This is a genomic window from Blattabacterium cuenoti (assembly GCF_014251995.1).
Classification (GTDB): domain Bacteria; phylum Bacteroidota; class Bacteroidia; order Flavobacteriales; family Blattabacteriaceae; genus Blattabacterium; species Blattabacterium cuenoti_AE.
In genome coordinates this window covers 576,715-628,453 of the sequence record NZ_CP059205.1, presented here as the reverse complement: position 1 = coordinate 628,453, position 51,739 = coordinate 576,715, and the positions used below count along the sequence as shown (strand labels likewise).

The following is a 51,739-nucleotide window of genomic DNA, read 5'->3' as shown; positions in this document are numbered from 1 at the left end:
AAATTTAAAAATTTAAAATTTTAATAAAAATTTCTTTCTTTTGCAAAGAAGAAAGAAATTCAATTTCTATTATATTATTTAATCTAGCAAAACAATAGAAAAAGAATTTTATTTTTATTTATATTTTTTATGTATCACAAAATTTTCGTTGAAAAGGTTTTAATAAATATTTTTCAAATTCAAGGAGTTTATGATTTTTCTTCAAATTTACATTTAAAAGAGTGGGGAACTGTAACTATTATTATAGTTGGAAAACTATTATTTTTTGTCGTATTGCTAGTAATAATAGAATTTCTCTTTAAAAGAGGAGTTCGTTTTATAGGTAGAAGAATTGTAAGTTCTACTCATTTTAGTTGGGATAGTATCTTGTATGAAAATAAGGTTTTTGATAGTCTATCTCATTTTTTTCCTTTATCTATTGGATTTTTATTAATCGGTCCATTTTTTAAAAAATATCAAACGATTATTGTTTATCTAGAAAAAATATTTGATATTTTATTTGTTTTAATTGTTTTGCAATTCTTGATTAGAATAGTTAATTCTATTATGAGGATAGCTACAAGTGAAAATAATCATCAAACAATAGCTGTTCGATCTTTTTCACAATTGTTAAAAATTATTTCCATAATATTTTGTTTTTTAATTATTATTGCTATTATTACAAAAAATGATTTAGTTAATGTTCTTACTAGCTTAGGTGCAATAACTGCCATTGTTATATTAATTTTCAGAGATATTATACTTGGATTTGTTTCTGGAGTTCAAATGGCGTCCACAAAAATGATAAAAGTAGGTGATTGGATAGGAATTCAAAAATATAATATAGAAGGTAAAGTTATTGAAATAAATTTAACTTCTGCTAAGATAGAGAATTTTGATAAAACTATAACTAGTGTTCCTACCTACGACTTAATTTCTACTGCTGTTACTAATTTCGAAGTGATGCGTCAAAAAAATATTCGTAGAATTAAAAGATCTATTATGTTCAATATACAGTCTTTTCATTTTTACAACTCTGATAATCTAAAAAAATTTCAACATGTTTGTTTAATTAAAAATTATGTTAATAAAAAACAAAAAGAAATAAATATTTTTAATAAAGAAAAAAATGTTGATATACGTATAAATATCAATGGAAGAAGATTAACTAATATTGGTTTATTTCGTCAATATGCATTAGAATATTTACATCAACATCCTCAAATATCACAATCAGAAACTCTTATGGTTAGGCATTTAGAACCTACTCCTTATGGTCTTCCTATTGAATTATATTGTTTTACAAATACTTCTGAATCTGTTAAATATGAAAAAATACAAGCAAGCGTTTTTGATCATTTATTAACAGCTGCCAAAGAATTCAATTTAGAAATTACACAAGTAACTAAAAATGAGTTAATTTAATAATTTATGGTTAAATTAAGTGTTAATTTAAATAAAATAGCAACATTAAGAAATGCAAGAGGTGGAAAAATACCTAATCTTTTACAAGTGGCAATAGATGTTCAAAAATTCGGAGGACAAGGAATAACTATTCATCCACGTCCTGACGAAAGGCATATTACATATCAAGATGTTTATGATATTAGTTCTGTAATAAAAACGGAATTAAATATTGAAGGAAGGCCTACTAATAAGTTTATGGATTTAGTATTAGAAGTTAAGCCGGATCAAGTAACTTTAGTTCCTGATGAATATAACGCTATCACTTCTAATTCTGGATGGGATACAATTTTTCATTGTAATTTTTTAACTAAAAAAATAAAACAATTAAAAAATCATGGAATTAGAACTTCTATATTTTTAGATCCAAATCCAGAATTGGTTATTTATGCAGCTAAAACAGGTACGGATAGGATAGAATTATATACTGGTAATTTCTCTTTTGGATATGCTAAAAAAGAATGGAACTGCATTGATCCTTATATAGAAACATCGGAAAAAGCTATTGAGAATAATATATCTGTAAATGCTGGACATGATTTAAATTTAGATAATATTTCTTTTTTAATTGAAAAGATTCCTTTTTTATCAGAAATATCAATAGGTCATGCTTTAATTAGCGAATCTTTATATATGGGATTAGAAAATACAATTCAAACTTACTTAAAAAAAATTGATAGAATAATGATTTCAAAAAATCAAAATTAGTATTAATATGATATTAAATTCTAAAGTTTTTGGAAATGGAGATCCTATTCTTGTTTTTCATGGATTATTTGGAAATGGAAGTAATTGGAGTTCATTTGCTAATGAATTCAGAAACAGTTATCAAATTCATTTAATAGATTTAAGGAATCATGGAGAAAGTTTTTCTTCTTTAAAAATGGATTATGATCTTATGTCAAAAGATATTTTTGATTATATTTCTTATTATGATCTAAATGATCCTATTCTCTTAGGCCATTCTATGGGAGGGAAAGTTATTATGAATTTTTCTATAAAATATCCTTCTATTCCAAAAAAAATTGTTGTTGTAGATATCAGTCCTAATACTATAAAAAATGTAAATGATAATAATAAAAATTTAATTAATACTTTAAAGAAAGTTGATTTTAATATTATAAAAACAAGAAAAGAATTAGATAATTTTCTTAAACAATGGATTGATGACATCGAAACTAGATTATTCATTTCTAAATGTACTCACAGGAAAAAAAATGGGAAATTTTTTTTCCGTTTTTTTTTACTAGGAATTGAAAAAAATTATGATTATTTAATCCGTTCTAAAATAGAAGGAGGTATATACCATGGTCCATCTCTTTTCTTACGTGGAGAAAAATCTAATTTTCTTCCTCTTGAGGATTACAATTTTATTATTAGTTTATTTCCAAAAGCGAAAATATCAACCATAAAGAAATCAAAACATTGGGTACACATTGATAATCCAATAGATTTTTACAAAAACTTAAACATATTTTTAAAAGATGTTTAAGTTTTATTTGTACTTTTAATAAGTACTACAATTTACTAAAATTGTAATAAAAGTCCTTAAAAAGGGAATTTTTTAAACAAAAGAAGTAATTTTCATTATTTATACAATGAATTTTTGAAAACTTTATTTTTTTATGAAAATTTAAAAATTATGAATAAAACAATAAAGTATTGTATATAAGGTGTAATAACTACAAATAACTACAATTATATATAAACCATAATAAAATTTATAAACAAATGAAGATTATAAAGTTTTTTTTTATAAAAATTGTTCAATTATACAAAATTGGAATATCACCATGGATAGGAAAAAATTGTAGATATCTTCCTACCTGTTCAGATTATATGATTCAGTCTTTGAAAAAAGAAAATAATATTTTAAAAGCTATTCTCATAGGTTTGAAAAGAATTATTAAATGTAATCCTTTTGGAGATTCCGGATTTGATCCTCCTGTAATTTAGTTTTAATTATGAAAAAAATAATATTAGAATATATTAATTGGAATCCCATTCATAAATTTTCTTTATGGAAAGGATTTTCTATTCACATTTATAGTTTAATGTTTATGGTTTCTTTTTTATTGGGATGGTTTGTTATGAAATCTATTTTTAAAAAAGAAAAAATACATCAAAAATATTTAGATTATTTGTTAATATTTACTTTTTTTGGAACCATTTTTGGGGCAAGATTTGGGCAAATATTATTTTATGATTTTTCATATTTTTCGGATCATTGGATTGAAGCGTTATTTCCTATAAAAGAAAAAGATAATCATTACTTATTTGGTTTAATTAAGGGATATGAATTTATTGGTTATAGAGGTTTATCTAGTCACGGAGCAACTATAGGTATTATTTTATCCAGTTTTTTTTATAGTAAAAAAATATTATTTAGAAAATCTTTCGTTTGGATATGTGATAGGCTATGTATACCTACGTCTATATCCGCTGTTTTTATTAGAATAGGAAATTTTTTTAATTCTGAAATAGTGGGAAAACCATGTGATATAAAATTTCCATTTGCTGTTAAATTTTTTCAAATGGATACAGAGTATGGAGAAATAGTTCCTAGGCATCCTGCGCAAATATATGAATCAATTAGTTATTTATTTATATTTTTTATCCTTGTATTTTTTTATTGGAAAAAAAAAAATATACACGATGGATTTTTGTCTGGAACATTTTTTATACTTCTTTGGTCTTCTCGATTCTTATTGGAATTTTTAAAAGAACCACAAGGAAAAGAAATTTTTAATTTTTGGCATTTAAATACGGGACAGTGGCTTAGTATTCCTTTTATTATGTTTGGATTTTATCTTTTTAATTTATCAAAAATAAAAAAATATTTCTTTCGTTCATGAAAAATATTAATTTTTATTTAATAATAATTTTATTTTCATTTTTTTTCATTCTTTCATCCGAAAGAAATGATCATGATTCATTTTTATTTTCAGATATATCAGATATAGGAAATTCACTGGAAATTGAATTTATTAAACATGGAGAATTATATTTAAAGAATAATAATTTTGTAATAAAAAAAATAGATATAGAACTTGCTTACAAAGAAATAGATAAAAGAAATGGATTAAAATATAGATCCTTTTTGAAGGAAGATAGGGGAATGTTATTCGTATTAAATGATCAAGAAGAGTATAAAAAAATAAATATGGAAAATATGAGAATTCCTTTAGATATTGTTTATGTAAATCAACTTAATGTTGTTGTTTTTGTGGATCAATATGTTAGTCCAATAGAAAAATTTGAAATTATTAATTTGCCATCAGATATAAAATATGTATTAGAAATTAATGCTGGAATGTCGAATAAATGGGGAATAAAAAATGGAATTACGAAAATGATTTGGAATTTAAATAAAGAATAATAAAAATTGATTATATATTTTTGTTTTTAACTTTAAACAATTTAAAATTGTAAATATTATGTTTTTCATATCTAAAAATGCTAAAACTAAGTTGATTTCTCTTATGGAAAAAGAAGGACTGTCTCATAATGTTTCTTTTGTAAGATTTGGTATTAAAGATGGAGGGTGTTCAGGAATGTCATATGAACTTTCTTTCGATCAAGAGAAAAAAAAAGGAGATAGATTTTTTCAACATCAAGAAATGAAAATTTTGGTAGATCAAAATAGTATCCCTTATTTGGAAGGAACAACATTGGAATATTCTGATGGATTAAATGGTAAAGGGTTTTATTTTGAAAATCCTAATGCTAAACGTACATGCGGATGTGGTAAAAGTTTTTCATTATAATAACAAGTTCGCTTCAATTGTTGTTATGAAAGAAAAAGATAAAGCATTAAAAAATTTCACTGATTCTGAATATAAGTATGGGTTTTATACTCCAATAAAATCAGATAAAATTCCTAAGGGATTAAATGAAGATGTTATTCGTTTGATAACAAAAAAGAAAAATGAACCAAAATGGATGTTAGATTGGAGATTAGAATCATACTTTATATGGAAAAAAATGAATCCACCAAATTGGGCAAATATAAAATATAATGTTCCAAAATTCAAAGAAATAAGTTATTATTCTTCTCCTAAAAAGAAAATAGATTTAAATAAATTAGAAGAAGTAGATCCGGAATTAATGAATACATTTAAAATTCTTGGAATTCCTATAGAGGAAAAAAAAAATGTATCAGGAATAGCTACGGATATAGTGTTAGATTCTGTTTCTTTAGCTACTACATTTCAAAGAAAATTAAAAGATAAAGGAATTATATTTTGTTCAATTAATGAAGCTTTAAAGAAATATCCAAATTTTGTTAAAAAATATCTAGGATCTGTAGTTTCAAAAAAAGATAATTTTTATGCCGCTCTTAATTCAGCTGTTTTTTCAGATGGTTCTTTTTGTTATATCCCGAAAGGTATTCGATGTCCTATGGAATTATCTACATATTTTAGAATTAATGAAAGTGGAACAGGACAATTTGAAAGAACTTTAATTATTGCAGATAAAAATTCTTATTTAAGTTATCTAGAAGGATGTACTGCCCCACAAAGGGAAGAAAATCAATTACATGCGGCTGTAGTAGAAATTATAGCTTTAGAAAATTCTGAAGTTAAATATTCTACTGTTCAAAATTGGTTTCCTGGAAATAAAAAAGGAAAAGGAGGTGTTTTCAATTTTGTGACAAAACGTGGATTATGTGAAAAAAAAGCAAAAATATCTTGGGTACAAGTGGAAACTGGTTCTTCTATTACTTGGAAATATCCATCTTGTATTTTAAAAGGAGATTTTTCTATGGGAAAATTTTATTCTTTGGCTTTAACCAAAGATTTCCAACAAGCAGATACTGGGACAAAAATGATACATATTGGAAAACATACAAAAAGTGTAATTATATCAAAAGGAATATCTGCAGGAAAAGCTCAAAATAATTATAGAGGATTAGTGAAAATAAATCCTAAAGCTATTTATTCTCGTAATTTTTCTCAATGTGATTCCCTGTTAATAGGAGATAAATGTGGAGCACATACATTTCCAAATATTCATGTATCTAATAATTCTACATCTCAAGTAGAACATGAAGCGACCACTTCAAAAATTGGAGAGGAACAAATATTTTATTGTAATCAAAGAGGAATTGATACAGAAAAAGCTATTTTCTTAATAGTCCATGGTTTTAGTAGTGAAATTTTAAAAAAATTACCTATGGAATTTGCAGTAGAGGCTCAAAAGCTCTTAGAAATATCGTTAGAAGGATCTGTTGGATAGAATAATAGGTAACAAATTATATTATGTTAAGTATAAAAAATTTACATGTTTCTATAGAGGGAAAAAGAATTCTTAAAGGAGTTGATTTAGAAATTAATACAGGAGAAACTCATGTTATAATGGGACCTAATGGTTCTGGAAAAAGTACTCTTGCTTCTATAATAGCTGGAAAAACAGGATATAATATAACAAAGGGAAATGTATATTTTTTAAATAAAAATTTAATTGATCTATCCCCAGAAGAACGTGCACATTTAGGAATTTTTCTTTCTTTCCAATATCCAATAGAAATACCAGGAGTTTCAATTATTAATTTTATAAAAACAGCTATAAATTCTATTCGGAAAGCAAAAAATATGGATAAAATTTCTGCTAGAGAAATTTTATCTAAAGTGAAAAAAATTTCTAATCAATTAAATATTGAAAATGATTTTGTTTATCGTTCTTTGAACGAACAATTTTCAGGAGGAGAAAGAAAAAAAAATGAAATATTTCAAATGATGATGTTAAATCCTTTATTATCCATTTTAGACGAAATTGATTCTGGATTAGATATAGACGCTTTACGTATAGTATCTCAAGGAATTAATACTTTTCGAAGCGAAAAAAATTCTGTGTTAATTATTACTCATTATAAGAGATTATTGGATTATCTCCTTTCGGATTATATTGTACATATATTATATAATGGTAAAATTATTCATTCAGGAGATGAAAAATTGGTTAAAAAGTTAGAAAAAGAAGGATATAATTGGATTGACCAAAAAAATATTCACTGTTAATAGTAGTTAATAGTACGTAAAATATTATTTTTTAGACATGCGATTAAGAGAGAAAATAATTTCATTAGTTAATAAACATTATTCTCATAAAAAAAAGGAAGAATCTTATATTTCTTTTTTACAAAGAAAACATATTGATTTTTTTAAAAAGAAGGGGTTTCCTATTTTTAGGAAAGAACAGAAAAGTATAAATATCAGTCCAATTATAGATCAAGATTATCATATTCTTTATGAGGAAAATAAAATAAAGAATATAGAATATCAAAAAATTAAAAACTTTATTTTTCTAAAAAAAAATAAATCTTTTCTTTTTATTTTTGTAGATGGAATATATAATTCTTCTCTTTCTAAGATTTATGACTTAAAAAATCATGTTGTATTATCAAACATAATTTCACAAAAAGAAAATAAAATTAAGAATTATTATGGGAAATTATCTCATAAATACAATGTTTTTTATACTTTAAATACCATATTTTCAAGAGATGGAATCTATATTTATATACCTGACAATATAATTCTAGAAAAACCAGTAGAAATATTAAATATTTCTACTGGTTTAAATAGTGAAAAAATTATGATGAACTCTAGAAATTTAATTGTAGTAGGAAAAAATTCTTATGTAAAGGTAATTGAACATTATAAATGTTTAAAAAAACATTTAATTTTCATAAATTCAGTTAGCGAAATTTATACTTTAGATCGTAGCAAAATTGATTATTATAAAATTCAAGATAAATCTTTTAAGAAAGGAAGTTCTATAATAGATAACACTTTTTTTCAACAAAAAAAATGTAGTAAATGCTCTGTTTATACGTTTTCTATTCAAGAAAATTTTATTAAAAACAATCTAAGATTTTCTTTTTGTGGAAAAAAAACTTATTCTTATTTATATGGAATTTCTATTTTGTCAAAAAAACAACTTATAGATAATAAAACATCTATAAATCATTCATATTCATATTCTAATAGTTATCAGTTATATAAAAATATTTTATTTGATAAATCTGAAGGAATTTTTAATGGAAAAATTATTGTTAATAAAGGTATTAAAGAAATAAACGCTTATCAAAAAAATAAAAGTATTATTTTTTCTGATAAAGCATGTATGTATGCTAAACCTCAGTTAGAAATTTATTCTGAAAATGTGAAATGTTCACATGGTTGTACAATAGGAAATCTTCAAAAAGAAGAATTATTTTATCTTCAATCAAGAGGAATTTCTGAAAAAAATGGAAAAATTTTATTGTTATTTTCTTTTTTAGAAGAAATATTAAATCCCATTACTATTTTTGAATTAAAAAAAATTTTTTATGAAAAAATGAAAAAGAAATTAAACAAATATTTATAATCCAAGTATGTTTTCAGAAAAAGAAATACGAAAAATAAGAAATAAATTTCCAATTTTAAAAGAAAAAGTTTATTCAAATCCTTTAATTTATATAGATAACGCTGCTACAACTCAAAAACCTATAGAAGTAATTAGAGCTTCTCAAGAGTATTATTCTAGAATCAATGCGAATGTTCATCGTGGATTACATTATCTTAGTCAAAAGACTACAATTCAAGTAGAAAATACGAGGGAAAAAATTCAAAAATTTATTCACGCAAAGTATTCTTCAGAAATTATTTTCACTAAAGGAACAACAGAATCCATTAATTTGGTAGCTTCTAGTATTAGTTTTTTGATTGATAAAGGAGACGAAATCATAATTTCATGTTCTGAACATCATTCAAATATTGTTCCATGGCAAATTATTTGTGAAAAAAAAGGTGCTATATTAAAAATAATTCCTATTTATGAAAATGGCTCTTTGAACCTAGAAAAGTTTGAACTTTTAATATCAAAAAGGACAAGAATAGTTTCTATTTGTCATATATCTAATGTACTTGGAATAATTAATCCAATAAAAAATATTATTGATAAATCTCATAAATATGGTGCATTAGTTTTAATAGATGGAGCCCAAGCTCCATCTAATATAGATTTAAATATGCAAGATTTAAATACAGATTTTTATGTTTTTTCTGCACATAAAATGTATGGTCCTACTGGTATTGGAATATTATATGGAAAAAAAGAAATATTAGAAAATATTCCTCCTTATCAATTTGGAGGAGAAATGATTAAAAATGTTAGTTTTAAAAAAACATCTTATTCAGATTTACCTTTTAAATTTGAGGCTGGAACTCCAAATATAGAAGGTATTATTGTATGGAATTCAGCAATAGATTTTGTAAGAAAAATAGGAGTATCAAAAATAAAATCTTATAAAGAAAAACTCGTGTCATATGCAATAGAACGTTTAAATACTATTGATGGTATTGAATTATATGGAGAAAAAAAAGATTTTTCTAAAAAATCTAGTATTGTTTCATTTAATTTAAATAAATTACATTGTTTCGATGTAGGAAGCATTTTAGATCGTTTAGGAATTTCTGTTCGTACTGGACATTTATGTGCACAACCTTTGATGAATTTTTTTAAAGTTTCAGGTATGGTTCGTGCCAGTTTTTCTATATATAATACTATTAGTGAAATAGATTGTTTATTTAAAGGACTTTTAAAAGCAAAAAAATTATTATTAAAAAATTAAAATTTTATGACTTATGCTATTGTGAATATAAAGGGATTTCAATTCAAACTTATTGAAAATAAGTATGTTTATGTTCCTCATATTTCTTCGAATTTGGGAGAAAAAATATTTTTCAATCAAGTTTTTATGTTTTCTAAAAAAGGAGATACTTTTTTTGGAAATCCTCTTTTAGAAAATATTAGTGTTATGGTAGAAATACTACAACACATGAAAGGTAAAAAAATATTTATTTTTAAAAAAAAAAGAAGAAAAGGATATCAAATAAGAAATGGATTTAGACCTTTATTTTCAAAAATAAAAGTTATTTCTTTTTTAGAAGAAAAAAAAATAGAAAAAAATAATTAAAAATGGCTCATAAAAAAGGTTCCGGAAGTTCTAGAAATGGTAGAGATTCAATAGGAAGGAGGTTGGGAGTTAAAATATATGGAAATCAATATGTAAATCCTGGAAATATTATAGTTCGTCAACGTGGAACTAAATATCATCCTGGAAAAAATGTTGGAATAGGAAAAGACCATACAATATATGCTATAAAAAGTGGATATGTTCATTTTAAGAAAATGAAAAATAATAGATCTTTTGTTTGTGTTATATCATCAAATGAAAAGAAATAAGACTAAGACTGGGTAGTTCAATTAGGATAGAACAACAGTTTCCTAAACTGTAAGTTGTGGGTTCGAATCCCTCCCCGGTTACCTATATAGATTGAAATGGTCCCAGCTGGATTTGAACCAGCGACTCCCTGATTATGAGTCAGGTGCTCTAACCAAACTGAGCTATGGGACCCTTATTGTGAAGGATATTTTGTACAAATTAACAATATTATTTTTCCTATTACAAATTTTTCGTAATTTTTTTTATATTATTTGTAGTTTCTATAAAAATTTTTATAATTTTAATTCATGGAATTATGAAAGAAACAAATTTTATTAAAAGCAAAAGATTATCTTCAGTATTTTCTACAGAAATAGCGGAAATTCTCGGTGAAGAAATTAGAAATATAGAAAAGAATTTTCTGGTTACTTTGATTAAAGTATGTATAGCTCATGATATGAGTTTATTGAATGTATATATTAGAATATATCCTTTTTTTAATAAAAATATTTTAGAAACTATACAATATAAATCTAGGTTTTATAGAAAATTACTTTCAAAAAGACTTAGATATCGTGTGAAAAAAATACCTAAAATTAGATTTTTATATATTGCATTATAAAATTTTTAATAAATTAAGTTTCTGAAAACAGAATTTTATATAGCTGCACGTTATTTTTTTTCTAAAAAAAAACTAATATTGTAAATATTATCGTTTTTCTATCTATATTTTCTCTTAACATTTCTACTTTTTCTTTGTCTACAATTTTATTTATTTTCTCTGGTATAGAAAATTTTAGTAAAAAATTTTATAAAGATTATTATCCAGATATTATTATATGTTCTTCTAGAAAAAAGGGTTCATTCATTTATAACAAAATAATAGAAAACAAAATAAAATCTATAAAAGGAATTTCAGCTTTTTCTAAAACTATAGAGAAAAATATTCTATTAAATTATAACAATAAAGAATATTTTTTTTCTTTGAAAGGAATAGATTCAGAATATGAAAAAGTCATGAAAAGATTCAAAAAAATAGATTTGACAAATATTTCGTATCCTGATCATATAAATATATATATAGAATGGTCTTCTATAAAATTTTATTTTCCAATAATATTTAGAACAAAAAATAAAATTCCTACCAGGATTTTATTTTTTTCTTATAAGAAAAAAAATAATAGTTTCATTCCATTTTTCACAAGTAAAAAAATATTTATAAAAGGTTTTTATAAATTTATAAAAAATATGGATACAGGACGTTTGTTTTGTAATTTATCTGAATTTCAAAATGTTTTAAAAAAAAATGAAATTCAAAAATTAGAAATCAAGGTTCAAAGGGAAGCTAATATTCAAAATATAAAATATTTTTTGAATAAAAAATTAGGAAATGAATTTAATATATTCACACGAATAGAAAAAGAAAAATCATTTTATAAAGTTCTAAATACGGAAAAATTATTTGTTTATTTTTTATTTATTTTAATAGTACTTATTACGATATTCAATTTGTTTGGTGCTATTTTTATTCTTCAATTAGATAAAAAAAAAGAAATTTTTATATTATGGTGTATTGGTTTTCCTCTATATAAAATAAGGAACATTTTCTTATATATGGGGTTTTTAATTACTATTTTTGGATGTTTTAGTGGATTATTATTATCATATATTATATCTATTATACAAGAAAAATATCACTTTATTAAAGTGATAGATAAAATCCCTTTTCCTGTAAAAATCACAATGGTAGATTCTTGTATAGTTTTGAGCATTATTTTTACAATAGGAATAATCATATCCATTATTTCTTCAGGAAAAATAAAAATATGAATATAATTAATTGTATTTTATAAATTATATTATAAATAATATTTTTTTAAAGGTTCGGACGCTTCTACATTAGAGAATATTTTTTTTGCTTCTTCTTCAAATTCCTTAATATTAGGGAATCTATTGGAATAATGTCCTAATAATAATTTTTTAACTTTAGCTTTTTTTGCTATATAAGCTGCTTGAAATGCTGTAGAATGACCTGTATTATTGGCTCTATTTTCTTCTTTTTTCAAAAAAGTAGATTCGTGATATAATAAATCTACATATTTTATATATTCAATTATAGAAAGATGAAAAGAAGTGTCTGAACAAAAAGCGTAGGATAATCTTTTTGGAGGATCAAATGTTAATTCTTTATTTTTTATAATTTTTCCGTTATTGGTTTTGAAATCTTTTCCTATTTTTAAATTTTTATAATCAGTTATTTTTATATCAGGAATTTTTCTAATTGAATCCATATTTAATTTTCTATCATGGTATTTTTCTTTAAAAAGAAATCCATTAGTATAAATTCTATGTTTTAGTGGAAAAGAAAATACTTCTACTTGTTTATCTTCCATTATTTTTTCTAATTTTTTAGAAGATAATTCTATATGATAGATGTAATATTTCAATTTTGTATAAGACCATTTAAAATGAACATTTATAATTTCTTTCAATCCTTTTGGAGCATAAATACTAATAGATTTTTCTCTTCCTAACAAATGAAATGTTGATAATAATCCAATTAATCCAAAAAAATGATCTCCATGCAAATGAGATATAAATATATGTATAATTTTATTGAATTTTATTTTCGCTTTTCTTAATTGCACTTGTGTACCTTCTCCACAATCAATGAGAAATGAGTATCCTTTCATTTCCAATATTTGAGAGGTTGGATGAAATTTATTATTTGTAGGAATGGAAGAATGACATCCCAAAACAGTTAATGAAGGTTTTTTCATTTATTAAAAATTTCTTTTATTATTTATTGACAAATTGAATTAATTTTTTAAAAGCTTTAATTCTATGACTTATTTGATTTTTTTTATTAATACTTATTTCTGATAAGGTATGATTATGATTTTCTGGAATAAATATTGGATCATATCCAAATCCTTTTTTAAAGGAAATTTTTTCAGAAATTTTTCCGGATAATTTTCCTTCAAAAAAATAAGTTTCTTTTTTATTTATTTTTAGACAAAAAACGCAAAAGAATTCCGCTTTTCGAGAACGATTTTTTACCATATTTGATAATAATTTTTTTATGTTATCTATATTATTATTATTTGTAGAGTACCTTGATGAATAAATACCAGGTTCTCCATTTAAACATTCTACTTTTAATCCAGAATCTTCAGAAAAACAAGGAAGATTTGTTTTTTTAAAAAAAAATTCCGCCTTCAAAAAAGCATTTTCTATAAAAGAATTTCCATATTCAGGAATAGAATCTGTAAAGTTAATCTCTTTTAAAGAGAAAAAACGAAAGTTTTTATATTGATTTTTTTTAGATAAAATAAATTTTTTTATCTCTTGTTCTTTAAAAATATTTTTTGTTACAAAAAAAAATTTTTTCATGTTTTTCTTTTTTTTAAAAGTAATGAACCCATTGCTATTACAATAATTGAAATCACTAAAATTATCCAAAAATTTGGAACAACATTATTATCTAAAGAATGGTGGTATTCGCTTTTTGATATAAAAAACATAATAAATATAGCTAGGAAATTATTGAAAAAATGTAATAAAATACAATTTATAATAGAAGATGTAACAAAATAAACAAACCCAATAAAACTTCCAATTAATAAACCACCTACAAATTGCCATGGATTCATATGAGTAATTCCGAATAGAAATGAAGAAAATAAAATGGCTTTTATTGGATGTATTTTATTATTTAACATCCCATTCAAGATAATTCCTCTAAAGAGAATTTCTTCAAATATTGGAGCTAATAGTACTGTTGTTAAAATAAAAGGAATTCTATTTTTAGACTCTTCTATCAAAAACTTTTCAAGTTCTTTGTACATATTTTCAAATACAGGACCTTCCTTTGGTAGAAAAAAAGAAATATACTCATTGATAATAATCATACAAAACATCATGCAGAAAATATAAACGTAAGTATTCCAAGAGGAAAATTTTATAGATAAATCTATGAATTTATTTTTTTTATTAGATTGATAAGAAATAAAAAAAAATAAACATAGAAAAGGTAGAGCATATAATATCAAAAATATAATGCTATTAGGAAAATTGAAAAAAATTAAGAATTTTTTAATTATTACATTAACAAAATTTAATGCGGTAAATGCAAATATTAACAAAACAGATTCCGCGTAATTTAATTTAAAATAATTTCTCATAAAAATTCATTATTATCCTGGTTTACGTTGTTAATTAAAAATTTTCTAAATTAAAAATACGATTTATATATTCATAAATAATCTATTTTAGTGACATTGTTTAAAATAAATTTTTGATTTAAAAATATTTTTATTTTCATTTATTTTTTGATACAAACCAAAACAATAAATAAAATTTTTTATGTTATTATTTGATATTGAATCCATATGTTATAATTATGAATCATTTAAAGATAGGAGTATTAATTCTTCTACTAAAATATTTAACTATTATAATTTATTAAAATTAATAGAAAAGTATAAAAATATATACTCAATTAATCCAATAGGACTTTCTGTTGAGAAAAGAATAATTTTTCAAATTAAATGGGGAATTGGAAAGATAAAAGTATTTATTTGGTCTCAAATGCATGGTAATGAAACAACTGGGACAAAATCTATGTTTGATATTTTTCATTTTTTTTTAAAATATAAAAATCATCATTTGGTTAAGTTTTTTTTTAAAAATTTAACTATTTTATATATTCCAATGTTAAATCCTGATGGATCCGAAAAATTTCAAAGAAGAAACGCCATAAATATTGATTTAAATAGAGATGCAATTCGTTTACAATCTCCAGAAATGAAGATTTTATTTAATGAGATTGATAAACATAAACCTAACGTTCTTTTCAACTTACATGATCAAAGAAGTATTTATAATGTAGGTGATGAATTTTTTAATCCTGCTATTTTATCTTTTTTATCACCTACGATTCCTGTAAAAGGAAATAATGACTTTTTATGCAGAAAGAAATCTATGGGAATTATATATTTTATTACAAAAGAGATTAACAAAGTATTACCAAAAATTGGGGCTATAGGAAGATTTTCTGATAAATTTTATCCTACAGCTACTGGAGATACACTACAAAAAATAGGTTATCCTTGTGTTTTATTTGAGGCAGGAAATTATCCTAAAGACCTACAAAAGAAAAAAATTAGAAAATATAATGTCTTATCTATTCTTGCTGGATTTTATTTTATTTCGTGTCAAAAGAATAATCTTGAAAAAGATTATTCATATTATTTTTCTATTCCAAAAAATAAGGATATTTTATTAGATAAAATTTATAGAAAAGTTAAAGTACGGAAAAATAATTATAGATTTTTAATAGATATAGGAATAATGAATTTTGAAGAATTTAATATTCACGAGAAAAATATTTCTATTATCTCCAAAATAGTTGATATAGGAGATTTATCTAATTTTTTTACTTATAATGAATTAATTTTATCAAAAGAACTTTTTTTTGAAAAAAATTATCCAAAAATTGGAGACATAGAACGTTTTTAATTTCATTTTTTTAAATTAACAACTGACAATTTTTTTCTTCCTTTTCTCCTTCTCCTTGACAAAATCGTACGACCTGATTTTGTTTTCATTCTTTTCATGAATCCGTGAACACTAACTTTTTTTCTATTAGAGGGTTGATAAGTTCTTTTCATATTTTATTTTATATTTTCACATTTTTTCAGTATATACATTACTGTTTTATATTTTGCTTTATAAATGAAAAAAATAACAAGATCAAAATTCCAATAGAAAAACCTATAAAAAAAAAATAATTCTTCTTGAAAAATTCATAATAAATATATAATAAAAAAAATGAAATATAAAATAAATATAAGGAATATAAGTTTATGAAAATAACTGAATAATTATATAATATTTCTTATATAATTTAATAAAAAAATAGTTTTTTCTCAGAAAAATTCAAATTTTTTCTATGTTTATTATGATTATTTTATAATTTATAATATATAGAGTATAATTTAAAGAAAAGTAAATAAAAAATTGATCAAAAAATGTTTATTGTTGTGTTGGGGTAGCTGTTTTTGTTTGTTAAAAATTTCTATGTCAGAGATTATGTCTAAGATCTATTAAGATCTATATAGATAAAGACAAACATTTATTATGTAATTTTTAAAAAAACTAATTAAAAAAGTTGAAATGTTGAAAAAAAATGATTTTTCTAAATTGAACTTAGGAAATGATCCTATTTTAGATATAACAAAAATCATGAAAATTTTACCTCATAAACCTCCGTTTCTTATGGTAGATAAGATAATAGATTTAACAGAAAATAGTATAATAGGAGTAAAAAATGTAACTATAAATGAATCATTTTTTGTAGGACATTTCCCAAATGAACCAATTATGCCTGGAGTGCTTCAAGTAGAAGCTATAGCACAAGTAGGAGGAATACTTATTTTAAACAAACTGAATAATCCAGAATTATATTCTACATATTTTTTAAAAATAGACAAAGTTAAATTCAAAAAAAAAATAATACCTGGAGATATAATTATTTTCCAAGTTTACTTATTAGAATCTCTAAAAAGAGGAATAGTTCGTATGCAAGGAGAAGGATACGTTAGTGATAAACTTGTAGTAGAAGCAGAAGTTATAGCTAAAATAGTTAAAAATCACGATAACTTTTGAATAAAAAAATTATTGAAAATGAATATAAAAAAAGGATTACACATACAATGGAATAAAGAAGTATATAAAATAATTGATTTTCTTCATGTAAAACCAGGGAAGGGAGATGTTTTTATAAAAACTAAATTAAAAAATCTGGTTACAGGTAATATTTTAGAGTATAATTTTTCTTCAAAAAATAAACTTAAAAAAGCAAGAATAGAATCTTATTTTTATTCTTTTTTATACAAAAAAAAAAATTCTTTTTATTTTATGAATGAGATAAATTATGATCAAATAGAAATAGAAAAAGAAGCAATAAAAAATAATATAAGTTTTTTAAAAGAAGGAACAAGAGTTACGATTTTTTTTCATGTAAAAAATGAAAAAGAAAAAATTTTTTTATTTTTAAAAATGCCTACTACTATTATTTTAAAAGTTAAACATACAGAATTTATAAAAAAAGGAGATACTATTAATAATGCAAACAAACTTGCTATTTTGGAAACAGGAGCTCAACTACTAGTACCTTCTTTTATAAGAATAGGAGAATTCATTAAAATCAATACAGAAAATAGATATTATATGGAAAGAATTAAAAGATGAAAATTTTGTTTTCATAAAAAATAAAATTAAAAAAAATTATGAGCATTTTAATAGATAAAAACACGAAAGTTCTCGTTCAAGGGTTAACTGGAAAAGAAGGATCATTTCATACTGAACAAATGATGAATTATGGAACATCTGTAGTTGGTGGAATAACTCCAGGAAAAGGAGGAAAAGTTTATCTAGGAGTTCCTATATTTAATACTGTTGAAGAAGCAGTAAAAAATACAGGAGGAAATGTTAGTGTTATTTTTGTTCCTTCTCCTTTTGCTTCTGATGCAATTTTAGAGGCAATATTTTCTAATATTAAATTGGTTATTTGTATTACAGAAGGAATTCCTGTTTCAGACATGATAAAAATTAAACATTTGTTAAAAATGAAAGATTCATTTTTAATTGGTCCAAATTGTCCGGGAATTATCTCTCCAGAAAAATCTAAAATAGGAATTATGCCTAATTCAATTTTTAGAAGAAAAGGAAAAATAGGAATAATATCTAGATCAGGTACTTTGACATATGAAGCTGCAGACCAAATTGTTAAATTTGGTTATGGAATATCAACGGCTATTGGGATAGGAGGAGATACTGTTATTGGAATGAATATTAAAGATATTATGAAACTTTTTTTAGAAGATTTAGATACCGAATGTATCGTTATCATTGGAGAAATAGGAGGTAGATTAGAAATTGAAGCTGCAGAATGGGTAAAAAAATTAAATAACAAAAAACCAATAATAGCTTTTATAGCAGGACAAACTGCTCCCAAAGGAAAAACGATGGGACATGCTGGTGCTATTATAGAAAAAAAAATGGAAACAGCACAAATGAAAATGGAGATTATGGAAAAAATAGGGGTACACGTAGTTAAGTCTCCAGCAAACATAGGAATGACTGTGAATAAGGTTCTTCATTAGTCAATTCAGAATATTATAATTAATGAATAAGTTTTTAATCACTGGATTAGGAAATCCTGGATGCTTATATGAAAAAACAAGACATAATTTTGGATTTTTTATTTTAGATCAAATTGCTAAAAAGAATCTTATTTTTTTTATAAAAAAAAAATTAGGATTTATTTCTGAGTTTACTTTTAGTGGGAAAAAAATTTTTTTACTAAAACCTTCTACTTTTATTAACAATAGTGGTTTATCTGTTAAATATTGGATGATAAAAAAAAAAGTATTATTGAAAAATGTTCTCATAATATCTGATGATATTTATTTAAATTTTGGAAAATTTCGATTAAGAGGAAAAGGAGGGAATGGAGGACATAATGGATTAAAAAGTATAGAAAAAGAAATAGGAACATCGAATTATGCACGTCTTCGTTTTGGGATTAAAAATTTTTCAAATAAAAGGATAGATTCATATGTACTAGAAAACTGGAAACGAGAGGAAATTAATTCTTTATTTACTAAATTAGATGAAGGTATTAAAATAATATTTTCATTTGTGGAAAATGGATTACAAAAAACAATGAACCTATTTAATTAGATATATTTTTAATAAGTATAACAAGTATAACAATATATCAATAATATTATTTATTTAAAAATAAACTAACCTTGTAGTTTAAATTTAGGATAGAATATAGGACTCCGATTCCTATGGTATGGGTTCGACTCCCGTCAAGGTTATTTTATTAAATGTTATAATTTAATTGATTTAACTTAATTATGTCATGATTCATTATATTCGTAATTTCTGTATTATTGCGCATATAGATCACGGAAAAAGTACATTAGCAGATCGTTTGTTAGAGCATACTAAAACAGTTTCAGAAAAACAAAAGAATCAACAACTATTGGATGATATGGATTTGGAAAGAGAGCGTGGAATTACTATAAAAAGTCATGCTGTTCAAATGGAATATAAATATAATAATCAAATATATATTCTGAATTTGATAGATACACCTGGACATGTAGATTTTTCTTATGAGGTATCACGTTCTATTGCAGCATGTGAAGGAGCTTTACTTGTTGTAGATTGTACTAAAAGTGTACAAGCGCAAACTATATCTAATCTTTCTTTAGCATTAAGGAAGAATTTAGTTATTATTCCTATTTTGAATAAAATTGATTTATCAACTTCAAATCATAATAATTATGGTGTAATGGAAGAGATTATGAATCTAATTCCATGTAAAATGGAAGATATTATTTCTGTTAGTGCTAAAAATGGATTAGGTATTCATAATGTTTTAGAAAAAATTGTTACATCAATTCCTCCTCCAAAGGGGGATCCGAATTCTCCTTTGCAAGCTATCATATTTGATTCTTTATATAATCCATTTACAGGAATTAAAGCTTTTTTCAGAGTAAAAAATGGTTCTATTCGAAAAGGACAAAAATTATGTTTTATGTCTACAGGAAAAGTTTATTATGCTAATGAAATAGGAACATTAAAATTAAAACATATTTCTAAAAATGAAATTAAAACAGGAGATGTTGGATATGTTATTTCAGGTGTAAAAAATACTTATGAAGTTAAAGTAGGAGATACTATAACAGATGCTGACAATCCGGCAAATAAAGCTATAGAAAAGTTTGAAAGAGCTAAACCTATGGTTTTTGCAAGCATTTATCCAGTTGATTCTAATCAATATGAAGAATTACGTTCTTCTATGGAAAAATTACATTTAAACGATGCTTCTTTTTCTTTTAATAGTGAATCGTCTTCTGCTTTAGGATTTGGATTCCATTGTGGTTTTTTAGGATTGCTTCATATGGAAATTGTTAAAGATCGTTTAGAACGAGAATATAATGTTTCTGTAATTATTACTGTTCCTAATGTTTCTTATAAAGTTCATTTAAAAAATGGAAAAACTATTTTAGTTAGCAATCCTTCAGATTTTCCAGAAAGTGAAAAATTTAAAAAAATAGAAGAACCTTATGTTTTAGTTTCTATTCTTACTAAAGATATTTATATAGGAAACGTGATATCTTTATGTATTGAAAAACGTGGAATAATGGTTAAAAATCAAAATTATTTGAAATCTGGAAGGGTACAAATTATGTTTGAAATCCCATTATCTGAAATTATATTTGATTTTTGTGATAAATTAAAAACAATTTCAAGAGGATATGCTTCTTTTGATTACAATTTTATTGGTTATAGATATTCAGATTTAAAGAAGATTGTTGTATTAATTAATTATGAAAAAATAGAATCATTATCACTTTTAGTACATAAAAATAAAGTTTTCTCCTTAGCAAAAAAAATATGTAAAGAGTTATCTACTTTAATTCCGAAACATCAATTTAGTATTCCTGTTCAAGTTTCTATGTCTGGAAAAATTATTGCAAGAGAAACTATAAAATCTTTTAGAAAAAATGTAATTGATAAATGTTATGGAGGAGATATTACTCGTAAGAAAAAACTTATAGAAAAACAAAAAAAAGGTAAGAAAAAAATGAGAAAAATAGGAAAAGTTGAAATTCCATCATCCGCTTTTATGAATTTTTTGAAAGTTAAAAATTGATTTAAGTAAAAATTAAAAAATTATTTGATATGTCTACTATTAAAATAGGAATAAATGGTATTGGGAGAATAGGAAAATTAGTTTTATTATCTGCTTTAAGTAGAGATAATATTGAAGTTATGTCTATAAATGATTTAGTTTCTATAGAATATTTAGCTTATATATTAAAATATGATTCAGTTCATGGTTCTTTTAAAGGAAATATTTGTATAGAAGATGAAAATTATCTAGTATTAAATGGAAAACGGATAAAAGTAACTAATCAAAAAGATCCTAATAAACTTAATTGGGGAGACTTGAAAGTAGAATATGTTGTTGAATCAACTGGATTATTTTTAACAAAACATTTATCTTGTGCACATTTAAAATCAGGAGCTAAAAAAGTTGTTTTATCAGCTCCCCCCAAAGATGACATTCCAATGTTTGTAATGGGAGTAAATCATGATAAAATAAAACCAAGTCAAAATATTGTATCAAATGCATCTTGTACTACAAATTGTTTGTCTCCTATTGTAAAAATACTTAATGACAATTTTGGAATTTTGAAAGGATTAATGACTACTATTCATGCTTCTACCGCTACGCAAAAAGTAGTAGATTCTATTTCTGATAAAGATTGGAGAGCAGGAAGATCTTCTCTGGTTAATATTATTCCTTCATCTACAGGAGCGGCTAATGCTGTAGGTAAAATTATACCTGATTTAAATGGAAAATTAACTGGAATGGCTTTTAGAGTACCTGTTTCAGATGTATCAGTATTAGATTTTACAGTTGTTTTAAAAAACAAAACAAGTTATGAACAAGTTAAATATTTCATGAAGAAAGCTTCTGAAACTACTTTAAAAGGTATATTAGGATACACAGAAGAATCTGTTGTGTCAACAGATTTTTTGGGAGATGAAAGAATTTCTATTTTTGATGCGGGTTCTAGTATAATGTTAAATCAAAATTTTTTAAAAGTAATTTCTTGGTACGATAATGAAGTTGGATATTCTACTAAATTAATAGATCTTATTAATTATATGTCTTCTATTTAAAAGATTAACACGTTATTAATTTTATGGAATTTTTTTTAAGAATGAAAAAGTTTTTTTTTGTTCATCAACTTGGAAAATAAAATTCTCTATTCCATTACTTATCATTAAATAAGGAGCTTTAATTACACTATTATATAGTGATATTTGATCAAATACTTTTTGTTGAATAGATTTTTTAGGGGATTTACATTCTATAATGATGTAGGGGTTACTGTTAATTTGAACTAAAATATCTATTCTTTTTTTTAATTTGTTTATTTTTAAAGGGAATTCTACTAAAATATTTTTTTCTTTATAATTTTTTATTTTTTTCAATAAAAAAATTACATATTGCCGTATTATTTCTTCTTGAGTAAAGGAATAGAATTTTTTTCTGATTGCACAAAATATTTGAATTTTATTTGATCGTTTAATCAAACACAAATTTTTTTTGAAAAGAGAATACATATTAATCTAATTATTAGAAAGAACAAAAATGATTAAAAAATTATAAATTCACAATTATCATTATGAAAATAATTAATAATAATATATGATAAAAAAAGTACATAATTGTGTTATTATGGGATCTGGTCCTGCTGGTTACTCTTCTGCTATTTATGCATCGAGAGCAAATTTGAATCCAATTCTTTTTGTAGGACCACAACCAGGTGGACAATTAACTACTACAACCAATATTGATAATTATTTGGGGTTTCCTACAGGAATTACGGGTGTTAGTTTTATAGAAAAATGCGAAAGACAAGCAAAACGTTTCAATACTAAAATTATAAATAAGTCTGTAAGTAATGTTTATTTATCTGATAAAAATAAAGGAATTCATCGTCTTTTTTTTGAAAAAGAATATATTGATAGTAGAGGTATTATTATAGCTACTGGTTCTAGTCCTAAATTTTTAGGAATAGAAAAAGAAAGGAAATTAATTGGATTAGGAGTTTCTTTTTGTGCTACCTGTGATGGTTTTTTTCACAAAGAAAAAAACGTAGCAGTGGTAGGAGGGGGAGATACTGCTTTAGAAGAAGCTAATTATTTATCAAAAATTTGTAAAAATGTTTATCTAATAGTTAGAAAAAATTATTTAAAAGCATCTAAAGCATTACAATATCGTATTTTAAAAAGAAAAAACGTGAATATATTATATTGTTCTAATGTAATAAAAATTATTGGAAATGATTTTTTAGAAGGAATTGAGATATTTAATCATGAAAAAAAGATTTATACTAAATTTCTAATTAGCGGATTATTTATTGCAATTGGACATATTCCTAATACAGATATTTTTAAAAATCAGTTATATTTAGATGATGGAGGTTATATTATAGTAAAAAAGGGAACTACTATTACTAATAAACCTGGGGTATTTGCTGCAGGAGATGTTCAAGATCCTAATTATAGACAAGCAATTACTTCTGCTGGTAGTGGATGTATGGCTGCATTAGATTTAGAAAAATATTTATCATCATGAAAAAATGTAATGATCATTTTTTTGATTTTTTAGTTTCTCACGCAAAAATTTATGGTTTTATTTTTCCTTCTAGTGATATTTATGGAGGATTGAACGCTGTTTATGATTATGGACCATATGGAGTTGAATTAAAAAATAACATTAAAAAATTTTGGTGGAAGTCAATGACTCATCTTCATGATAATATAGTTGGAATTGATACGTCTATATTGATGAATTCCGAAATTTGGAATGCTTCAGGTCATGTAAAAAAATTTAACGAATTATTAATTGATAATAAAGATTCAAAAAAAAGATATCGACCAGATCTTTTAATTAAAGATTATGTAGATAAAAACTTTTCTAAAAATTCTAAAAAAAAGGAAAACATATTATATCGTCTGTTTGAATCTTTAAGGAAAAAAGATTTTTTAGATTTAAGAATTTTATTAAATGAATTAAATATTTGTGATCCTATTTCTAAAACAAAAAATTGGACAAAAATTCGTGTTTTTAATATGATGTTTAAAATAAAAAATGAGTCTAGAAAAGATTTATTTCTTAGGCCTGAAACTGCTCAAGGAATTTTCTGTAATTTTCACAATGTGAAGAAATCTAACAGGATGAAAATTCCATTTGGAATAGCACAGGTAGGAAAATCGTTTAGAAACGAAATTTTTTCAAGTAAGTTTATATTCAGAATGAGAGAATTTGAGCAAATGGAGATGCAATTTTTTATTCATCCAAAAGAAGAAAATAAATGGTACGAGTATTGGAAAAATTTTCGTTTAAAATGGCATTTGATTTTAGGAAACAAAGCAAATTATCAATTACGTGATCATGATGACCTAGCGCATTATGCTAGTGCAGGGGCAGATATTGAATATCATTTTCCTTTTGGATTTAAAGAAATAGAAGGAATTCATTCTCGAAGAGATTTTGATTTGAAAAATCACGAATTTTTTTCAAAAAAAAAATTAAGGGTTTATGAACATCAAAAAAATTACATTCCTTATGTGATAGAAACATCTCTAGGCTTAGATCGTACTTTTCTAGCTTTATTTTCCTCTTTTCTAAAAAAAGAAAAATTAAAAAATGGAACTATACGCATAGTTCTAAAATTACCTTATTATTTATCTCCTATTAAAGCAGCGATCTTTCCATTAGTTAGAAAAGACGGATTGCCTGAAATCGCAAAAAAAATATTCAATTATCTTAAAATAAATCATAAATTGATTTATGATCAAAAAGAATCTATTGGAAAATTGTACAGGAGACAAGATGCAATAGGAACACCTTTATGTTTTACTGTTGATTATGAAACAATAGAAAAAAATACTGTTACAATGAGATATAGAGATAGCATGGAACAGAAAAGAGTTTGTATTAAAGATATATCAAAAATTATTGAAGAAGAGACTGGATTAGATAAACCTTTAAGAAAACTATTATAATTCTACTTTTTTTCTCTAATTTCAGCATTTAATTCCTTTTTTAAAAAAGATTCTATTTCTTTCATTTCATGATTGATTATTATATCTGTTAATGTTTCTTTTTTACTCCCGAAAAAAAAACTAATAGTACAGGATTTTTTAGATTTTGGAAAATTTTTATTTTCATAAAAATCGTATATTCGAATTTTGTTAACTAAGTTATTTTCTCTTTTCTTTATTAACTGATTAACTTCTTCAAAAGAAATATTTTTATCAATTAATAAAGATAAATCTCTTCTTGAAATGGGGTACTTAGAAAATGGAATATAAGTAATCTTATTACTTCTAATAATAGAAATTAAATATTCCCAATCAATTTCTGCATAAAATATTTCTTTTTTTTTTAAAAAATCATTTTTTAATCTTCCTATTTCAACTAAATTTTTGTTATTGTGTAGAATACAAATACATTTTTCTAATAATGGATGTTCAGAATATATTTGTGTATAACTAGAGATTCCACTTTTTTGAAAAATCTGTTCAATAATTCCTTTTAAATAGAAGAAAGATTTAAATTTTATATATTTTTTTTCCTCATTTTGAAATAATGAAATTCCAAGATAAGTTTTTTCCAAAAACTTATTATTTTTTTTATAATATACTTTTCCTTTTTCAAAAAGTTTTATATCTGAGTTTGGATAATTTATTCTATTAAAATTGTATTTTATACAATCTATCATACTAAATAGTAGACTAGAACGCATTAATTTGTAATTTTTATTTGTTGGATTAATAATCTTAATTTCTTCTCTATTCAAAAAAGAATTAAATAAAAAAGAATATTTATTTTCTTTTATTATAGTAGATGAAATGATTTCTTGAAATCCGTAACAAACCAATTGTTCAAAAAGTGTTTTTTGTATTTGATATTCTGTTTTATAAAAAAAATTAGGTAAAGGCGATATTTGAATTTTATTGGATGTTTTAATTTCATTGATTCCATGAATACGTAGTATTTCTTCAATTAAATCAATTTCTCTTTTAACATCTATTCTATAAAGAGGGGGTTCAACAAGGAAATATTTATCATTTTCATAATGAATTATAATTTCTAATAATGATAAAATGTTTTTAATTTTTTTTTTAGATATTTTTTTTCCTATAATATTTCTAATTTTTTTATGTCTAAGTTTTATTTTTGGAGAGCAAATAGGATTAGGATAAACATCAATAATATTAAAGTATATTTTTTTGCTTTTTATTATTTCTTTTATAAGAAAAGCGATTCTTTGCAGAGCAAATACAGTTTGATTAGGGTCTGTCCCTCTTTCAAAGAGATATTGTGAATTTGTTTTTATAGAATGTTTTTTCCCAGTTAATCGAATAAAAGTAGGATTAAAACAAGCACTTCCTAAAAAAATATTTTTAGTGTTTCTTTGTAATTTAGTTTTAATATTGTTAATAATACCAGATATAGAAAATAATTTTTTAGTGTCACAAATAATCAAATCGTCTTCATTAAGTTTTCTTGTTATATTATCTTCGGATTGAAAATAAGTGTTTTTTTCAGCATTTTTTATTATAATTTTTTTTTCTTCTATTTGATCTATATCAAAAATATGAATTGGTTGTCCTAATTCATACATTACATAATTTGCAATATCTATTATATTATTTACTGAATCCACTCCTATAGATTTTAATCTATAAGTTAACCAATGTGGAGAAGGTTCTATATTTATTTTTAAAACAGACATTCCAGAATATCTAATACATTTTTGATTTTCTTTAATCAAAATTTTAATATTATTATTTATTTTTTTATCTTCATTTATAGTAGTTTTATATCTTAATGGTTTTGATAACCTTACCATATTTCCACGAAATTTTAATACAGTGTATAAGTCACGTGCTATTCCATAATGACTCATAGCATCTGTACGATTTGGTGTTATTTCTACATCTAGAATGTAATCTTCTTTATTTTCTTCTTTTCCAGAAGAAATTTTTTTTGTATTTTTCACTGGTAATCCAATTTCAGTTAATATATTTGATATTTTTTCTGCATTAATATCAATAGAGATATATTCTTTTAGCCAGTTGTATGATATTTTCATAATATAGACATGATCAATATAGATAAAGATTCTTTTTTGTCCGTTTTATAAACGGGACTCAAAATTCCTATTTTTTTTGAATGATAAAATTCAAAAAAAATAAATTCTTCGTTCAAAGAAGATAGAATTTCTATTAAAAATTTTGAATTGAAACTCATTTTTATTTTTTTAATTTTTTCTTTATTTCCTCTTTTTGTCAAAAAAGTGGATTTACATCTAATATTTGATTTAAAATTAAAATTATGACTATATATTTGTAAATCATTATTATTTGGTTGAAAATGAATAAATTTTTTTTTTTCATCAGAAAGAAAAAAAATTCTTTTAATAGCATTTACTAATAAAAATCTGTTGATAACAATAGAAACATCTAAATTTTCATTATTTGGAATAATAAAGTTATAATCTGGATATTTTTCATTTATTATTCTACACGAAAAAATATAGTTTTGAAAATGAAATACTATATTAATTTTTTTATTATATTCAATAAGTATTTTATTGTTTTTATTGTTACCGTCTCGAAAATTTTTTTCATTTTCTAATATTTTTTTAATTATATCAAGTGATTTTTTAGATATAATGAAATTAACAAATTTGTTAATTCTAATATTTTTGATTGTGTATTTAACAAGTCGGAATGTATCTGTAGAAGTAAAAATAGATTCATAAGGAGAAAATTGAAAAAAGACACCATTTAAAACTGTTTTAAATTTTTTATCACCAACAGCAAATAATGTTTGATCTAATATTCTTGAAAAAATTTTTGAAAATAAAGTTATTTTTGTGGTAGAAGATTTTATAAAAAAATTTTTTTCAATAGAATTAGTGGTAGAAGATTTTATAAAAAAATTTTTTTCAATAGAATTAATTGAGTCACTATGACAATATAGTGGAATGTTATAAGATCCTTGTTTGGAACAAATGTTAAGTGAATTTTTTTTTTTTTTAAAAAAAAGCATTTCATCGCTAAATGTAGTTAAAAAATTTATAATGAATTTAGTAGATACTATTATATTTTCTTTTGTATCCCTTTTTACATTAATTTTTACAAATGTCTTTATTACATTTTTTGAATCAAATAATGCTGTGATTTTTAATTTATTTCCTATAATTTTAAAAATCAAGTATTTTGGATTTGAATTATTATAATTATATATTTTATATAAAGTATCTAATTTTTGTAATAGAGAATGACTAGAAACAAAAAAATACATATTTTTTAGAAATATTTTATTTTTTCTGTTATAATAATAGCGTGAGGGGGATTTGAACCCCCGACCTCTGGGTTATGAATCCAACGCTCTAACCATCTGAGCTATCACGCCTTTATTAAAAATATATAGAACCATAATAAATATAATATATTTTTAGTGATAAAAAATAAATGTTATAACATTTTAAGTACTATCATAAAAAAATAAAGTTATGATTTTTGATTTAAGTAATTATAGAAAAAATTATTATAATGATTCACTATTAGAATCTTTAGTTCCAAAAGAACCTTTCCAGTTATTTCATGATTGGTTTCAACAAGAAAAACTTTTTCATAAAACAAATAATGATTATGAAATTAATGCTATGTCTATTTCTACTATAGGAAAAGATGGAGGTCCAGAAACTAGAATAGTTTTATTAAAAGAATATTCTGAAAAGGGATTTATTTTTTATACGAATTATTATAGTTTTAAAGGAAAATCTATTCAGAATTTTCCAAAAGTATGTATTTCTTTTTATTGGAAAAATACAGAAAGACAAATTATTGTAAAAGGAGTAGCATCTAAAATAAGAAAAGAAAAATCCGATAAATATTTCAAGAAAAGACCTAAAGGAAATCAAGTAGGATGTTGGGCTTCTAAACAAAGTTCACCTCTTCCATCTAAAAAATATATGTTAAAACAGTATGAAAAATGGGATAACTTTTTTAAAAGAAAAACCATAAGTCGTCCTTTTTATTGGGGAGGGTATATTATAAAACCATATAATATGGAATTTTGGCAAGGACAACCTAATAGACTACATGACAGATTAATTTATAATTTAGATAAAGAAAAAAACTGGATTTTATATAGATTATCACCATAATATAGAGATGAATATAAAAAAATAAAGTTTGCAATTAGATCATCAATACAAACTTTATTTTTTCAAAAATTACAATTTTGTTAGCTCTGCTCCTATTTTAAACTTAGCAACTTTTTTTCCTGGAATATATATTTTCTTACCCGTTCTAGGATTGACACCGTTTCTAGGATTTCTTTCAACGACGGAAAATGTTCCAAATCCTACAATGGTTACTTTCATTCCTTTTTTTAGAGATTCTATAACTGTCTCAATAAATGTGTCTATTACATTTTTTGCTTTTATTTTTGTTATTCCAGTTTTTTCAGCTATTGAATTAACCAATTCTGTTTTATTCATGAATTTATAATATTTAATTTTTATAAAAAACTATAAAAACAATTTTATATAATATAATAACAAATATAAAATATTTATGTTAAGGATATTTGTATTATATATAATAAAATATTGTTTTATTGAACAAAAATATTTTTTTTTATTTTTATTCCATTAATTAAATTTTTTACGTTCATTCTTTTTCTTCCTTCTATTTGTCCTTCAATAATAGATATAAAACCTTCTTTTACGGAAACCTTCATTTCATATAATGAGTTGATTAATATTGATCCAATGGGAAAAGAATGTTTTTTAAGTATTTTCTTTACAGTGAAAATTTTAAATCTCATAATTTTTTTATTAAGAAATAATAAAGTCCATGCAGTAGGATAAGGACATAATCCTCTTATTTTATTGTATATAGATTCAATAGATGGTTTATTCCATTCTATTCTGCAATCTTTGTTAGATATTTTTGGTGCATTTATTAAAATATCAATTTTTTTTTGAGGAATAGGTTTTATTGTGTTTTTTATAATTCCTTCTAAAGTTTTTATAATTATAGATCCACTTATTTTCTTAAGTCTTTTTTCTAGTTCTCCTGCAGTTTCTTGTTTTCCTATTTTGATTTCTTTTTGAAGTATTATTTTTCCACAATCTATTTTTTCCTCTACCAAAAAAGTAGTTAGTCCGGTTTTATTTTCACCATTAATAATAACCCAATTAATAGGTGCTGCTCCTCTATACTGCGGAAGTAGAGATGCATGTAAATTAAAAGTACCAAATTTAGGAATATTCCAAACTTTTTTTGGTAAAAATTTGAAAGCAACAACGATTTGTATATCTGCATTCCATAATTTCAAATTTCTTAAAAAAGAATTCTCTGTGAGATTTATAGGTTGTAAAAAAGGAATATTTTTTTCTAATGCATATTTTTTAACAGGAGAAAAATATTTTTTATTCTTTTTGTGAAAAGGAAGATCAGGAATTGTTACAATTCCTACAATATTATATTTTTTTATGTGTAATTCTCTTAGAGAAGAAAGAGAAAAATGTGTAGATCCTATGAATACAATTTTTGGGAACTTTTTCATAATAATTTATTTGTAATTTAAATTCACTAATTTTATCTTGTGTTTTTATAAAAAAGTTCATTGAATTTTGAGAATCAAATATATAAAAATATCATTTTTTTGATTTTTTAATATTATAATAATATAGAAAATATCAATATATGTATTGGACTTTAGAATTAGCTTCTCATTTAGAAGATGCACCTTGGCCTGCAACAAAGGAAGAATTGATTGATTTTGCTATTCGCACTGGAGCCCCTTTAGAAGTTGTTGAAAATCTACAGCAGTTAGAAAATGGAGAAGGAGAAGTTTTTGAATCTATAGAAGATATATGGGCGGATTATCCACGTGATGACGAAGATTTTTATTGGAATAGAGATGAGTATGAACTTTAAATTATTTATTTTTATATGAATTTTTAATGAGTTTTATCAGAAAAATATTAAATAAATTATTAGTTAATAAAAATGAAAGAGACCTTAGAAAGATTAGAAAATTTTTGGTTCTAATTAAAGAAGAGGAAAAAAACATGTTTTTATTATCTGATGATGAATTGAGGTCTAAAACTAATTATTTTAAAAAAATTATAAAGGATTCTACAAAAGAATTTGATGAAGAAAAGGAAAATATTTTAAAAAAAATAGAAAAAAAGTTTCTTTCTATCAATTTGTTACAAAAAGAATCCTTTAGATTAGAAGAAATTTATAAAAAGTGTTATGAAATAGAGCAAAATAAATTAATAGGTATTTTGCCTAAAGCTTTTTCTTTAATAAAAGAAACAGCTAAACGTTTAAAGGAAAATAAAAAACTTGTAGTAAAATTAACTTCTTTTGATAAAGAATTGTCTAAAAAAAAATCTTACATCATTTTAGATGAGAAAAATGAAAAGGCTATTTGGAAAAATAAATGGAATGCATATGGAAAATCCATAATTTGGGATATGGTACATTATGATGTCCAGTTAATGGGAGGAATTGTGTTACATCAAGGAAAAATAGCTGAAATGGCAACAGGAGAAGGAAAAACTTTTGTAGCTACTTTAGCTGCTTATTTAAATGCTTTATCTGGAAGAGGAGTTCACATTGTAACTGTTAATAATTATTTATCAAGAAGAGATATGGCATGGATGTCTCCTTTAATGGAATTTCATGGATTAAGAGTAGATTGTATTGATAATTATCCATCTTCTGATATAAAAAATAGAAAAAAAGCATATCAAGCGGATATTACTTATGGAACAAACAATGAATTTGGATTCGATTATTTAAGAGATAATATGGTTTCATCTAAAAATGAATTAGTTCAAAGAGAATTAAATTATGCTATTATAGATGAAATAGATTCTGTTTTAATAGATGAGGCGAGAACTCCTTTAATTATATCAGGACCTGTAGATCCTAAAAAGGATAATAAAAATGAATTTGAGTTGTTAAAAAAAAAGGTAGAAGATATAGTTAAAAAACAAAATATAATTGTCAATAATTTTTTTCAGGAAGCGAAAAATTTAATAAAAAATAAAGATAAAAAACTAGGAGGATTCAAATTGTTTCAGGCATATAGAGGATTACCAAAGAAAAAATCTCTTATAAAATTTTTGAGTGAGGATAATATACGTGTTATTTTACAAAAAGTTGAGAATCAATATTTACAAGATTATGGAAGAGAAATGTATAAGGTGGATAAAGATCTTTATTTTGTAATTGATGAAAAAAATAATACAGTAGAACTAACAGATAAAGGAATTGAATTTCTATCTAAAAATGTAAAAGACCCAAAATTTTTTATATTACCAGATGTAAATGTGGAACTATATGAAATAGAGAAAAGTAAATTCTCTAAAGAAGAAGAAATAAAAGAAAAAGAAAAAATTTTTCAAAATTTTTCTATTAAATCACAAAGAATACATGTTATCAACCAGCTTCTTAAAGCTTTTACTTTATTTGAAAAAGATATAGATTATGTGGTTTTAAAAGATAAAGTTAAAATAGTGGATGAACAAACCGGTCGTATTATGGAGGGAAGACGTTATTCTGATGGATTACATCAAGCTATAGAAGCAAAAGAAAACGTACAAGTAGAGTCTTCTAGTCAAACCTTTGCTACAATTACTTTACAAAATTATTTTAGAATGTACAAAAAAATATCAGGTATGACTGGTACAGCAGAAACAGAATCCGGAGAGTTTTGGCATATCTATAAATTGGATGTGGTTGTAATTCCTACACATAAAATTGTAAAAAGGAAAGATTTTCAGGATCTTGTTTTCAAGACTAAAAGGGAGAAATATAACGCAATAATAGAAAAAATCATTCATTTGTCTATGCATGAAAAACGTCCAGTCCTTGTTGGTACTACTTCTGTTGAAGTTTCAGAATTTTTGAGTAGATCTTTAAAATTTAGAAAAATTTCACATAATGTTTTAAATGCAAAGTTACATGAAAAAGAAGCTGAAATTATAGCAAAAGCGGGATTTCCAGGATCCGTTACTATTGCAACTAATATGGCAGGTAGAGGTACTGATATTAAACTGTCAGAAGAAGTTATAAAAAATGGAGGTTTGTCAGTTTTAGGAACAGAAAGACATGATTCTAGGAGAGTAGATAATCAGTTAAGAGGAAGATCTGGCCGTCAAGGGGATCCAGGGTCTTCTCAATTTTATGTTTCATTAGAGGATAATTTGATTCGTTTATTTATTGATTCAGAAAGGCTATCAAAACTTATGGATAGATTTGGTCATAAAGAAGGAGATACAATTCAACATCCTTTATTAACAAAATCTATTGAAAAAGCACAAAAAAAAATAGAGGATAATAACTTTAGTATGAGAAAACGTTTATTAGACTATGATGATGTTATTAATAAACAAAGAGAATTTATTTATAAAAAACGTAGAAATGCTTTATTTGGAAGGGAATTGAGTTTAGATATTTCTAATATGATCTATGTTTTGTTAGATGTAATGATTTCAGATAATAAATATTTAAATAATTTTAATAATTTAAAATATGAATTTAATCAAACTTTTAATTTGAAATTTCCTTTTCAGGAAAAAGATTTTTTATCTTATAAAGAAAAAGATTGTGTAAATCGACTCCATGATATTATTATAAGTTTTTATAATAAAAAAAAAGAAAATATTATTCATAAAGACATCATTCCAATGTTGTCTAATTTTTTCGTAAAGGAAAAAAAATATTATCAAATTCAAGTTATTTTCACTGACGGTATTCAAAGAATTATTTCTATTTCAAATTTAGAAGAATTCTATGATACAAAAGGTAAATCTTTATTATCAACATTTGAAAAAAAAACAATATTATGTTTTATGGATGAAAAATGGAAAGAACATTTGCGTGAAATGGATAATTTAAGATTTTCTGTGCAAAATGCAGTTTTTGAACAAAAAGATCCTCTAATTGTTTACAAACAAAATGCTTTTAATTTATTTCAAGAAAGAATACATGATATTAACAAAAAAATTATTTCTTTTTTTCTTAAATCTATTATAGTAAAGAATAATATTTTATGTATTCCAAATGATAATATAAAAATGGATTTTTTAATAAGAGAAAAAAAAATAAAGAAATTGGGAAGAAATAATAAAATTAATATTCGTCATTTAATTACAGGAGAGATTAAAAATATTAAACTTAAACAAGTGGAATTTTTTTTGGAAAAGGGGGAATGGGTGGTAGACAATGATTATTTATTAGAATAATATTGCATAATAATAATGATGTTTATTAACAAATAAAACGTATACTTTTTATTATATTTTTACTTGTTTTTTCTTGTTATTTTGGAATTAGTTTTTGGACAATGAGAAAAAATTTTGATTATATTAATTGTATTCCGTACAATACATTTGGTGTAGTTTTGGGAACTTCTAAATATTTACATGGAGGGGGGATTAATGCTTATTTTAAATACAGGATTGATGCAGCTTATTATCTTTTTTCTCACAAGAAAATACGGTATATTATTGTAAGTGGAGATAATAGAGAAAAAAATTATAATGAACCTAAAACAATGAAAAAAGAATTGATTAAAAAAGGAGTACCTTCTCATTTCATATATGAAGATACTAATGGTATTAATACTTTGCAATCTATTATTAGGGTTTATAAGATATTTAATCAAAAAAAATTCACGATTATATCTCAAAAATTCCACAATGAAAGGGCTATTTTTATTGGAGATTTTTTAGGATTGGATGTTGTTGGATTTAATGCTAGAAATCTAGATTTTGATAGCAAAATACAATTTAGAGAAATATTTGCTAGAATAAAAGTTTTTTTAGATATATTTTATTATCTAGATAGATAAGATAAATATTTTTTTAGTATTTCTGAATTTTTATATTTATGAGTATCTATTTCTAATAAAAATGGAGCATCTGATTTTTTCCAAAAAAAAGACAATACTTTATTCAAATTATATTGATTAGAAACTTTTTCGTATTTCCAATTATGCATTTTACATATATTTCTTGCAGAAAAAATATGTTTCGTTTCAAAAAAATTAGAAATTTTTTCAGGAATTTTAGCTTCTGAAATAAATTTAAAAATGTTTCCTCCTCTATTATTAATAAGTATAATTCTAAAATTATTTGGAATATAATTATTCCATAAAGCGTTGCTATCATAAAAAAAACTTATATCTCCAATAACCAATGTGACAACTTTTTTACTAATTATTGATGATCCTATAGCTGTTGAAACACATCCTTCTATTCCTGATGTTCCTCGATTACAATAAGATTTAATAGAACTTTTTTTTCTATTTAGAAGTTCATAATATCTTATTACCATACTATTTCCTAATTGTAAAATTGAATTATTAGGAATAACTTTAAATATGAGAGATAGGACTTTTAAATCAGAAAAGGTTTTTTCTTTTTTCAAAAAAAAATTATGATTTTTAATCCTTTTTTTTCTTATTTTTTCCCATTGAAATCTATAATTTGAGGAAGAAAGATTATAACATTGAAAAATTTGAAAGAATGATTCTAAAGGCATAGACCAATAGGTAGTCAGCTTATAATAAGTATCTGGATAACTTTCGTAATTTTCACCTATATGCCAGTGATATATCGGAGGATGCTTTCTCAAAAAGAATTTTATTTTTTTTGATATAATATTTATTCCAATAGTCAATAAAATATTAGGTTTTAAATTCAACCATTCTTTAATAGTCATATTAAAAATAAGTTGATCTATATTAGAAAAAAATAATTTTCCACTTACTTGAGATGTTGTTTCTGTAAATACAACAATAGATGGATCCAGGCTTATTTTTTTCAAAATATTTTCTACATTTTTTTCTGGATAATGTAATCCTAATAAAATCATTTTTTTTTTAGATTTTTTCCATATTGATTTTTCTTTTTTATAGTATTTTTTTTTTTCAAAAAAAGATCGTTTCGAACGGATGAAATTTATAATTTTAGGATTTACCTGTAATTTATTCGTTGTTTTATAAAGTGGTTCTGAAAAAGGAATATTGATATGTATAGGTTTTTTTTTTATAAAACACTTATTGATTGATTCATTAATTAATTTTTCATTATACCAAATTCCTAATTGAGATTCGTCTTCTGTTAATTGAATAGATGATACTACATGTTTTTGGAAAATGTTTTCTTGATGAATTGATTGTCCATCAAAAATATCTATAACTTCTTTTGGACGATCTGCAGTTACTAAAATAAGTGGAATATTTTGATAAAATGCTTCTGTTACTGCAGGATAATAATTAACAACTGCAGATCCGGATGTACAACTAACAACTACAGGTTTTCTGATATGTTGAGCCATTCCTAATGCAAAAAATCCTGCACAACGTTCATCTACAATACTATATGTTTTAAATTTTTTATATTGTGCAAAATGAATAATAATAGGAGCGTTTCTGGATCCTGGAGATATAATTATATTAAATATAGATTTATTTTTTAATATTTCTCCTAAACTTTGTACAACCATTTTATTTGAAAACATGATAAATATTAAAATATTTGACGATATTGTAAAATTATATTAGCCCTCCATTTACATTTAAAACGGTCCCTGTAATATAATCAGATAAATCTGAAGCTAGAAATAAAGTGCAATTAGCTACATCTTGAGGAATTCCTGGTCTTTTTAATGGAATATTTTCTATCCATTTTTTTTTGATTTCTTCTCGAAAAGAAGAATTCATTTTTGTAGTAATATAACCAGGAGCAATGGCATTACAACGAATATTTTTTTTTCCTAATTCTCTAGCTATAGATTTAGTAAATCCTATGATTCCTGCTTTGGACGCAGCATAATTAGATTGTCCAATATTTCCTGTTAATCCTATAACAGAACTCATGTTAATGATACTACCTTTCTTATTCCTCATCATAGGATAAATAGCATATTTAGTTATATTAAAAACAGAATAAAGATTATTTTTTATTACGTAATCCCAATCTTCTTTAGAAATTTTAAGTAAAAAATTATCTTTAATAATTCCAGCATTATTTACCAATATATCTATATTCCCATATTTTTTTATAATTTTTTCAATTAAATATTCTGAAGATTTTAAATCTGAAAGGTCAATTTGATATGCTTCTACAGAATTTTTTAACTCTAAAACCAATTTATTAGCTTCTTTTTTTGAGGAAAAAAATGTAAAAATAACATTAGCTCCATGTTTTACAAAAGTTTTTATAATAGATTTTCCGATATCTCCCGAACCTCCTGTAACTAAAGCTATTTTTCCATTTAATAGTTTCATATAATAATATGATTTTTAGGTTTCGTTTTACTTATTAGTTGAAAAATTATATTTAACTGTTTTTCCATACTTATAAAGGTATTATCTATTTCTATAGAATTTTTGGATTTTTTTAGTGGAGAAATTTTCCTAGAAGTATCCATATTATCTCTAAAAATTATATTTTTCTTTACTTTTTCATAAGAAGTTTCTTCTCCTTTTTTTCTAAGTTCTTGATATCTTCTATAAGAACGATTATCTACAGATCCTTTCATAAAAATTTTTAGTTCTGATTTAGGAAAAATATAATTTCCAATATCTCTACCATCTACAACAATTCCTTTTTTTCTTCCAAATTCTTTTTGTGTAATGATAGTCAACTGATTACGAATTTCAGGAATTTGAGCTATTAAACTAACTTTTTCTGTTACTTTTAATGATCTAATTTCATTTTGAATATTTTCCCCATTTAAAAATATATTTATCTCTTTAGATTTTTTGTTCCATATAAATTTAAAATTTAAATTCCTCAAAAAGGGAAGGAAATTTTTTATATTCCATAAATCGCTATTAAAAATATTCTTACGGATAGCTAGTAAAGTTACTCCTCTATACATAGCTCCGGTATCTATATATTTATATTTTAATGTTTTAGAAATTTTTTTTGCTAAAGTGCTTTTTCCTGATGAAGAATATCCATCTATAGCGATAATAATTTTATGATTCATAGTGATTATGACTTTTTTAATTCATATTTATATGATAATAGTTTATAATAAAGTTTAACAGCTAAAAAATCTGTAGAAAATTCTTTCTTATTTGGTAAAAGTTCAACAATATCAAACCCTACTATTTCCTTTTTTTCAAAAACCCTTTTAAAAAATTTTAAGGTCGTATACCAATTTAGTCCACCTGGTTCTGGAGTTCCAATAGAAGGAGCTATACTAGGATCGAAAGCATCTATATCTATACTAATAAATACTTTTTTTGAAAGTTTTTGAATAGCTTTTTTCATCCATGAATCATTCTTATAAATTTCATGCATATAAAAAACGTTTCCTTCTTGAAGGAATTTTTTTTCAATTATATCCATACTTCGTATTCCTATTTGGATTAAGGAATATTTTTTAGAAGCTTCGTGCATAGAACATGCATGATTATATGGATCTCCTTTATATTTTGGACGTAAATCAATATGTGCATCTATATGAAGGATACTTAAATTTGGGTATTTTTCTCCAAAAGCTCGAATACTTCCTATAGATATAGAATGATCTCCTCCTATGAGAGTGATAAATTTATCTTTAAGAAGATATTTTCTTATAGTATTATATACTTTTTCAACCATTTTTTTAGAAGAGATCGAATTATTGTTTATGGGGGAGGGAGCAATAAAAATTCCTCTTTTATATACTTCTGAATTAGTTTCAATATCATATAATTCTATATATTTTGATGCAGACAAGAAAGCCTTTGGACCTTCTTTTGAACCTCTTCTCCATGTTTGAGTAGAATCAAACGGAACTGGTATTAAAACCGTTTTAGATTGTTTTAATGTAGAATATTTTTTAGATATTCCCGAAAAAGTTTTTTTAGTCATAAAGTAATTTTCAATAACCTAATATTTTTAGTATTTCTTCAGGTTTTTGTGATGGGCGAAATACTTTATATTTTAAATTATTTTCTTTATCATAGTTTATTAATATATGTATAGGTTGAGGAATTAAACAATGGTGAACTCCTCCATATCCGCTAATTGTGTCTTGATAAGCTCCGGTGTTGAAAAATCCAATATAAAGTGGAATTTTTTTATTAAAAAAAGGTAGATATATAGCATTCATATGTTGTTCTGAATTATAATAATCATCGCTATCGCACGTCAATCCTCCTAAAAAAACTCTTTCATAAAAATCGTTCCAACGATTAATAGCCATCATAATAAATCTTCTGCTAATTGCCCAAGTGTCAGGAAGTGTAGTCATAAAAGAACTATCTATCATATTCCATTTTTCTCTATCATTTTGACGTTTTTGACTAAGTATTTTATATAATATTCCTCCACTTTCTCCTACCGTATAGGCTCCAAATTCTGTATATATATGTGGTTCAAAAATATTTTCTTCTTGACAAAATTTTTTTATTTGATAAACAATTTCATTAGCCATATATTCATAATCATAATTAAAACACATAGATGTTTTTATTGGAAAACCACCTCCTATATTTAGGATATCTAATTCTGGTGCTACCTTTTTTAACTTAGCATAAATATGCAAACATTTAAAAAGTTCATTCCAGTAGTAAGCAGTATCTTTTATTCCTGTATTAATGAAAAAATGCAACATTTTTAGTTCTATTTTTGGGTTATTTTTTATTTTGCTTAAATAAAAAATAATAATGTCTTTATATCCTATTCCTAATCTAGAGGTATAAAATTCAAATTTTGGTTCTTCCTCAGAAGCTATTCGTATACCCAATTTAAATGGATGGTTTATAACTAAATTTAGTTTCTCCAATTCATCCGGATTATCTAATATAGGAATTGTATTTAAAAAACCATTATTTATCAGTTCTGATATGTTTTCAATATAATTTTTTGTTTTAAATCCATTACATATTACCTCAATTTTTTTATTAGTTTTTCCTTTTTTATAAAGATTTTTTACAATTTCTATATCATAAGAGTATGAAGTTTCAATGCTAATGTTATTTTTTAAAGCTTCTTCTAAAACAAAGGAAAAATGAGAACTTTTTGTGCAATAACAATAAGTATATTTATTATTATATTGATTAGAATGAATTGCTTTTTCAAACCATTTCCTAGCTCTTTTTATATTTTGAGATATTTTTGGTAAGTATGTGAATTTCAATGGAGTTCCGTATTGTTTTATCAAATTTATTAACGGAATACCGTGAAATTCTAAAAAATCATTTTTTAAGGAAAACTCTTCAGTAGGAAAATTGAAAGTTTGATGTATTAGATCAGAATAACGAATTTTCATGTAAAAGTATTAAATAAAAATATTAAAATAAATAAACGGTTAAATTTCTTTATTTTTTTTATGCATCAAAAATTTTTTTAAAAAAACGTCTATCTCTCCGTCCATTACAGATTGTACTTTTGTAGTTTCATAGCCTGTTCTCAAATCCTTAACTAATTTGTAAGGATGCATAATATAACTACGTATTTGTGATCCCCATTCTATCTTTTTCTTTTCTGATTTTATTTTTTCTTTTTTCTTATTTTTTTTCATTAATTCCATTTCAAATAATCTGGATTTTAAAAGTTGTAAAGCTTTTTGTCTATTTTGTATTTGAGAACGAGATTCTGTATTTTCTATAGTGATCCCTGTAGGATAATGACGTAATCTGACTCCTGTTTCAACTTTATTTACATTTTGTCCTCCTGCTCCACTAGAACGAAAAGTTTCCCATTGAATATCAGAAACTTTAATGTTAATTTCTATATTATTTTCTATCATAGGATAAACATAGACAGAAGAAAAAGAAGTATGACGTTTAGAATTACTATCAAATGGAGATATTCGTATTAATCTATGTACCCCATTTTCTCCTTTTAAATAACCAAAAGCATAGACGCCATCTATTTCTAAAGTAACAGATTTAATTCCAGTAATATCTCCAGATATAAAATTTATTTTTTTGACGGAAAAATTATGTTTTTCAGCCCACATAAGATACATTCTCATTAACATTGATGACCAATCACAACTTTCGGTTCCTCCTGCTCCAGAAGAAATTTGTAAAATAGCTTTAAAAGAATCTTCTTTTTCTGATAAAAGACTTTTTAATTCCAAATTTGATAGTAATTTTTCGGTTTTACACAATTGAATTTCAAATTCTTTTTCTAAATCCTCTTCTTTGGAAAGCGAGAATATTATCTCCAATTCTTCTAGATAATTTTTTAAATTGTTAAATTCTTTTATGCATTTTTTCATATTATGCATATTCTTTATAAAATTTTCATGTTTTTTATAATTCTTCCAAAAATCAGGATTTGACATTTTTTTTTTCTCTTTATTAAAAGATTTTTCAATTTCATCCACTTTTAAAAAGTCGTGAATTTTTTGAATTCTCTCTGAAATAGATTGAATATCTTCTTTTTTTATCATAATAAATACGAAAGTAAATATTTTTAAAAAATTTTGTTAGATCATAAATGTTTTTATAGTTATTTTGTAATTTACAACTGTAAATGAAGATAAAAATTTTATTTCCATTATGAACTTCAGTAAGTTTACTGTAAAATCTCAAGAGATAATACAAGAAGCACAAAATATTGCATTAAAGAATCATCAACAATCTATTGAAAATTCTCATATTTTATGGTCTCTTTTAAAAAAGGAAAAAAATGTAATACCTTTTATATTCAAAAAGTTGAAAGTTGATTATCAACCGATAATATTAGAATTAGATCGGATTATCTTTTCTTATCCAAAAGTTATAAGTGGATCTTTCTCTCAATATTTCAGTTTACATGTAACAAAAATGTTAAATATAGCGGAAAATTATGCTCAAACATTAAAAGATGAATTTATTTCTGTAGAACATATTTTTTATGGAATTTTTATGAATTCAGATAAAACATCTCAGTTACTAATTAACCAAGGAATTACAGAGAGGGATATTAAAGAAATTATTAAAAATATCAGAAAAAAAATTGGTAATATAGTTTCTCCTCTAACTGAAAAGACTTATAATTCTTTAGAAAGATATGCGAAAAATCTCAACGATTTGGCTTCTAAAGGAAAATTAGATCCGGTTATTGGACGAGATGAAGAAATACGAAGAGTTTTACAAATATTATCCAGAAGGACAAAAAATAATCCAATTCTAATTGGAGAACCAGGTGTTGGTAAAACAGCTATTGCTGAAGGATTAGCTCATCGTATTATTAATGGAGATATTCCAGATAATTTAAAAAATAAACAAGTTTTCTCTTTAGACATGGCCTCTTTAATTGCAGGAGCAAAATATAAAGGGGAATTTGAAGAAAGACTTAAATCTGTTATTAAAGAAGTAACATTTTCAAATGGAGAAATTATTCTATTTATAGATGAAATTCACACTCTTATTGGAGCAGGAGGAGGAGAGGGTGCTATAGATGCTGCAAATATTTTAAAACCAGCACTAGCAAGAGGAGAACTACGAGCTATAGGAGCTACAACTTTAAACGAATATCAAAAATATTTTAGAATAGACAAAGCTTTAGAAAGAAGATTTCAACAAGTATATGTAAATGAACCTTCTATTGCTGATACTATATCTATATTACGTGGAATTAAAGAAAAATATGAAAGTCATCATAAAGTAAGAATTAAAGATGAGTCTATTATAGCAGCTGTTGAATTATCGAAACGTTATATCAATGAACGATTTTTACCTGATAAAGCTATAGATCTTGTGGACGAAGCTGCTTCAAAATTAAGAATGGAAATTAATTCAAAACCTGAAGAATTGGATACGTTGCATAGAAAAATTATGCACATGGAAATACAAATAGAAGCCTTGAAAAGAGAAAATGATGAAAAACAATTAATTCCTTTAAAAAAAGAGTTATTAAAGTTAAGTGAGAAAGAAATAAAATTACAAAATCAATGGAAAAATGAAAAGGATTTAGTTGAAGGAATACAAAAATCTAAAGATAAAATAGAAAATTTTAAATTTGAGGCTGAACAATCTGAAAGATTGGGAGATTATGGTAAAGTAGCAGAGTTGAGATATGGAAAAATAAAAGAAGAAGAAAAAAAAATAAAAGAATTTGAAAATGAATTAAAAAAACAAGAGAATAAAGGAAAAAAAATGATACAAGAAGAAGTATCTAAAGAAGATATAGCTCAAGTTGTATCTAAATGGACGGGAATTCCTGTTACCAAAATGTTACAAAGCGAGAAACAAAAATTATTATTTTTGGAAAATAAATTACATAAACGAGTTATAGGTCAAGATGACGCTATTAAATCTGTAGCAGATGCAATACGACGTTCTAGAGCTGGATTAAAAGATGAAAAAAGACCTATAGGATCTTTCTTATTTATGGGAAGTACAGGAGTAGGAAAAACAGAGCTTGCTAAAACTTTAGCAGAATATTTATTCGATGATGAAAATAATATGGTTCGTATAGATATGAGTGAATATCAAGAACGACATTCTGTTAGTAGACTTATAGGAGCTCCTCCTGGATATATAGGTTATGATGAAAGTGGACAATTAACAGAAGCAATACGAAGGCGCCCTTATAGTGTTATTTTATTAGACGAAATAGAAAAAGCTCATTCGGATATTTTTAATATATTATTGCAAGTTTTAGATGATGGAAGATTAACAGATAATAAAGGAAGAACAGTTAATTTTACAAATTCTATTATTATCATGACTTCTAATATAGGATCAGATCTAATTCAAGAGAATATAAATAATAATCAAGAAATGTCTTACCTTCAAATGAAGGTTATAAAAAAATCTTTAATAAATTTGTTAAAAAATGTTGTAAGACCCGAATTTATTAATCGTATTGATGAAATAATTTTATTCAAACCCCTCTCTAAAAAAGAAATTAAAGATATTGTAAAGTTACAAATGAAAAAATTAAGTAGTTTATTACTAGAAAATAATTCTATTTTTATAGAATCTACTCATGAAGCCATAGAATATTTAGCAGAAAAAGGATATGACCCCCATTTTGGGGCTAGACCGTTAAAAAGAGTAATTCAACATGACATCTTAAATAATCTTTCCAAAGAAATACTTGGGGAAAAAATACAAAAAAATAATAAAATATTAATAGATTTTTTTAAAGAAAAAGGAATTGTTTTTCGTCGATCAGAAAAATTAGAAAATGTAAACCCTTCTTCAGAGTAATTGAAAAAAATGGATGTTCATAAATCTGGATTTGTTAATATTATAGGTCTTCCTAATACAGGAAAATCTACATTACTAAATTCTTTAGTAGGAGAAAAGATTTCTATAATCACATGTAAACCCCAAACTACACGTCATAGAATATTAGGAATTATTAATGAACATAATTTTCAAATTATTTTTTCTGATACTCCGGGAATAATTACTCCTGTTTATCCTATGCAAAAAATTATGATGCAATATGTTAAAAAATCGTTAGAAGATGCAGATATCATATTGTTAATGACAGAGGTTGGAAAATTAAGAAATTTTCCAATGTTCTTTAATGAAATTAAAAAAATAAATGTTCCTATTATTATCTTAATTAATAAGATAGACAAAATAAAAATGAAATATTATAATAATATATTACATGATTCAGTTAATTATTGGAAAAAACTATTTCCTAATTCGGAAATATTACCAATATCTGCAATAAAAAAAACAAATCAAGATTTTTTAATGAAAAAAATAATATCATTATTATCTGAACATCCTCCTTATTATCCCAAAGAATTATTTAGCAATAAATCTGAACGTTTTTTTGTTAACGAAATAATTAGGGAAAAAATATTTTGTTTATATAAACAAGAAATCCCTTATTCTGTAGAAATAGATACAATTCTTTTTAAAGAAAAAAAAAATAGTATTTATATATCGTCATATATATATGTAGAACGTGATTCCCAAAAATTGATTTTAATTGGAAAAAATAGAAATTCTCTTAAAAAATTGAAATTTCTTTCTATAAAAAGCATAGAATTGTTTTTGAAAAAAAAAATAGAATTAGAATTCTATGTAAAAGTTTCTCCAAAATGGAGATATAATTATAAAAAATTGAAATTTTTTGGATATTAAAATTATTTAAATTATTCAATTTTTATAATAAAGAATTCTTTCTTTCCAAATTGGAATAAAATATATTTATTTCCTATAATATTATCTTTTTTTAATAGGATATTTTCTTTTATTGATTTTTTGTTTAAATAAATTGAATTTGCTTTTAAAGCACGATTAGCATTACTTTTAGAACAAAAAAAATTACTTAAAAGATCTAATAAAAAAATTCCTTTTTTAAATTCTTCATAAGCAAGCATCATATGCGGAATATTATTATATATGGAAATTAGAATTTTTTGACTTAAAAGGCGTAAGTTTTCATTATTTTTATCAAATAATACATTTGTTATTTCAATAATTTCTTTTGTAGTTTCATTTCCATGAATCCATTTTGTAATTTCATAAGCTAGTTTTTTTTGTAATAATCTCTTGTTTGGATTTTTTCTATGTTGACTAATTAATTCATTAGTTCTTTCTTGAGATAGAAAGGTATATATCTTTATATACCTTTCTATCTCAAGATCAGATATGTTCATCCAAAACTGGTAAAATTTATACGGAGAAGTTTTACTTTTATCTAACCATATATTTTCTCCTTTTTCACTTTTTCCAAATTTTTTTCCATTAGGTTTAGTTATTAAAGGAAAAGTAAGTCCATATGCTTTTTTTCCAGTTTTTTTTCTTATTAATTCTATCCCTGTTGTAATGTTTCCCCACTGGTCAGAACCTCCTATTTGTAGGAGACAATTTTTAATTTGATTTAAATATAAAAAATCATATCCTTGTATAAGAGAATAAGAAAATTCAGTAAAAGAAATTCCGTTCTTATTATCATTAATTCGCTTTTTTACAGTTTCTTTAGAAATCATATAATTAACAGTGAAACACTTTCCAATATCACGAATAAATTCTAAAAAAGAGATATCTTTAATCCAATCTAAATTATTTAATAGTTCTACATTTTCTAAATGAGTCTTTAAAAGTCTCAATATTTGATTTTTTATGAGATCTGAATTTTTTTTCAAAATTTTTTGACTGAGAAAAATTCTACTATCTTCCTTTCCAGAAGGATCTCCTATAAATCCTGTAGCCCCCCCAATCAATATTAATGATTTATGCCCCATTTTTTGAAAATGAATTAGGATAATAAGAGGAACTAAATTACCCAAATGAAGAGAGTCAGATGTTGGATCAAAACCTATATACATTGTAATAGGTTTCTTTAGTTGATTTTCTATATTTGGAACTTTATTTTTTATTAATCCTCTCCATGAGAGTTCATTAATGATACTTTTTTCCATTTTCTACATATTTTCTTAATATATGAAAAAATAAATCAAATTTTTTATTCATTATATATTAGATGAAATTATTTTTATAATTTCTAATGATATTTTTTCCAAGAAAAATTTTTATAAAAAACTAAATTTTATTTCTGGAATTTTTCAAATTTTTCTTTTATAATAATTTCTACAGATTTATTTTCTATTTTTGAATTCAACCAGGAAATGATATCTAAATATAGGAAAGTTCTTTTTTCATAAGGATGGTCATAATATTTAATTAATTTTTCTTTCAATTTTTTAAATTGATTTTTTATTTGATGTGGATATACCTTACCAAGATTTTTAAAAAAGTGAATAATTTTCTTTTGTACAATATACCAATCTCCCATTTTAACGAAAAATCTGTATGCAGATTGAATTTTTTGATCCATATTTTCATCTAAACCACTTTCATAACAAGCAATTAAATATAAGATTCTTGCAAAGCATTGTAAATCTTTACGTAAATCCTTTTTTTTATTTTCTATAATCTTTAATAAATATAAAATAGTATTTTCATTATCTCCACTTCCGAAATACAAACAAGCAATTTTATAATAAAGAACCATAATATAATGGGAATCTAAACGATTGGAAATTTTCTTTAAATCCATAAATAAAGATGGAATTATTTTCTTTACTCCTTCAGAAAAACTTCCTTCCATGTAATGTTTATTAATACGATTAGTATATAAATACATAAAAATCAATATTTTTGTATTTCCATTAATCAGGAATTCTCCATTTTTAACTTCTTTTTCAAATTTATTTAATACATCAACAAATTTTGAATAGTGATTTAAAAAAAATAAACTATCTAATAAATAGTGATATCCTTTTAAGTAACTTACGGGAGATTCTTTTTTTTCTTTTTTGTGATTTTGAAATAGTTTAACCCATTTATAAGATGATCTATAACACATAATAAAGTCTTGTCGTATATAATGATACCATACTTGAGCCTGATACAAGAATAATTTTTCGTAAAAACTAAGTTTTTCAATATCAAATTTTGGTAAATTTGTACGAAAATATGTTTCTATAAACACTTTATCTTTTTCATTTTTTACACATCCTACTTTTAGGTATAAACCATATAGTTCTAAAGAAATATTAGATAAAGCATTGTTACAATGTATTTTTTCTATTAATTCTTGAGATTCTATTGATAATTCTCCTGATTTAGAATAAATACTCCTTGTTATATGTTGAGATTCTATCATTTTTTCAAATTCTACTAATTCTAAAAGAATTGTATTATATTCATAATTTCTGGCAATAATTTTTGATTTTTCCAATAATTTTAAACTTTGTATATATAAACCTTTATTATATAATATTTTAGAAAAATCTAAATATTCACGTATTTGTATATCATGGTTTTCTTTAGTATGTTTTAGTTTTAAACTAATTAAAATTTGTTGATACAAATATGCTTTTACATTAGATAATTGCGTTTTGTTTATAGGTGTACTTTTTAATATCTTTTTTTCATCATAAAAGTTTATTTTACTCATCACTTCAAAAAGTTTCATGAACTTAGCATGCTTATTTTTTTTTATACGATTAGAATAAAGTTTGAAATTTCTTTTCTCTGATTTTGATAAAGTTTGAATTAATAAAAGAAGATCATCTAATTTTTTGTTTTTATGCATTGTAATTAAATATTTACGTTTAGTATGATACACAGAAAAATATCATATAATTTTGATAATTAGATATTGTAAATGTTAATATATTTTATTTCTTTTTTTTTATTAGAAAAAATAGTTTTGACATTAATAATCCAATGATATGATATGGAAAATAAAAGAGTACAAATTTTTGATACAACATTACGAGATGGAGAGCAGGTTCCAGGATGTAAATTAAATACAAAAGAAAAAGTAATAATAGCTAAAAAACTAGAGGATTTGGGAGTAGACGTCATTGAAGCTGGATTTCCTATTTCTAGTCCAGGTGATTATCAATCTGTTCAAGAAATATGTAAATCTGTTTCAAAAACGGTAGTTTGTGCATTATCACGAGCAGTAGAAAAAGATATTAAAATAGCTGGAGAAGCGTTAAAATATGCTAATAATCCTAGAATTCATACAGGGATAGGAACCTCTAATTATCATATACTTTATAAATTCAATAGCACAAAAGAAAAAATTATAGAAAGAGCAATTCTTTCAGTGAAATATGCAAAAAAATTTGTAGAAGATGTTGAATTTTATGCAGAAGATGCAGGACGCACAGAAAATTGTTTTTTAGCAAAAGTTTGTGAAAGTGTTATAAAATATGGAGCTACAGTTATTAATATCCCTGATACTACTGGATATTGTCTTCCAGAAGAATATGGGGAAAAAATACGATTTTTAAAAGAAAATGTTAAAGGAATTCATAAAGTTACGTTATCCACTCATTGTCATAATGATTTAGGATTAGCTACAGCTAATTCTTTGTTTGGAATTATGAATGGAGCACAACAAGTGGAATGTACTATTAATGGAATAGGGGAAAGAGCTGGAAATACTTCTTTAGAAGAAATAGTTATGATTATTAAGCAAAATTCTCATTTGAATATGTTTACCAATATAAATACAAAACTTATTTCTTCTACAAGCCGTTTAGTATCTGAATGTACAGGAATGAACATACAAGCTAATAAAGCCATTGTAGGAGTCAATGCTTTTTCTCATTCTTCAGGAATTCATCAAGATGGAGTTATAAAAAAAAGAGAAACCTATGAAAGTATTAATCCAGAAGATATTGGGATAAATAATTCTTCAATTATTTTGACAGCTAGAAGTGGAAGAGCAGCCTTAAATTATCGTTATAAAAAATTAGGATTTTTTTTGAATAAAAATTCTTTGAATTTAGTCTATTCTATTTTTTTAAAACATGCAGATAAGAAAAAAGAAATAACTGATAAAGAATTAAAAATAATTTTAGAAAAGGCTAATTTGAATAATAAAATGTTATACATTTCTGATCGTCGTAATTGTAATCATAAAAAAATAAATGTAATGTGAAAATGTCAAAATCATTGTTTGATAAAATTTGGGATTGTCATATAGTTAAGAAATTAGAAAATGGAATAGATGTTATCTATATCGATAGGCATTATATACATGAAGTAACTAGCCCTCAAGCTTTTATAGAGTTAAAAAAAAGAAATTTTTCTATTTTTAGACCCGAAAAAATTATAGCAACTGCAGATCATAATGTTCCTACAAAAAATCAAAATTTACCTGTTTCAAATCCTTTATCTAGGAAACAAATAAATTTTTTAACAGATAATTGTCGTAATTTTGGAATAAAATTATATCAGTTAGGTAATAAAAATAATGGAATAGTTCATGTTATTGGTCCTGAACTAGGTTATACCTTACCTGGGATGACAATAGTTTGCGGAGATAGTCATACTTCTACTCATGGTGCTTTTGGTACTATTGCTTTTGGAATAGGAACTAGTCAAGTAACAATGGTTATGGCAAGTCAATGTTTATTATTGTCAAAACCCAAACAAATGAGAATTCAATTAGATGGAAATTTAAGGGTAGGCGTCACGCCAAAAGATATAATCTTGTATATTATTTCAAAATTGGGTGTAGACTCAGGAATTGGACATTTTATAGAATATTCAGGGTCCGTTATCAGAAAAATGAGCATGGAAGGAAGGATGACTATTTGTAATATGAGTATAGAAATGGGAGCAAAAGGTGGATTAATTGCTCCAGATGAAATTACTTTAGATTACATTAAAAAATGTAAAAATTACGGCTTGAAAAAATTAGGAAATAAAATGATGAATCATTATAAATCGCTAATTACAGATAAGGAGTTTGTTTTTGATAAAGAATATGTATTTAATGTTAATAAAATTGAACCTATGATCACTTACGGAACAAATCCCGGAATGGCAATAAAAATTTCTGAATCTATTCCAAAACAAAATGCAGATAAAAAATCTTTAAAATATATGGGATTTTATCCGGGAGAATCTTTGATAGGAAAAAAAATAAATTATATTTTCATAGGAAGTTGTACTAATTCTAGAATAGAGGATTTAAGGATTGTAGCTTCTGTGACAAAGGGTAAAAAAAAAGCTAGTAACGTTTATGTTATGATAGTTCCTGGGTCTAATCAAGTAATTGAACAAGCAAAAAAAGAGGGTTTAGATAAAATTTTTAAAAGTTGTGGGTTTGATTTCCGTCAACCTGGATGTTCTGCTTGTTTGGGGATGAATGAAGATAAAATTCCTTCAGAGGAATATTGTATTTCTACATCTAATAGAAATTTTGAAGGGAGACAAGGACCAGGAGTGAAAACGTTATTAGTAAGTCCATTAACAGCTGCTATCATAGCTATTAAAGGAAAAATTGTAGATGTGAATAAATATATTATTAATGAAAAAATTTACAACATTAATTAGTAAAACTGTTCCAATTCCAATAGAAGATATAGATACTGATCAAATTATTCCAGCTCGTTTTTTAAAAGAAATTCAACGTGAAAAATGTGGAAAAAATCTTTTTATAGATTGGAGATATAAAAAAGATGGGTCTTTAAACAAAAATTTTCCATTAAATAGTTTTTCTCATTATGACAGAAAAATTCTCTTGTCAAAAAGAAATTTCGGTTGTGGTTCTAGTCGTGAACATGCTGCATGGGCTATTTATGATTATGGATTTAGAGTTATAATATCCAGTTTTTTTGCTGATATTTTTAAAGAAAATGCATTAAATAATGGATTACTAGTTATAGAAGTAGATGAAATTTTTTTAAAAAAATTATTTGATATAGTTTATAAAAAACCAAATACTAAAATAAAAGTTGATTTAATTAATCAAAAGGTTTCAATAATGAAAACAGGATTTTCTTATAAATTTTATATACATCCATACAAAAAAAACTGTTTTTTAAACGGTTATGATGATATTGATTTTTTAGTTTCTTTAAAAAAAGAGATAGAAAATTTTGAAAAAAGTAAAAAAAATTTTTTCTTTTAATTTGATAAAATTT

The 51,739-nt window shown here is 24.0% G+C and carries 50 protein-coding genes and 4 tRNA genes; 35 read left to right on the top strand and 19 right to left on the bottom strand.

Annotated features, from left to right (window positions below; all coding sequences use genetic code 11):
• The first annotated feature begins 129 nt into the window (after positions 1-129).
• The 14 genes from H0H51_RS03025 to H0H51_RS02960 all read left to right on the top strand — a co-directional run bounded on the left by H0H51_RS03025 (position 130) and on the right by H0H51_RS02960 (position 10,755).
• A complete protein-coding gene (locus tag H0H51_RS03025) occupies positions 130-1,404 on the top strand; it encodes a mechanosensitive ion channel family protein (RefSeq protein WP_185876835.1) in 1,275 nt (424 codons plus the stop codon).
• 6 nt (positions 1,405-1,410) lie between these two features.
• A complete protein-coding gene (locus tag H0H51_RS03020; protein WP_185876834.1) occupies positions 1,411-2,151 on the top strand; it encodes a pyridoxine 5'-phosphate synthase in 741 nt (246 codons plus the stop codon).
• A gap of 7 nt (positions 2,152-2,158) precedes the next feature.
• Positions 2,159-2,935 carry an alpha/beta fold hydrolase gene (locus H0H51_RS03015; protein ID WP_185876833.1) on the top strand — a complete coding sequence of 259 codons (777 nt, stop codon included), beginning with the start codon at positions 2,159-2,161 and terminating at the stop codon, positions 2,933-2,935.
• Positions 2,936-3,174: 239 nt separating this feature from the next.
• Positions 3,175-3,399 (top strand): membrane protein insertion efficiency factor YidD, encoded by a 225-nt coding sequence (gene yidD / locus H0H51_RS03010; RefSeq protein WP_185876832.1) that lies wholly within the window; start codon positions 3,175-3,177, stop codon positions 3,397-3,399.
• A gap of 8 nt (positions 3,400-3,407) precedes the next feature.
• The gene (gene lgt, locus H0H51_RS03005) at positions 3,408-4,298 is read left to right on the top strand and encodes a prolipoprotein diacylglyceryl transferase (protein ID WP_185876831.1); all 891 of its coding nucleotides are present in this window, start codon (positions 3,408-3,410) and stop codon (positions 4,296-4,298) included.
• The gene (locus H0H51_RS03000) at positions 4,295-4,822 is read left to right on the top strand and encodes a DUF192 domain-containing protein (protein WP_185876830.1); all 528 of its coding nucleotides are present in this window, start codon (positions 4,295-4,297) and stop codon (positions 4,820-4,822) included. The genes lgt and H0H51_RS03000 overlap by 4 nt, the downstream gene beginning before the upstream one ends.
• 58 nt (positions 4,823-4,880) lie before the next feature.
• Positions 4,881-5,210, top strand: a complete 330-nt coding sequence (locus H0H51_RS02995) for a HesB/IscA family protein (protein ID WP_185876829.1) — start codon at positions 4,881-4,883, stop codon at positions 5,208-5,210.
• Positions 5,211-5,235: 25 nt separating this feature from the next.
• Positions 5,236-6,681: a Fe-S cluster assembly protein SufB gene (gene sufB, locus H0H51_RS02990; RefSeq protein WP_185876828.1), complete on the top strand. Its 1,446-nt coding sequence runs from the start codon at positions 5,236-5,238 to the stop codon at positions 6,679-6,681.
• A gap of 23 nt (positions 6,682-6,704) precedes the next feature.
• Positions 6,705-7,463 carry a Fe-S cluster assembly ATPase SufC gene (sufC, locus tag H0H51_RS02985; RefSeq protein ID WP_185876827.1) on the top strand — a complete coding sequence of 253 codons (759 nt, stop codon included), beginning with the start codon at positions 6,705-6,707 and terminating at the stop codon, positions 7,461-7,463.
• Between the two features lie 37 nt (positions 7,464-7,500).
• A complete protein-coding gene (locus H0H51_RS02980; RefSeq protein ID WP_185876826.1) occupies positions 7,501-8,814 on the top strand; it encodes a SufB/SufD family protein in 1,314 nt (437 codons plus the stop codon).
• 7 nt (positions 8,815-8,821) lie between these two features.
• On the top strand, positions 8,822-10,060 hold the full coding sequence (locus H0H51_RS02975; protein ID WP_185876825.1) for an aminotransferase class V-fold PLP-dependent enzyme: 1,239 nt from the start codon (positions 8,822-8,824) through the stop codon (positions 10,058-10,060).
• A gap of 6 nt (positions 10,061-10,066) precedes the next feature.
• A complete protein-coding gene (gene rplU / locus H0H51_RS02970) occupies positions 10,067-10,405 on the top strand; it encodes a 50S ribosomal protein L21 (protein ID WP_185876824.1) in 339 nt (112 codons plus the stop codon).
• 2 nt (positions 10,406-10,407) lie between these two features.
• Positions 10,408-10,674, top strand: a complete 267-nt coding sequence (rpmA, locus tag H0H51_RS02965) for a 50S ribosomal protein L27 (RefSeq protein WP_185876823.1) — start codon at positions 10,408-10,410, stop codon at positions 10,672-10,674.
• A 6-nt stretch (positions 10,675-10,680) separates the two neighbouring features.
• A tRNA-Arg gene (locus H0H51_RS02960) sits at positions 10,681-10,755 on the top strand.
• 16 nt (positions 10,756-10,771) lie between these two features.
• Here H0H51_RS02960 and H0H51_RS02955 read toward each other — a convergent pair.
• Positions 10,772-10,846: transfer RNA gene (locus H0H51_RS02955), tRNA-Ile, on the bottom strand.
• Between the two features lie 124 nt (positions 10,847-10,970).
• Here H0H51_RS02955 and H0H51_RS02950 point away from each other — a divergent pair.
• Positions 10,971-11,276, top strand: a complete 306-nt coding sequence (locus tag H0H51_RS02950; protein ID WP_185876822.1) for a ribosome-binding factor A — start codon at positions 10,971-10,973, stop codon at positions 11,274-11,276.
• Between the two features lie 134 nt (positions 11,277-11,410).
• Positions 11,411-12,484: an ABC transporter permease gene (locus H0H51_RS02945; RefSeq protein ID WP_238784227.1), complete on the top strand. Its 1,074-nt coding sequence runs from the start codon at positions 11,411-11,413 to the stop codon at positions 12,482-12,484.
• Positions 12,485-12,513: 29 nt separating this feature from the next.
• Here H0H51_RS02945 and H0H51_RS02940 read toward each other — a convergent pair whose 3' ends face one another.
• Genes H0H51_RS02940 through H0H51_RS02930 form a run of 3 tightly spaced genes read right to left on the bottom strand, consistent with a single transcriptional unit; the run spans position 12,514 to position 14,565 of the window.
• On the bottom strand, positions 12,514-13,434 hold the full coding sequence (locus H0H51_RS02940; RefSeq protein WP_185876821.1) for a ribonuclease Z: 921 nt from the start codon (positions 13,432-13,434) through the stop codon (positions 12,514-12,516).
• 19 nt (positions 13,435-13,453) lie between these two features.
• Positions 13,454-14,047: an RdgB/HAM1 family non-canonical purine NTP pyrophosphatase gene (gene rdgB / locus H0H51_RS02935; RefSeq protein WP_185876820.1), complete on the bottom strand. Its 594-nt coding sequence runs from the start codon at positions 14,045-14,047 to the stop codon at positions 13,454-13,456.
• Positions 14,044-14,565, bottom strand: coding sequence for a CPBP family intramembrane glutamic endopeptidase (locus tag H0H51_RS02930; protein ID WP_238784226.1), 522 nt, complete (start codon positions 14,563-14,565; stop codon positions 14,044-14,046). The genes rdgB and H0H51_RS02930 overlap by 4 nt, the downstream gene beginning before the upstream one ends.
• 454 nt (positions 14,566-15,019) lie before the next feature.
• On the opposite strand from H0H51_RS02930, the gene H0H51_RS02925 reads away from it, so the two are divergent.
• The gene (locus H0H51_RS02925; protein WP_185876818.1) at positions 15,020-16,174 is read left to right on the top strand and encodes a M14 family zinc carboxypeptidase; all 1,155 of its coding nucleotides are present in this window, start codon (positions 15,020-15,022) and stop codon (positions 16,172-16,174) included.
• 2 nt (positions 16,175-16,176) lie between these two features.
• On the opposite strand, the gene rpmH is transcribed toward H0H51_RS02925, so the two are convergent.
• Entirely contained in the window at positions 16,177-16,326 is a 150-nt protein-coding gene (rpmH, locus tag H0H51_RS02920) for a 50S ribosomal protein L34 (RefSeq protein ID WP_185876817.1), read from the bottom strand.
• Between the two features lie 505 nt (positions 16,327-16,831).
• Here rpmH and fabZ point away from each other — a divergent pair.
• From fabZ to gap, 7 genes are all read left to right on the top strand, one after another.
• Positions 16,832-17,323, top strand: coding sequence for a 3-hydroxyacyl-ACP dehydratase FabZ (fabZ, locus tag H0H51_RS02915; protein ID WP_238784225.1), 492 nt, complete (start codon positions 16,832-16,834; stop codon positions 17,321-17,323).
• Positions 17,324-17,341: 18 nt separating this feature from the next.
• Positions 17,342-17,908: an elongation factor P gene (locus tag H0H51_RS02910; RefSeq protein WP_185876816.1), complete on the top strand. Its 567-nt coding sequence runs from the start codon at positions 17,342-17,344 to the stop codon at positions 17,906-17,908.
• A gap of 38 nt (positions 17,909-17,946) precedes the next feature.
• Positions 17,947-18,822, top strand: coding sequence for a succinate--CoA ligase subunit alpha (sucD, locus tag H0H51_RS02905; protein WP_185876815.1), 876 nt, complete (start codon positions 17,947-17,949; stop codon positions 18,820-18,822).
• Positions 18,823-18,844: 22 nt separating this feature from the next.
• Positions 18,845-19,402, top strand: a complete 558-nt coding sequence (pth, locus tag H0H51_RS02900) for an aminoacyl-tRNA hydrolase (RefSeq protein WP_185876814.1) — start codon at positions 18,845-18,847, stop codon at positions 19,400-19,402.
• A gap of 67 nt (positions 19,403-19,469) precedes the next feature.
• Positions 19,470-19,545 (top strand) — tRNA-Arg (locus tag H0H51_RS02895).
• Positions 19,546-19,589: 44 nt separating this feature from the next.
• Complete coding sequence (lepA, locus tag H0H51_RS02890) at positions 19,590-21,392, top strand: translation elongation factor 4 (protein WP_185876813.1); 1,803 nt, start codon at positions 19,590-19,592, stop codon at positions 21,390-21,392.
• 29 nt (positions 21,393-21,421) lie between these two features.
• On the top strand, positions 21,422-22,429 hold the full coding sequence (gap, locus tag H0H51_RS02885) for a type I glyceraldehyde-3-phosphate dehydrogenase (protein ID WP_185876812.1): 1,008 nt from the start codon (positions 21,422-21,424) through the stop codon (positions 22,427-22,429).
• 21 nt (positions 22,430-22,450) lie between these two features.
• Here gap and H0H51_RS02880 read toward each other — a convergent pair whose 3' ends face one another.
• The gene (locus H0H51_RS02880) at positions 22,451-22,852 is read right to left on the bottom strand and encodes a type I restriction enzyme HsdR N-terminal domain-containing protein (protein ID WP_317168662.1); all 402 of its coding nucleotides are present in this window, start codon (positions 22,850-22,852) and stop codon (positions 22,451-22,453) included.
• 109 nt (positions 22,853-22,961) lie between these two features.
• Here H0H51_RS02880 and trxB point away from each other — a divergent pair, with 109 nt between their 5' ends.
• Both trxB and H0H51_RS02870 read left to right on the top strand, forming a co-directional pair.
• Entirely contained in the window at positions 22,962-23,894 is a 933-nt protein-coding gene (gene trxB / locus H0H51_RS02875) for a thioredoxin-disulfide reductase (protein ID WP_185876810.1), read from the top strand.
• Positions 23,891-25,327 carry a glycine--tRNA ligase gene (locus H0H51_RS02870; protein WP_185876809.1) on the top strand — a complete coding sequence of 479 codons (1,437 nt, stop codon included), beginning with the start codon at positions 23,891-23,893 and terminating at the stop codon, positions 25,325-25,327. Before trxB ends, H0H51_RS02870 begins: the two co-directional genes overlap by 4 nt.
• A gap of 2 nt (positions 25,328-25,329) precedes the next feature.
• Here H0H51_RS02870 and pheT read toward each other — a convergent pair whose 3' ends face one another.
• From pheT to H0H51_RS02855, 3 genes are all read right to left on the bottom strand, one after another.
• On the bottom strand, positions 25,330-27,423 hold the full coding sequence (gene pheT / locus H0H51_RS02865; RefSeq protein WP_185876808.1) for a phenylalanine--tRNA ligase subunit beta: 2,094 nt from the start codon (positions 27,421-27,423) through the stop codon (positions 25,330-25,332).
• On the bottom strand, positions 27,420-28,640 hold the full coding sequence (locus tag H0H51_RS02860; RefSeq protein WP_185876807.1) for a DNA polymerase III subunit beta: 1,221 nt from the start codon (positions 28,638-28,640) through the stop codon (positions 27,420-27,422). The genes pheT and H0H51_RS02860 overlap by 4 nt, the downstream gene beginning before the upstream one ends.
• A 37-nt stretch (positions 28,641-28,677) precedes the next feature.
• Positions 28,678-28,751: transfer RNA gene (locus H0H51_RS02855), tRNA-Met, on the bottom strand.
• A gap of 100 nt (positions 28,752-28,851) precedes the next feature.
• Here H0H51_RS02855 and pdxH point away from each other — a divergent pair.
• Positions 28,852-29,508 carry a pyridoxamine 5'-phosphate oxidase gene (pdxH, locus tag H0H51_RS02850; protein ID WP_185876806.1) on the top strand — a complete coding sequence of 219 codons (657 nt, stop codon included), beginning with the start codon at positions 28,852-28,854 and terminating at the stop codon, positions 29,506-29,508.
• Positions 29,509-29,577: 69 nt separating this feature from the next.
• Here the strand turns inward: pdxH and H0H51_RS02845 are convergent, their stop codons facing one another.
• The gene (locus H0H51_RS02845; RefSeq protein ID WP_185876805.1) at positions 29,578-29,844 is read right to left on the bottom strand and encodes an HU family DNA-binding protein; all 267 of its coding nucleotides are present in this window, start codon (positions 29,842-29,844) and stop codon (positions 29,578-29,580) included.
• A gap of 116 nt (positions 29,845-29,960) precedes the next feature.
• Positions 29,961-30,917 carry a methionyl-tRNA formyltransferase gene (gene fmt / locus H0H51_RS02840; protein WP_185876804.1) on the bottom strand — a complete coding sequence of 319 codons (957 nt, stop codon included), beginning with the start codon at positions 30,915-30,917 and terminating at the stop codon, positions 29,961-29,963.
• 140 nt (positions 30,918-31,057) lie between these two features.
• Between fmt and H0H51_RS02835 the strand changes: the two genes are divergently transcribed.
• From H0H51_RS02835 to H0H51_RS02825, 3 genes are all read left to right on the top strand, one after another.
• A complete protein-coding gene (locus H0H51_RS02835) occupies positions 31,058-31,291 on the top strand; it encodes a DUF2795 domain-containing protein (protein WP_012821710.1) in 234 nt (77 codons plus the stop codon).
• 26 nt (positions 31,292-31,317) lie between these two features.
• Entirely contained in the window at positions 31,318-34,614 is a 3,297-nt protein-coding gene (secA, locus tag H0H51_RS02830) for a preprotein translocase subunit SecA (protein WP_185876803.1), read from the top strand.
• Positions 34,615-34,715: 101 nt separating this feature from the next.
• Entirely contained in the window at positions 34,716-35,222 is a 507-nt protein-coding gene (locus H0H51_RS02825; protein ID WP_185876802.1) for a SanA/YdcF family protein, read from the top strand.
• On the opposite strand, the gene menD is transcribed toward H0H51_RS02825, so the two are convergent.
• The 6 genes from menD to prfB are packed head-to-tail and all read right to left on the bottom strand — an operon-like array spanning position 35,207 to position 41,776.
• A complete protein-coding gene (gene menD / locus H0H51_RS02820) occupies positions 35,207-36,895 on the bottom strand; it encodes a 2-succinyl-5-enolpyruvyl-6-hydroxy-3-cyclohexene-1-carboxylic-acid synthase (protein WP_185876801.1) in 1,689 nt (562 codons plus the stop codon). The genes H0H51_RS02825 and menD overlap by 16 nt on opposite strands.
• 34 nt (positions 36,896-36,929) lie before the next feature.
• Positions 36,930-37,664, bottom strand: coding sequence for a 3-oxoacyl-[acyl-carrier-protein] reductase (fabG, locus tag H0H51_RS02815; protein WP_185876800.1), 735 nt, complete (start codon positions 37,662-37,664; stop codon positions 36,930-36,932).
• Entirely contained in the window at positions 37,661-38,371 is a 711-nt protein-coding gene (gene cmk, locus H0H51_RS02810) for a (d)CMP kinase (protein WP_185876799.1), read from the bottom strand. Before cmk ends, fabG begins: the two co-directional genes overlap by 4 nt.
• A gap of 5 nt (positions 38,372-38,376) precedes the next feature.
• The gene (speB, locus tag H0H51_RS02805) at positions 38,377-39,243 is read right to left on the bottom strand and encodes an agmatinase (protein ID WP_185876798.1); all 867 of its coding nucleotides are present in this window, start codon (positions 39,241-39,243) and stop codon (positions 38,377-38,379) included.
• Between the two features lie 10 nt (positions 39,244-39,253).
• Positions 39,254-40,645, bottom strand: coding sequence for a type III PLP-dependent enzyme domain-containing protein (locus H0H51_RS02800; RefSeq protein ID WP_185876797.1), 1,392 nt, complete (start codon positions 40,643-40,645; stop codon positions 39,254-39,256).
• A gap of 39 nt (positions 40,646-40,684) precedes the next feature.
• Entirely contained in the window at positions 40,685-41,776 is a 1,092-nt protein-coding gene (gene prfB, locus H0H51_RS02795; RefSeq protein WP_185876796.1) for a peptide chain release factor 2, read from the bottom strand.
• A gap of 109 nt (positions 41,777-41,885) precedes the next feature.
• On the opposite strand from prfB, the gene clpB reads away from it, so the two are divergent.
• Complete coding sequence (gene clpB, locus H0H51_RS02790) at positions 41,886-44,525, top strand: ATP-dependent chaperone ClpB (RefSeq protein ID WP_185876795.1); 2,640 nt, start codon at positions 41,886-41,888, stop codon at positions 44,523-44,525.
• 9 nt (positions 44,526-44,534) lie between these two features.
• Positions 44,535-45,422, top strand: coding sequence for a GTPase Era (gene era / locus H0H51_RS02785; RefSeq protein WP_185876794.1), 888 nt, complete (start codon positions 44,535-44,537; stop codon positions 45,420-45,422).
• 11 nt (positions 45,423-45,433) lie between these two features.
• On the opposite strand, the gene tyrS is transcribed toward era, so the two are convergent.
• Entirely contained in the window at positions 45,434-46,705 is a 1,272-nt protein-coding gene (gene tyrS / locus H0H51_RS02780) for a tyrosine--tRNA ligase (RefSeq protein WP_185876793.1), read from the bottom strand.
• 128 nt (positions 46,706-46,833) lie between these two features.
• Positions 46,834-48,384 carry a hypothetical protein gene (locus H0H51_RS02775; RefSeq protein WP_185876792.1) on the bottom strand — a complete coding sequence of 517 codons (1,551 nt, stop codon included), beginning with the start codon at positions 48,382-48,384 and terminating at the stop codon, positions 46,834-46,836.
• 144 nt (positions 48,385-48,528) lie between these two features.
• On the opposite strand from H0H51_RS02775, the gene H0H51_RS02770 reads away from it, so the two are divergent.
• The 3 genes from H0H51_RS02770 to leuD are packed head-to-tail and all read left to right on the top strand — an operon-like array spanning position 48,529 to position 51,726.
• Positions 48,529-49,746, top strand: coding sequence for a 2-isopropylmalate synthase (locus H0H51_RS02770; RefSeq protein ID WP_185876791.1), 1,218 nt, complete (start codon positions 48,529-48,531; stop codon positions 49,744-49,746).
• 2 nt (positions 49,747-49,748) lie between these two features.
• Positions 49,749-51,149 (top strand): 3-isopropylmalate dehydratase large subunit, encoded by a 1,401-nt coding sequence (leuC, locus tag H0H51_RS02765; RefSeq protein ID WP_185876790.1) that lies wholly within the window; start codon positions 49,749-49,751, stop codon positions 51,147-51,149.
• Positions 51,124-51,726: a 3-isopropylmalate dehydratase small subunit gene (leuD, locus tag H0H51_RS02760; protein WP_185876789.1), complete on the top strand. Its 603-nt coding sequence runs from the start codon at positions 51,124-51,126 to the stop codon at positions 51,724-51,726. The genes leuC and leuD overlap by 26 nt, the downstream gene beginning before the upstream one ends.
• Positions 51,727-51,739 lie beyond the last annotated feature (13 nt).

Bases quoted from the DNA above. Each gene is read 5' to 3' on its own strand.
- H0H51_RS03025 (WP_185876835.1), top strand. From the start codon at position 130: ATGTATCACAAAATTTTCGTTGAAAAGGTTTTAATAAATATTTTTCAA.
- H0H51_RS03020 (WP_185876834.1), top strand. From the start codon at position 1,411: ATGGTTAAATTAAGTGTTAATTTAAATAAAATAGCAACATTAAGAAAT.
- H0H51_RS03015 (WP_185876833.1), top strand. From the start codon at position 2,159: ATGATATTAAATTCTAAAGTTTTTGGAAATGGAGATCCTATTCTTGTT.
- yidD (WP_185876832.1), top strand. From the start codon at position 3,175: ATGAAGATTATAAAGTTTTTTTTTATAAAAATTGTTCAATTATACAAA.
- lgt (WP_185876831.1), top strand. From the start codon at position 3,408: ATGAAAAAAATAATATTAGAATATATTAATTGGAATCCCATTCATAAA.
- H0H51_RS03000 (WP_185876830.1), top strand. From the start codon at position 4,295: ATGAAAAATATTAATTTTTATTTAATAATAATTTTATTTTCATTTTTT.
- H0H51_RS02995 (WP_185876829.1), top strand. From the start codon at position 4,881: ATGTTTTTCATATCTAAAAATGCTAAAACTAAGTTGATTTCTCTTATG.
- sufB (WP_185876828.1), top strand. From the start codon at position 5,236: ATGAAAGAAAAAGATAAAGCATTAAAAAATTTCACTGATTCTGAATAT.
- sufC (WP_185876827.1), top strand. From the start codon at position 6,705: ATGTTAAGTATAAAAAATTTACATGTTTCTATAGAGGGAAAAAGAATT.
- H0H51_RS02980 (WP_185876826.1), top strand. From the start codon at position 7,501: ATGCGATTAAGAGAGAAAATAATTTCATTAGTTAATAAACATTATTCT.
- H0H51_RS02975 (WP_185876825.1), top strand. From the start codon at position 8,822: ATGTTTTCAGAAAAAGAAATACGAAAAATAAGAAATAAATTTCCAATT.
- rplU (WP_185876824.1), top strand. From the start codon at position 10,067: ATGACTTATGCTATTGTGAATATAAAGGGATTTCAATTCAAACTTATT.
- rpmA (WP_185876823.1), top strand. From the start codon at position 10,408: ATGGCTCATAAAAAAGGTTCCGGAAGTTCTAGAAATGGTAGAGATTCA.
- H0H51_RS02950 (WP_185876822.1), top strand. From the start codon at position 10,971: ATGAAAGAAACAAATTTTATTAAAAGCAAAAGATTATCTTCAGTATTT.
- H0H51_RS02940 (WP_185876821.1), bottom strand. From the start codon at position 13,434: ATGAAAAAACCTTCATTAACTGTTTTGGGATGTCATTCTTCCATTCCT.
- rdgB (WP_185876820.1), bottom strand. From the start codon at position 14,047: ATGAAAAAATTTTTTTTTGTAACAAAAAATATTTTTAAAGAACAAGAG.
- H0H51_RS02930 (WP_238784226.1), bottom strand. From the start codon at position 14,565: ATGATTATTATCAATGAGTATATTTCTTTTTTTCTACCAAAGGAAGGT.
- H0H51_RS02925 (WP_185876818.1), top strand. From the start codon at position 15,020: ATGTTATTATTTGATATTGAATCCATATGTTATAATTATGAATCATTT.
- rpmH (WP_185876817.1), bottom strand. From the start codon at position 16,326: ATGAAAAGAACTTATCAACCCTCTAATAGAAAAAAAGTTAGTGTTCAC.
- fabZ (WP_238784225.1), top strand. From the start codon at position 16,832: ATGTTGAAAAAAAATGATTTTTCTAAATTGAACTTAGGAAATGATCCT.
- H0H51_RS02910 (WP_185876816.1), top strand. From the start codon at position 17,342: ATGAATATAAAAAAAGGATTACACATACAATGGAATAAAGAAGTATAT.
- sucD (WP_185876815.1), top strand. From the start codon at position 17,947: ATGAGCATTTTAATAGATAAAAACACGAAAGTTCTCGTTCAAGGGTTA.
- pth (WP_185876814.1), top strand. From the start codon at position 18,845: ATGAATAAGTTTTTAATCACTGGATTAGGAAATCCTGGATGCTTATAT.
- lepA (WP_185876813.1), top strand. From the start codon at position 19,590: ATGATTCATTATATTCGTAATTTCTGTATTATTGCGCATATAGATCAC.
- gap (WP_185876812.1), top strand. From the start codon at position 21,422: ATGTCTACTATTAAAATAGGAATAAATGGTATTGGGAGAATAGGAAAA.
- trxB (WP_185876810.1), top strand. From the start codon at position 22,962: ATGATAAAAAAAGTACATAATTGTGTTATTATGGGATCTGGTCCTGCT.
- H0H51_RS02870 (WP_185876809.1), top strand. From the start codon at position 23,891: ATGAAAAAATGTAATGATCATTTTTTTGATTTTTTAGTTTCTCACGCA.
- pheT (WP_185876808.1), bottom strand. From the start codon at position 27,423: ATGAAAATATCATACAACTGGCTAAAAGAATATATCTCTATTGATATT.
- H0H51_RS02860 (WP_185876807.1), bottom strand. From the start codon at position 28,640: ATGTATTTTTTTGTTTCTAGTCATTCTCTATTACAAAAATTAGATACT.
- pdxH (WP_185876806.1), top strand. From the start codon at position 28,852: ATGATTTTTGATTTAAGTAATTATAGAAAAAATTATTATAATGATTCA.
- H0H51_RS02845 (WP_185876805.1), bottom strand. From the start codon at position 29,844: ATGAATAAAACAGAATTGGTTAATTCAATAGCTGAAAAAACTGGAATA.
- fmt (WP_185876804.1), bottom strand. From the start codon at position 30,917: ATGAAAAAGTTCCCAAAAATTGTATTCATAGGATCTACACATTTTTCT.
- H0H51_RS02835 (WP_012821710.1), top strand. From the start codon at position 31,058: ATGTATTGGACTTTAGAATTAGCTTCTCATTTAGAAGATGCACCTTGG.
- secA (WP_185876803.1), top strand. From the start codon at position 31,318: ATGAGTTTTATCAGAAAAATATTAAATAAATTATTAGTTAATAAAAAT.
- H0H51_RS02825 (WP_185876802.1), top strand. From the start codon at position 34,716: ATGAGAAAAAATTTTGATTATATTAATTGTATTCCGTACAATACATTT.
- menD (WP_185876801.1), bottom strand. From the start codon at position 36,895: ATGTTTTCAAATAAAATGGTTGTACAAAGTTTAGGAGAAATATTAAAA.
- fabG (WP_185876800.1), bottom strand. From the start codon at position 37,664: ATGAAACTATTAAATGGAAAAATAGCTTTAGTTACAGGAGGTTCGGGA.
- cmk (WP_185876799.1), bottom strand. From the start codon at position 38,371: ATGAATCATAAAATTATTATCGCTATAGATGGATATTCTTCATCAGGA.
- speB (WP_185876798.1), bottom strand. From the start codon at position 39,243: ATGACTAAAAAAACTTTTTCGGGAATATCTAAAAAATATTCTACATTA.
- H0H51_RS02800 (WP_185876797.1), bottom strand. From the start codon at position 40,645: ATGAAAATTCGTTATTCTGATCTAATACATCAAACTTTCAATTTTCCT.
- prfB (WP_185876796.1), bottom strand. From the start codon at position 41,776: ATGATAAAAAAAGAAGATATTCAATCTATTTCAGAGAGAATTCAAAAA.
- clpB (WP_185876795.1), top strand. From the start codon at position 41,886: ATGAACTTCAGTAAGTTTACTGTAAAATCTCAAGAGATAATACAAGAA.
- era (WP_185876794.1), top strand. From the start codon at position 44,535: ATGGATGTTCATAAATCTGGATTTGTTAATATTATAGGTCTTCCTAAT.
- tyrS (WP_185876793.1), bottom strand. From the start codon at position 46,705: ATGGAAAAAAGTATCATTAATGAACTCTCATGGAGAGGATTAATAAAA.
- H0H51_RS02775 (WP_185876792.1), bottom strand. From the start codon at position 48,384: ATGCATAAAAACAAAAAATTAGATGATCTTCTTTTATTAATTCAAACT.
- H0H51_RS02770 (WP_185876791.1), top strand. From the start codon at position 48,529: ATGGAAAATAAAAGAGTACAAATTTTTGATACAACATTACGAGATGGA.
- leuC (WP_185876790.1), top strand. From the start codon at position 49,749: ATGTCAAAATCATTGTTTGATAAAATTTGGGATTGTCATATAGTTAAG.
- leuD (WP_185876789.1), top strand. From the start codon at position 51,124: ATGAAAAAATTTACAACATTAATTAGTAAAACTGTTCCAATTCCAATA.